At 59.9% G+C, this 57671-nt stretch carries 39 protein-coding genes, 2 tRNA genes and 1 pseudogene (2 of these 42 cut by a window edge); 20 read left to right on the forward strand and 22 right to left on the reverse strand.

Annotation, left to right across the window (positions count from 1 at the left end; translation table 11 throughout):
• From A4H34_RS01910 to A4H34_RS01920, 3 genes are all read right to left on the reverse strand, one after another.
• On the reverse strand, positions 1-249 hold the 5' portion of the coding sequence (locus A4H34_RS01910) for an AI-2E family transporter (RefSeq protein ID WP_064230887.1). 1173 nt of this gene lie to the left of the window's left edge; the window shows 249 of its 1422 coding nt (coding positions 1-249); it begins with the start codon at positions 247-249; its stop codon lies beyond the left edge, outside the window.
• A gap of 92 nt (positions 250-341) precedes the next feature.
• Positions 342-1769 (reverse strand): MFS transporter, encoded by a 1428-nt coding sequence (locus tag A4H34_RS01915; protein ID WP_064231650.1) that lies wholly within the window; start codon positions 1767-1769, stop codon positions 342-344.
• Positions 1766-3328 carry a CCA tRNA nucleotidyltransferase gene (locus A4H34_RS01920; RefSeq protein WP_064231649.1) on the reverse strand — a complete coding sequence of 521 codons (1563 nt, stop codon included), beginning with the start codon at positions 3326-3328 and terminating at the stop codon, positions 1766-1768. The genes A4H34_RS01915 and A4H34_RS01920 overlap by 4 nt, the downstream gene beginning before the upstream one ends.
• Positions 3329-3403: 75 nt before the next feature.
• Between A4H34_RS01920 and A4H34_RS01925 the strand changes: the two genes are divergently transcribed.
• The 8 genes from A4H34_RS01925 to A4H34_RS01960 all read left to right on the forward strand — a co-directional run bounded on the left by A4H34_RS01925 (position 3404) and on the right by A4H34_RS01960 (position 15315).
• On the forward strand, positions 3404-3934 hold the full coding sequence (locus A4H34_RS01925) for an NUDIX hydrolase (RefSeq protein WP_009198117.1): 531 nt from the start codon (positions 3404-3406) through the stop codon (positions 3932-3934).
• On the forward strand, positions 3927-6377 hold the full coding sequence (locus A4H34_RS01930; RefSeq protein WP_064230888.1) for a DUF6049 family protein: 2451 nt from the start codon (positions 3927-3929) through the stop codon (positions 6375-6377). Before A4H34_RS01925 ends, A4H34_RS01930 begins: the two co-directional genes overlap by 8 nt.
• 120 nt (positions 6378-6497) lie before the next feature.
• A complete protein-coding gene (locus A4H34_RS01935; protein ID WP_064230889.1) occupies positions 6498-9047 on the forward strand; it encodes a protein kinase family protein in 2550 nt (849 codons plus the stop codon).
• Between the two features lie 101 nt (positions 9048-9148).
• Positions 9149-10084, forward strand: coding sequence for a thioredoxin-disulfide reductase (trxB, locus tag A4H34_RS01940; protein WP_064230890.1), 936 nt, complete (start codon positions 9149-9151; stop codon positions 10082-10084).
• Positions 10085-10159: 75 nt separating this feature from the next.
• Positions 10160-11959, forward strand: coding sequence for an N-6 DNA methylase (locus tag A4H34_RS01945; RefSeq protein ID WP_138587129.1), 1800 nt, complete (start codon positions 10160-10162; stop codon positions 11957-11959).
• Positions 11949-12659: a hypothetical protein gene (locus A4H34_RS01950; RefSeq protein WP_050758768.1), complete on the forward strand. Its 711-nt coding sequence runs from the start codon at positions 11949-11951 to the stop codon at positions 12657-12659. The genes A4H34_RS01945 and A4H34_RS01950 overlap by 11 nt, the downstream gene beginning before the upstream one ends.
• A 93-nt stretch (positions 12660-12752) precedes the next feature.
• Entirely contained in the window at positions 12753-14096 is a 1344-nt protein-coding gene (locus tag A4H34_RS01955) for an aminotransferase-like domain-containing protein (protein ID WP_064230891.1), read from the forward strand.
• Positions 14097-14352: 256 nt separating this feature from the next.
• Positions 14353-15315, forward strand: a complete 963-nt coding sequence (locus tag A4H34_RS01960; protein ID WP_064230892.1) for a D-alanine--D-alanine ligase family protein — start codon at positions 14353-14355, stop codon at positions 15313-15315.
• A 256-nt stretch (positions 15316-15571) separates the two neighbouring features.
• Here the strand turns inward: A4H34_RS01960 and A4H34_RS11480 are convergent, their stop codons facing one another.
• The 9 genes and pseudogenes from A4H34_RS11480 to rpmH all read right to left on the reverse strand — a co-directional run bounded on the left by A4H34_RS11480 (position 15572) and on the right by rpmH (position 30829).
• On the reverse strand, positions 15572-17992 hold the full coding sequence (locus A4H34_RS11480) for a ParB/RepB/Spo0J family partition protein (protein WP_331711607.1): 2421 nt from the start codon (positions 17990-17992) through the stop codon (positions 15572-15574).
• A gap of 9 nt (positions 17993-18001) precedes the next feature.
• Positions 18002-18838 (reverse strand): ParA family protein, encoded by an 837-nt coding sequence (locus A4H34_RS01970; protein ID WP_009198104.1) that lies wholly within the window; start codon positions 18836-18838, stop codon positions 18002-18004.
• An 8160-nt stretch (positions 18839-26998) separates the two neighbouring features.
• Positions 26999-27673 carry a 16S rRNA (guanine(527)-N(7))-methyltransferase RsmG gene (gene rsmG, locus A4H34_RS01975; RefSeq protein WP_064230893.1) on the reverse strand — a complete coding sequence of 225 codons (675 nt, stop codon included), beginning with the start codon at positions 27671-27673 and terminating at the stop codon, positions 26999-27001.
• A complete protein-coding gene (locus A4H34_RS01980; RefSeq protein WP_064230894.1) occupies positions 27670-28395 on the reverse strand; it encodes a Jag family protein in 726 nt (241 codons plus the stop codon). Before A4H34_RS01980 ends, rsmG begins: the two co-directional genes overlap by 4 nt.
• A 226-nt stretch (positions 28396-28621) precedes the next feature.
• Positions 28622-29794, reverse strand: a complete 1173-nt coding sequence (yidC, locus tag A4H34_RS01985; RefSeq protein WP_040322501.1) for a membrane protein insertase YidC — start codon at positions 29792-29794, stop codon at positions 28622-28624.
• Between the two features lie 39 nt (positions 29795-29833).
• Positions 29834-29980 carry a hypothetical protein gene (locus A4H34_RS11530; protein WP_009198091.1) on the reverse strand — a complete coding sequence of 49 codons (147 nt, stop codon included), beginning with the start codon at positions 29978-29980 and terminating at the stop codon, positions 29834-29836.
• A 48-nt stretch (positions 29981-30028) separates the two neighbouring features.
• A pseudogene (gene yidD / locus A4H34_RS11535) lies at positions 30029-30181 on the reverse strand (membrane protein insertion efficiency factor YidD); the annotation flags it as partial.
• A complete protein-coding gene (locus tag A4H34_RS11540) occupies positions 30178-30690 on the reverse strand; it encodes a ribonuclease P protein component (RefSeq protein ID WP_082902994.1) in 513 nt (170 codons plus the stop codon). The pseudogene yidD and the gene A4H34_RS11540, both read right to left, overlap by 4 nt.
• A 1-nt stretch (position 30691) precedes the next feature.
• Positions 30692-30829: a 50S ribosomal protein L34 gene (gene rpmH, locus A4H34_RS10560; RefSeq protein WP_082902995.1), complete on the reverse strand. Its 138-nt coding sequence runs from the start codon at positions 30827-30829 to the stop codon at positions 30692-30694.
• Between the two features lie 388 nt (positions 30830-31217).
• Between rpmH and dnaA the strand changes: the two genes are divergently transcribed.
• The 9 genes from dnaA (at position 31218) to A4H34_RS02040 (ending at position 42453) form a co-directional block, all read left to right on the forward strand.
• Complete coding sequence (gene dnaA / locus A4H34_RS02000; RefSeq protein ID WP_009198089.1) at positions 31218-32993, forward strand: chromosomal replication initiator protein DnaA; 1776 nt, start codon at positions 31218-31220, stop codon at positions 32991-32993.
• Positions 32994-33467: 474 nt separating this feature from the next.
• Positions 33468-34601, forward strand: coding sequence for a DNA polymerase III subunit beta (gene dnaN / locus A4H34_RS02005; protein ID WP_064230895.1), 1134 nt, complete (start codon positions 33468-33470; stop codon positions 34599-34601).
• 30 nt (positions 34602-34631) lie between these two features.
• Positions 34632-35972: a DNA replication/repair protein RecF gene (recF, locus tag A4H34_RS02010; RefSeq protein ID WP_064230896.1), complete on the forward strand. Its 1341-nt coding sequence runs from the start codon at positions 34632-34634 to the stop codon at positions 35970-35972.
• A complete protein-coding gene (locus A4H34_RS02015; protein ID WP_064231651.1) occupies positions 35965-36582 on the forward strand; it encodes a DUF721 domain-containing protein in 618 nt (205 codons plus the stop codon). Before recF ends, A4H34_RS02015 begins: the two co-directional genes overlap by 8 nt.
• A gap of 158 nt (positions 36583-36740) precedes the next feature.
• A complete protein-coding gene (gyrB, locus tag A4H34_RS02020) occupies positions 36741-38831 on the forward strand; it encodes a DNA topoisomerase (ATP-hydrolyzing) subunit B (RefSeq protein ID WP_231870917.1) in 2091 nt (696 codons plus the stop codon).
• A 72-nt stretch (positions 38832-38903) separates the two neighbouring features.
• Positions 38904-41432, forward strand: coding sequence for a DNA gyrase subunit A (gyrA, locus tag A4H34_RS02025; protein WP_231870990.1), 2529 nt, complete (start codon positions 38904-38906; stop codon positions 41430-41432).
• A 3-nt stretch (positions 41433-41435) separates the two neighbouring features.
• Entirely contained in the window at positions 41436-41951 is a 516-nt protein-coding gene (locus A4H34_RS02030) for a DUF3566 domain-containing protein (RefSeq protein ID WP_009198081.1), read from the forward strand.
• 175 nt (positions 41952-42126) lie between these two features.
• Positions 42127-42200: transfer RNA gene (locus tag A4H34_RS02035), tRNA-Ile, on the forward strand.
• A 180-nt stretch (positions 42201-42380) separates the two neighbouring features.
• A tRNA-Ala gene (locus tag A4H34_RS02040) sits at positions 42381-42453 on the forward strand.
• A 330-nt stretch (positions 42454-42783) separates the two neighbouring features.
• On the opposite strand, the gene A4H34_RS02045 is transcribed toward A4H34_RS02040, so the two are convergent.
• Positions 42784-43284 (reverse strand): GNAT family N-acetyltransferase, encoded by a 501-nt coding sequence (locus tag A4H34_RS02045; protein ID WP_231870918.1) that lies wholly within the window; start codon positions 43282-43284, stop codon positions 42784-42786.
• Positions 43285-43818: 534 nt separating this feature from the next.
• On the opposite strand from A4H34_RS02045, the gene A4H34_RS02050 reads away from it, so the two are divergent.
• On the forward strand, positions 43819-47484 hold the full coding sequence (locus tag A4H34_RS02050) for a leucine-rich repeat protein (RefSeq protein WP_064230900.1): 3666 nt from the start codon (positions 43819-43821) through the stop codon (positions 47482-47484).
• 283 nt (positions 47485-47767) lie between these two features.
• Here the strand turns inward: A4H34_RS02050 and A4H34_RS02055 are convergent, their stop codons facing one another.
• The 8 genes from A4H34_RS02055 to A4H34_RS02080 all read right to left on the reverse strand — a co-directional run bounded on the left by A4H34_RS02055 (position 47768) and on the right by A4H34_RS02080 (position 54944).
• The gene (locus A4H34_RS02055; protein ID WP_009198075.1) at positions 47768-48496 is read right to left on the reverse strand and encodes a class I SAM-dependent methyltransferase; all 729 of its coding nucleotides are present in this window, start codon (positions 48494-48496) and stop codon (positions 47768-47770) included.
• Between the two features lie 335 nt (positions 48497-48831).
• Positions 48832-49557 carry a M50 family metallopeptidase gene (locus tag A4H34_RS02060; protein WP_064230901.1) on the reverse strand — a complete coding sequence of 242 codons (726 nt, stop codon included), beginning with the start codon at positions 49555-49557 and terminating at the stop codon, positions 48832-48834.
• A gap of 83 nt (positions 49558-49640) precedes the next feature.
• A complete protein-coding gene (locus tag A4H34_RS02065) occupies positions 49641-51149 on the reverse strand; it encodes an MFS transporter (protein ID WP_269452282.1) in 1509 nt (502 codons plus the stop codon).
• 192 nt (positions 51150-51341) lie between these two features.
• A complete protein-coding gene (locus A4H34_RS10565; protein ID WP_082902997.1) occupies positions 51342-51656 on the reverse strand; it encodes an ArsR/SmtB family transcription factor in 315 nt (104 codons plus the stop codon).
• Positions 51657-51701: 45 nt separating this feature from the next.
• Positions 51702-52442, reverse strand: coding sequence for an acyl-CoA synthetase family protein (locus A4H34_RS10825; protein WP_156510214.1), 741 nt, complete (start codon positions 52440-52442; stop codon positions 51702-51704).
• Between the two features lie 356 nt (positions 52443-52798).
• Entirely contained in the window at positions 52799-53008 is a 210-nt protein-coding gene (locus A4H34_RS02070) for a helix-turn-helix transcriptional regulator (RefSeq protein WP_040323003.1), read from the reverse strand.
• Positions 53009-53163: 155 nt separating this feature from the next.
• Positions 53164-53865 (reverse strand): ABC transporter permease, encoded by a 702-nt coding sequence (locus A4H34_RS02075; RefSeq protein ID WP_197480393.1) that lies wholly within the window; start codon positions 53863-53865, stop codon positions 53164-53166.
• 146 nt (positions 53866-54011) lie between these two features.
• Positions 54012-54944, reverse strand: a complete 933-nt coding sequence (locus tag A4H34_RS02080) for an ABC transporter ATP-binding protein (RefSeq protein WP_064230903.1) — start codon at positions 54942-54944, stop codon at positions 54012-54014.
• A 285-nt stretch (positions 54945-55229) separates the two neighbouring features.
• Here A4H34_RS02080 and A4H34_RS11330 point away from each other — a divergent pair, with 285 nt between their 5' ends.
• The gene (locus A4H34_RS11330; protein WP_064230904.1) at positions 55230-56540 is read left to right on the forward strand and encodes a ferrochelatase; all 1311 of its coding nucleotides are present in this window, start codon (positions 55230-55232) and stop codon (positions 56538-56540) included.
• Positions 56541-56735: 195 nt separating this feature from the next.
• Positions 56736-57473: a hydrogen peroxide-dependent heme synthase gene (gene hemQ, locus A4H34_RS11335; RefSeq protein ID WP_009198062.1), complete on the forward strand. Its 738-nt coding sequence runs from the start codon at positions 56736-56738 to the stop codon at positions 57471-57473.
• A 134-nt stretch (positions 57474-57607) separates the two neighbouring features.
• On the opposite strand, the gene A4H34_RS02095 is transcribed toward hemQ, so the two are convergent.
• Positions 57608-57671: the end of an acrylyl-CoA reductase family protein gene (locus A4H34_RS02095; protein ID WP_064230905.1), read on the reverse strand. Its footprint extends 950 nt past the window's final position; the window shows 64 of its 1014 coding nt (coding positions 951-1014); its start codon lies beyond the right edge, outside the window — the gene reads right to left on this strand; it ends in the stop codon at positions 57608-57610.

Here is a 57671-nt window from a genome sequence, read left to right on the forward strand (position 1 = left end):
GCCGAACAAGTTGCTGACCTCGTGCAGCCCGATGCAGCCGAATGTCGCAAGGGAGAAGACGATGAGCGCCTTCATTCCCGCAGGAAGGGTTCGCCCCTGGTCTTGTGCAGAGTGCTCCGCCAGGACCTTGCGCGCTGTCGACTCGACGTTTCCGCCCGACCCGCCGTCCGCTTCAGCCGACTTCGACGGTTCCTGCTCCGGTGAGGCCGTCTGGGAGCCGGGCAAAGGCTCTTCATCCTGCGAGGCCATCTAGGCTCTACCCTCCTCGATCGTGTACATCTAATCTAGTCTGCCCTATAGACAGCGCGCCATGGCCGCCAATGCGGGAAAACAAGCGCGTGTCACACTTCTTCGGCCGTCTGGGGATTTGCCTTCCCCGCCCGGGGACATGCCTTCCCCTTCTCAAGCTCCGAGCCCGTCGCCCGGGTACTTGTTTCACCCGCAGGAGGGACTGGTTTCCCCGCGGCGGGGCCCGCGTCCCTCGGACTCCCACCGAGCCGCGCCATGGCCCAGAAAAAGAGGAAAGCCAGGACCCAGACGAGCGCGAACAGCGCCGTTTGAACGTCGCGCGACCATCCGACGTCGGGAAGCGCGGCAAGGCCGACCCCCGCCGCCGCGCACACGCCCAGGTTGAACAGGACGTCGTACAGGGCGAAGGCTCGTCCGCGATAGGCGTCGGAGGCGTCGGACTGCACGATGGTGTCGACGGCGATCTTCGCTCCCTGCACCCCAAGTCCGACGAGGAACGCCCCGACCGCCAGCGTGCCCGTCCTCGGGGCGAGGACGAAGGTCGCCTGACCCGCGGATCCCCCGATGAGGCACGTGACGACCCATTGCCAGGGGGCGATCTTCTCGTGCGCGATTGGCGTCAGGACGACGGCGACGAACTGCCCGGCGACCATCGCTCCGCCGAGCGTGCCGAAGTAGGCGAGGCCGGCGTCGGCGTCGGACGGATCGGCGAGGAGGTTCCTTGAGACGAGGATGATCATGATGAATTCCATCTCGTATACGAATCGATGGAGAGACATCGTCGCAAGGGCCAACGCCGGGGTCCGCCTGCGGGTCAGGTAGGCGGCGGCGTCGACGAGGTCGCGAACCGTCGAACGAAAGGAGGGCGAGGCCGGCTGCGATTCGAGCTCTTCGCGCTTCGGGCCCAGCTGGTCGGGACGCAGAAGGCTCGCCAGGCCGGAGGCGGCGAGATAGAGAAGCGCCGCGACGAACAGCGAGGCGACGTCCCGCGAGGAGCCTTCCGGCAGAAAAACGCGGATGAGAAAACCGGCGACGGCGCCGATCCCCATCGCGAGCCCGCCGAGCGTGGGGACCACGGAATTGGCGGTCAGAAGCTCGCGTTCGCCGACGACCGACGGCAGCCCGGCCGAAAGGCAGGAAAGGAGGAAACGGCTCAGGCCCAACGCGCAGAGCGTCAGCGTGTAGACGATCCCGATCCCGGCCGATCCCCACGTGGCCGCGGCGACGCACAGCGCGAAGAGGCAGCGCACGGCGTTTCCGAACAGGAGGATTTGGCGACGTCGCCACCTGTCGAGAAGCGGGCCGAAGAAAGGGCCGACGAGGCTGTACGGGCCGAACATCACCACGATGGCCGCGGCGACCCCGGCCGCGGACGTCATGGACTGCGGGCTGAAGAAGAACAGGGAGGCCAGTCCGGCCTGGAACATGCCGTCTCCGACCTGGGAGACGAGCCGCACGCCCAAGAGCTTGCGAAAGCCGACGGATTTCGCAAGCGTCGACAGATCAGCGAGGACGCTCACGGCTCGCCCGGAGCGGAGCCGGCGGCCGGAACGGAGTCTTTCACGCCGGAGCTCCGCTCGGACCACCAGGCCAGCAGGCGGCGTTCGGCTTCTTCCTCGCCGAGAGGGCCCTCGTCGAGGCGGAGCTCGAGAAGATAGTTGCGGGCGGCGCCTACTTCGGGTCCGGGCTTGAGGCCGAGAATCTCCATGATGCGGGCGCCGTCCAGGTCAGGCCGGATGGCGTCGAGCGCCTCTTGCTCGGCCAGGTCGCGGATGCGCGCCGCGAGCTCGTCGTTGCCCGCCTGGAGCCTGCCGACCTTGCGGCGGTTCTGAGACGTCACGTCCGCGCGAATCAGGCGCATGAGGCGCGGAAGCAGGTCCCCGGCGTCGCGCACGAAACGGCGCACGGCCGAATCGGTCCACCCGGCCTCCGAGAACCCGAAGGCGCGCAGATGGAGCTCGACGAGCCTCGCCACGTCCTTCTCCGTCTGCTTGTCGAAGCGCAGCGCCGCCATCCGCTTGGCCGCCATGCGCGCGCCGACGACGTCGTGCGCCCGGAATGTGACCGATCCGTTCTTTTCGAAACGCCTCGTGCGCGGCTTGCCGACGTCGTGGAAGAGGGCGGCCAGCCGCAGCGTGAGGTCGGGGCCCTCAAGCTCGCCTCCCAGGAGGTAGGCTTCGTACTCCTTCCTGGACGCGGGGTCCTCCAGTGCGATCGCCTGGTCGACGACGGTGAGCGTGTGCTCGTATACGTCCTTGTGGCGCTTGTGCTCGTCCACCGTGTCGCGCAGCTGGGCGATCTCGGGAAGGACGACGTCGGCCACGCCCGTATAGACGAGCAGTTCGATTCCCCGGCGCGGCGCGGGCGAGAGCATGAGCCTTTCGAGCTCGGCCCGGATCCGCTCGGCGGAGACGATTGCGAGGCGCTCGGCCATCTCCGCCATGGCGGACATGACGTCCTCGCCGACGTCGAATCCCAGCTGCGCGGCGAAGCGGGCCGCGCGCATGATCCGCAGGGGGTCGTCGTCGAAGGATTGAACCGCGGTTACGGGGGTTCTCAAAACCCCGCCGACGAGGTCGTCGAGGCCGCCGCACGGGTCGACCAGCTCGAGCTCGGGGAGCCGAACGGCCATGGCGTTGACGGTGAAGTCGCGCCGGGAGAGGTCGCCCTCGAGGGTGCGGCCGAAGTCGACCTTCGGCTTGCGCGAGCCGACCTCGTAGGAGTCGGACCGATACGTGGTCACCTCCGCAGTCACGCCGTCGCGGACGGATCCAATCGTGCCGAATTCTCGGCCGACGTCCCAGGTGGCGGCGCCCCATGACGAAAGGAGCCTCTCAGTGATTTCGGGGGGCGCCGACGTCGTCAAATCGAAGTCGTGAATGGGCAATCCGAGAAAGGCATCGCGGACCGGCCCTCCCACGAGTGACACTTCGTGCCCTGCATCTGCGAAAATGGATCCCAGTTCATCGATGGCCGGAGGGAGGGACCCAAGGGTCTTATGCCCCTGAGCAAGGAGCAGAGCCCGGCGGTTGACTCCGGTCGTCGCCGCATTGTGTATCGGTTCGTAGGAGGGATTCACGCGTTGCACCTTATAAGGGTGCCATGTTCGATCGTCTCTGCATACTTCCGGTGCGCCATAACCTACGTGAGAAACATGTCGACATCAGCACCGCGGCCTTCGCCGACGGGACGGCACCGGCGCAAGCGCACGCCCCGGGCCGTTTCCGCCATCCACCATCCTTATCCCGTGGTGAACGAGACAAGCGCGGGCGGCGTGGTCCTGTCTGTCAAGGACGGATGGGCTTACGTCGCCGTCATTGCACGCCGCAACAGGGGAGGCCGCCTCGAATGGTGCCTTCCCAAGGGCCATCTGGAAGGAACCGAGACCCCGGAGGAAGCCGCCGTGCGGGAAGTTTCGGAGGAGACCGGCATATTCGGAAGGGTCCTCACCCACCTGGCGAGCATCGACTACTGGTTCTCGGGCGCCGACCGCCGCGTCCACAAAGTGGTCCACCACTTCCTCCTCGAGGCGCTGTCGGGCTTCCTCACAACGGAAAACGACCCCGATCAGGAGGCGGAGAAGGTCGAATGGGTCCGCATCGACAAGGTCGGCTCGCGCCTCGCCTACCCGAACGAGCGCCGAATCGTAGCCGCCGCGCGCGCCATCCTTTCGGGGCGTGATTGACGTGAAGGACACGAGCAGGAAGACGGGCGCTGGCGACTCGAAAGCTGCGGACAAGGCGAAAGCTGCGGACAACGCGAAGGGCGGGCGGCGCGGGGGACGATGGGTTTCGGCCCTTCTGGCCGCGCTCGTCTGCCTCTCCGGCGCCTTCGCCGCTCCGGCCTCCGGCGCTTTCGCCGCTCCGCGCGCACATCCGGCCTCGAGTCCGCGCCCAGCGTCGATCGCACACGCCGCGCCGAGCGCACACGGCGCTTCAGGCGAGCGCCTCTCGAATGCGGGCGCATCTTCGGGCCGCTCCGCAACCTCGAACGCCCACTCGGAGTCGGCTCCGGCGCGAATCGGCAGACCCGCCTCGACCGTCCCGGCGGAGAGGAAGGCGCAGCCGACCGTTCGAATAACCTCGGTGGGCTCTCCGATTCTCCAGCCCAACGAAAATCTCAGCGTTTCGGCCGAGGTGAAGAATCCGGGCTCGACGCCGATCACAGTCTCTTCCTCGAAGCTCACCGCTCAGAAGAACGTCCCCGGATCGCGTTCGCAGGTGCTCGCATTCCTCCATGGGTCCGGGTCCGCCCGAGGCTCGGCGGGCATGGAGACGCTCGTCGAGCGCAAGGACTCCGTCGTCGTCCCCGCGGGATCGACGGCGACGCTGACCTTCACCGTTCGGCGCTTCATGCTGCCGTGGGGAGCAACGGACGAGGATTGGGGGCCGCGAGGAGTCGAAGTCTCTGCGACGATCGGCGAGAGACAGGCCAAAGACCGGTCGATCGTCGTCATGGCGCCCACGGTCCCGGTGACGCCGATGCCGGCGGCCGCGCTCGTTCCGCTCACGTCTGCCCCTGCCGAGATCGCCTCGAATCCTTCCGTGAAGTCGCAGGCCGAGCATCGCACGCCGACGATCCCAGAAAGAATCCCCCGGGCGGTCAAGGAGCTTTCGGCGCCCGGAGTGACGCTCGCACTCGACCCGCTCATCGCCGACGTCGCCGGCGCCGACCTGACCAAGGCGCTCGCCTCCTTTTCCCGCGAGCGCGCCACTCAGCTCATTCTCACGGCGCCGGGGGATTCCGACGTCGCCGCGAGGATGCACGGCTGCGACGACGCCGGCGAGCTCGACTCGTGCGCCAAAGCCTACCTCGATGCGGAAAGGGCCCTCGCGACGAGGGTATCCGACGACATCTCCGCGAGGCTGAACATTGACGCTCCGCGCACGGACATCGCCCTTTTGCCGCCGCAGACCGATTCGCTAACGGCCACCGGGCTTGCCAGCGCGGGCGGCGGCCCTGCGGTGCTCTCGGGCAATCAGACTCCGATCAAGGGCAAGGGAACCACCCCGTCGGCGCGCATGCGGCTTCCGGGCACATCGACCGCCGCCCTGGCATCGGACACCGCCATGAGCGCCGCATTCTCCGGAACTCTTCCCGAAAACGCCGACGCCGACTCGACCCCGTCGGGATCGGAGACCCTCGACGCTTTAGACGCCCGCCAACTCGTGCTCGGCCTGTCGGCGGCCACCTACAGGGAGCGGCCGAGCACGTCGCGCGTCACTTTGATAGAAGGGGATCGTGCGGGCATGCCCTACCTCGGGCAGGCAGATCCGGCGAAGGCCTCGACGGACAGCGCCCTCAGCCCCGAGAACATGGGCGAAACGGTCCGGGCCTTGATGTCGGCGCCGTGGGTGGCGCCGACCACCGTGAGCGGCGCTTTTGACCAAAGCCCGTCGACGGTCGCTCGAAGCTCGCTTCCGGAGTATCGCTCGCCGACGGGGATGCTCACCCGCAAGGAACTCGAGCGCATCGACTCGGCGCGGAAGAACTTCGACGCGATCGTCGAGATCTCTGGGAACAAGGCGCTGCTCAACCAGACGGTCACGGCCCGCGCCTATTCGCTGACCGGCGTCGCCTGGCGAGCTTCGAGGGACTCTCGAACGGAAGTCCTCAAGGCCTACGAAGCGGACGGACGAATTTTCCTCAGGAGCATCGCGGCCGAGCGGTCCTCGACGATCAACATCATCTCCACAAAATCGGAGATCCCGATTCACGTGGGCAACTCGCTTCCGGTGTCGGTCACCGTCTGGGTCGAATTGCACTCGCGCGATCCGCGTTTGAAAGCCGGCAAGAAGGTGAAGGCGACTTTGGCGCCCAGCTCCTCGACCAAGGTCCTGATTCCCGTCAAGGCCTTCGGTTCAGGAAACGTAACCGCCGATGTCAGGATCCTCAACGAGGCGGGGGCCTCCGTGGGTGTGACGAAGTCGCTACAGACACGTGTGCGTTCCGACTGGGAAAACATCGGAACCGGCGTTTTCTTGGCTTTCTTTCTCACGCTCCTCATCGTCGGCACCGTCAAATCGCTCCGCAAGGGACGCCGTTCGCGCTCATTCAGTCCCGAAGAGGTTCGTAAGGCACGTAGGGAAGCCGCTGCAAGGGCAGCCGCCGCAAAGGAGGCAACGTGAAGGGAATTCCCCTCAAATCCTCTGGCAAGGCGAGCCTGACCCTATCAAGTTTGCCCGGTAATATGGACGGCGTCGCACACGTGGTTAGGAGTTCTCGCGCGTGTCCACGAAGGGAGTGTCATGAATAGCTTCGCCCAGGCCGGTCAGGTGATCGCCGGCCGCTACAGGCTCACCGAGCCCTTCCCCGAGCAGCCGCCGTATCCCGGCGTTCGAGCATGGAACGCGGTCGACACGCTGCTCGGGACCTCGCTGCGCATCCTCGCGTTGGACCCCAGCAACCCGAATGCGAGCGAGGTGCTCGACGCGGCGAGGCGCAGCTCGCTCATCGACGACCCGCACGTCGTGCGCATCATCTCCGTCGGCGAGGACCCCGCCGCCCACTACGTGGCCACCGAGATCCCCCTCGGGACGCCGCTGTCCGCCTATCTCCACGGCGTCCCCTTCAGCCCCGACCAGGCGCAGGCGCTCACGGGCGAAGTCGCGAGCGCGCTCAATTCCGCGCGGGCCAGAGGAGTCCGCCATCTTCAGCTCACGCCCCAGCACATCCGGGTAGGCGTGCTGGGCGAAGTCTTCATCGACGGGCTGGGCGTCGAGGCGGCGTTGGCCAACCTTCGCGCGGATTCGATGTCCAGTTCTCAGGCAGACCGCATGGAGTCTCGGGGAATCACGGTCCTCTTGGCCCGGCTCCTCACCGGAGACGGGAAATCCAAGGCCGACGCCGTCCTGCGGTCCGCCGCCGAAAACGGCTCCCTGCCCGGGGCGCTGCGCAGCACGTGCACGCGAGAGCTCCGAGGACTGGGCGCACTGTCTCCGGCCGACCTCGTTCGCGAGCTCGCCCCCTGGGGCGCCGTCGAGCCCTCGGAGTTCCCTTCGGCGAGCGCATCGAGCAAGACGGCCTCGCCGGCGGCCGAGCCTGTCGCGGCGGAAGGCTCTTCCGACCGCGCACCGGCGGAGGCAGACGCGGACCGGGGCGATCGGGAGGGAGAACCGTCCGTCGCCGGTCCGGCGGCCTCGGACGAAACCGGCTCTGCGCAGGGCGACATCGACCCTCTTTCCGACGAATCCGTAAAGTCAAGCGGCATGAAGCCGAAATGGTCGAGTCTGGGCGCTTTCGCGGAGGAGCACCCCGAGGCGGTCGATCCCTCGGCCACCGCCATCTTCCGTCCCGAAGACTTCGGCGACGCCCCCGAGGGGGACTACGTGAGCATCGCGGACGGCCCCGAAGACAAGGTCTCTGAAGACAAGACGATTGAAACCGCGACAGCGCGGGACAAGGAGACCGCAGAAGGCAAGAAAGCGCCGCAGGGCAAAAAGGCATCACAAGGCAAGAAGAAGACTCAAGGCGGCAAGAAGAAGTCCGCGCAGGGGAAGAAGAAGGCAGGCGCCGGTAGCGCCGCCGCAGCGCAGCAAGTCGAGCTTCCTCAGACTCAAGTCGAGCTTCCTCAGACTCAAGCCGAGCTTCCGCAGACGGCGGTGTCTTTGCAGGCAACCGAACCTTCCGAATCTCAGCAGGCGGCCGGCGCCCCCGATCCCGCTGCCGATGCAGCCCAGGCTCCGGGAAAGCCTTCCGGCTCTTCCGCCGACGACGGGGCCGCCTTTGCACAGGAGGCGAAACGGAAGGCAGACGCGGGGAACGGCGACGCAACGCTCGCGGGCCAGGTGGCGGAGAAGCACGCCAACGACCACGCCGCAGCGGAGGCAAACCGCGCCGAGGTTGTCAAAGGCGAATCCTCGGCGGGGGAAACGGAAGACGCCTCCGAAATGCCGCCGTCGTTCCTGCCTCATTCGGGCAATGCGGCGGGGGCGGCCACGGTTCGCATGCCCGTCTCCTCGGGCGGCCAATCGTCTGCGTCGGCCCGCACGCCTCCGGGCCAGGCGCCTTCGCAGAATCACGCTGCTCCGGCGGGTCAAACGGCTCCGGCAGCTCAGGAAGAGCCCTGGCTTCTCGGCGCCCAGCCGGAAGAGCCGCTTCCTTCGGGAAACCTGGCCGGGGAGGAAATCGACAGGCCGCTCTACAATCCCTCGAAGGTCGTTGTGGCGCTCGCTCTCGTACTCATCCTCGTCGTCGGGGCATGGGCGGTTTTCAAGTTCTTCTCGCCGACGAGCGTCTCCACGACCAAGCCCACGGCCACGAAGTCGCTCGAGCCGACCAAAGCTCCAAGCGGCGCCAAAAAGCCGACCGAGAGCCCGACGAAGAGGGAGGATCCGGACAAGCTTCCCGAGCCGAAAGTCTCGAGCGTCTCCCTCCTCAACCCCTACGGCGCCCAGATGGAGCCGTCCACGGTCAACGAGCAGGACAATCCCTCTCAAATCCGGTATCTGACGGATCGAAAGCCTTCGACCTCGTGGCAGTCCTGGTGGTACGGGGACGCCTCCTACAACGGGAACAAAGAAGGGATAGGCTTGGCCATCAAGCTTTCGGGCAAGTCGAAAGTGTCCTCGATCAAGATCGAATCCAAGCTTTCGGGCGGGAAGGTCGAGTGGCGCAACTCCTCGGAGTCTTCGCCTAACAGCGGCGACGTCGTCGCCGAAGGCGGGCTCAAGCCGGGGCTGACCCTTTCAGCTTCGGAACCGGTGGCCACCGACACCGTCGTCCTCTGGTTCCCCGAGCTGTCGAAGGAGAGCGCCAAGAAGTACAGGCTCGACATTTCGGAGATCACCGTCGAGTGACGAAAGGCGCGCCCCTGCTGCATGCGGAAGCCGGACCGGGACGTCGGGAATAGCGGAGCCCCTTGCGCGCGTTCACCTCTCGACACCTACGAAAGGCAGACATGACTGAGAAAGTTCACGACGTCGTCATCGTCGGATCCGGCCCTGCCGGCTGGACGGCCGCCATATACACGGCGCGCGCGGGATTCGAGCCGCTGGTCGTGGCCGGCGCCCTCGAAGCGGGCGGAGCGCTCATGAACACCACCGAAGTCGAGAACTTCCCGGGCTGGCCCGATGGGATCATGGGCCCCGACCTCATGGACAAGTTCCAGGCCCAGGCGCAGAAGTTCGGCGCCTCGGTCGAGTACGAAGACGCAACAGAGCTCCGGCTCGAAGGCGACGTCAAGACTGTCGTCACAGATTCCTCGACGTACAAGGCAAAAGCGGTGATCCTCGCGCTCGGCTCGGCTTACAGGAAGCTCGGCCTCGAGGGCGAACGGCTCTACTCCGGCAAGGGCGTGTCATATTGCGCAACGTGCGACGGTTTCTTCTTCAAAGACAAGGAGATCGCCGTCGTCGGAGGCGGCGACTCGGCGCTGACTGAGGCGCTTTTCCTCACGCGTTTCGGCTCGAAGGTCCACCTGATTCACCGCCGCGACCAGTTCCGCGCGTCGAAGGTGCTGGCAGACCGCGTCGCGGCCGACCCCAAGATCGAAATTCACTGGAACAAGACTGTCTCCGAGCTTTCCGGCGGCGAGACCCTAGAGTCCGCCACGCTCGCCGACACCGTCACGGGCGAGACCTCGGTGCTCCCCGTCGCGGGACTCTTTGTCGCGATTGGCCATGACCCGCGCACGGCGCTCGTTCGCGACGAAGTCGCCTTGGACGGCGCCGGGTACATCTTGGTCGAGGAGCCCTCCACTCGCACGAACGTCCCCGGAGTCTTCGCGGCCGGCGACGCCGTCGACCACACGTACCGCCAAGCCATCACGGCGGCGGGTTCCGGAGCTCGCGCCGCCCTGGACGCCCAAGCTTACCTCGAAGATCTGCACGACTGACCGGAGACTTCGGCGTCGAATGCCAAGGCGTCGCGTCCCCTGAATTCTGTCGGAGGCGCGTAGCATCGTATGAGTATGTCCGAGTCTTCCGCTTCCGACGCCCGCAAAGCCCGCGGAGCCTTCTTCACTCCCGCTCCGATCGCACGGTTCATCGTCGATTGGGCGGTGCGCAGGGCGGGCGACAGCGTCCTCGATCCCTCGTGCGGCGACGCCGCCTTTCTTGCGCCGGCCGCGACGAAGCTTCTCGAGCTTTCCTCGGTGAGGCAGGTCGCGGCCTGCGTTCGAAAGCCCGCGACTGGCGAAGGGTGCGCCCGCAAGGAGAAGGAAATCCGCGGGGAGGGGCCTGTCGGCGAAAAGTCCGCGGGACGCGAGGCAGAAGTCTCCGAAGCCGTGCCCCGTGAGATCCGGGTCGACGGAGTGGACGTCGACCCTCCGAGCGCGGCGGCTGCCCGCGAACGCGTCGTCGCGCTCGGTGCGCACGCACATGTCCAGGTCGCCGATTTCTTTGCAATTCCGGCCGAAGCCCGCTACGACGCCGTCGTAGGCAATCCTCCCTACGTCAGGTATCAGGGGTTTGCGGGCGCCTCGCGGACCGCCGGCAGAGAGGCGGCCCTGCGAGCGGGGGTGTCCTTGACGGCGCTCGCCTCGAGCTGGGCGCCCTTCGTTGTCCACGCCTGCCAGTTTCTTGTGCGAGGTGGCAGGCTCGGCTTCGTTCTTCCCGCCGAATTGCTCAGCGTCAACTACGCAGCCCCCGTTCGCCGTTTTCTTTTCGACAGTTTTTCGGGCATCGAACTGGTCCTTTTCGAAAGCCGGGTGTTCGACGAGGCCCAGGCCGACGTCGTCCTCCTGCTGGCCGAAGGATACGGAGGCTCGACGTCGCACGCCGCAGTCCGCCAAGTCCGCGACGAACGCGATCTGGCCGCCGCATCTCCGCGTCCGCGCGCGGCCCGCCACGACGGAATGTGGGCGCCCGCCTCCCCTGAAGCCAAATGGACCGAGTTGCTCGCACCCGCCACCGCCCTTGCCAACCTCGACGAACTGCGCGATTCTTCGGCATTGACGCCGCTCTCCGAGTGGGGCGCGGTCAAACTCGGAGCGGTCACCGGCAACAACGGTTACTTCACGCTTTCACCCTCTCGCGCCCGCGAACTTGGATTGGACCGCCGCGACCTGCTCAGGATCAGCCCGGCGGGAAGCTCCCATTTGCGCGGGATGTCTCTCACCTCAAAGGCGTTGGCGATTCTGGGAGAAGAAGGCCGAGGAACGCTGCTTTTCAGGCCGCGAACCCCCCTGTCCGCCGCCGCACGGCGCTACATTCGCACGGGCAGCGAAACCGGCGTCGACCTCGCATACAAATGCAGAGTGCGGGATCCGTGGTACATCGTTCCGCTCCCGGCCGTACCAGACCTTTTCCTGACGGCAATGAACGCCGAAACGCCGCGTCTCGTGGCCAACAGCGCCCGCGTGCACCACCTCAATTCCGTTCACGGCGTCTGTCTGGCGGAGGAACTCCGCCGCTTGGGAACAGAGCTGCTTCCCCTGGCCAGTCTCAATTCTGCGAGCAGACTCAGCGCCGAGCTCTCCGGCCGCAGCTACGGAGGCGGCATTCTCAAACTGGAGCCCGGCGAAGCCCGCAGATGGCTCGTCCCTTCGCCCACGCTCGTAAGCGAACGGCTCGAAGAACTGCGGTCGATCAAAGCCTCGGTCGCGCGGGTTCTGCGGCGAGGCGAGCTGTCCCGCGCAACCGAAATGGTCGACGCCGCCCTCGGACTGGCGAGCGCAAAGCCGGGCTCGGCCGAACCCGGCGGCCTTTTCGCGGCTGCCGCGGCTCTGTCGCGTCGGCGCATGCACAGAGGGAGGAAGCTTGGCCGATAAAGCCGAAGAAGCCAGAGCCGAGGAAGCTGGAACCGAGGCAGAAGGCCAACCGCGTTACGCGCTCGTTTTCGCAACGGCGCGCTGGTGTGAGCCCGCCGTTCCCATGCGCGCCATCTTCGACGAACTGGTCCGCGACCTCGAACGCAGAGTCGTCGAGGCCCGTCGCAGCGTCGCTTCGCTCACCAACGGAAACCTGCCCGTCAGTAACGCCTCGCCGCCTGCCGGGTCCAACTCGCTTCTCACTTCGGCCTTTTCGCGCATCGCAGGCGTGCGCGCCGTCGTCCTCGACGTCGACGAAGTCGACGCGGTCTTTGCCTCGAGGGCCGACGACGCCGCATCCGGCCGTCCCCCCGATCCCGCTTTTGAGCTCGACCCGCTCATTTCCCCCGCTTTCGCCGAAACGATCGACTTTGTCCCCATGATCGTCCTCATGCGGGAAGGGAACCGGTCCACAGAGGACCGGAACCGGGCAACGGAAGGCCGGAACGGCCTGACAGATAACCAGAACCGCTTGACAAATAGCCAAAACCGGCCGACAGAAGAACGGCATCCTCTGCAAAAGGAACCGAACAGCGGGGTGAATCGGCGCGAAGCAGAGGGCGGGGAACTGGTGCGCTTCGCCGGTCAGCTGCCAAAGCTTCACATTCGCGACCGGATTCTCGAAGCGCTCGGCAACGACCTTCTTTCTCCGGCTGCGTGAGTTTAGCCGATCCGTGGCAAACTTAGAAGGGTCGCACTTCCGGCGGGAACGCGTCCGGAAACCGGGGTGCGCATAGTCGACCGAGGAGACGCCATGAGCGACAAGCAGAGGAACGCCGACCGGGCGAGCGCCAATCGCGCGGCCGTTGCCACCGGCACACGCCTGGACCCCTGGTACAACACCTACGCCGATCGCGCGCTCGGAATGAGGCAGTCCGAGGTTCGTTCGCTCTTCGCGGTGGCAAACCGCCCCGAAGTCGTCTCGCTCGCCGGGGGCATGCCCAACATCGAAGGCCTGCCCCTCGAGTTTCTCGCGGAGATGAGCAGCCGCCTTCTGCGCGATCGCGGCGCGTCGATCCTCCAATACGGTTCAGGCCAAGGATCCGATGAACTGCGCGAGATGATCGTCGAGGTCATGCGCCCCGACGGCATTCGCGGCCATGCGGACGACGTCGTCGTCACCACCGGCTCCCAGCAGGCTCTTGACCTCATCTCCCAAATCTTCATCAACCCGGGCGACGTCGTCCTTGCGGAAGCCCCCTCGTATGTCGGGGCCCTCGGAACTTTTCGGGCCTATCAGGCGAACGTCGTGCACGTTCCTATGGACGCCGAGGGCCTCGTTCCCGAAGAGCTCGTACGCGTCATTGACGAGCTTGAGGCCGAGGGCAAACCGATTAAGTTTCTCTACACGATTCCCAATTTCCACAACCCGGGCGGGGTGTGCCTTTCGGCCGAGCGCCGCCCGCGCATCGCCGAAATCTGTCAACGCCGCCACATTCTCGTGGTCGAAGACAATCCCTACGGCTTGCTGGGTTTTGACGGAGACCCGATCCCGGCCATTCAGTCGATCAACCCTGACGGCGTCGTCTATCTTGGCTCCTTTTCGAAGACGTTCGCGCCCGGCTACCGCGTTGGTTGGGCGCTGGCGCCCACGGCCGTCGCCGCACGGCTCACCCTCGCCAACGAGAACGCGCTTCTGTGCCCATCTACCTTCGCGCAGCTTTCGATCAACGAATACCTGCGCACCTACGACTGGTATCAACAGGTCAAGGAATATCGCGAGATGTACCACGAACGCGGGCGCGCCATGCAGGAGGCGCTCGAAGAGTACATGCCCATGTGTTCCTGGAACAGCCCTGAGGGCGGCTTTTACACCTGGGTCAAGCTGCCGGAGGGCCTCGACGCACAGGCCATGTTGCCGCGCGCCGTCACCAACCTGGTGGCTTATGTTTCGGGAACGGCCTTTTATGCCGACGGCCAGGGGCGAGATCATATGCGCTTGTCCTTCTGTTACCCGACGCCGGAGCGAATTCGCGAGGGCGTACAGCGCCTGGCCGCGGTGGTTCGCGCCGAGGCCGAGCTCGTCGACATGTTCGGCCTGCGCGGCGGCGACGGCGCCAAACCTTCGCCTGGGGAGTTCGCATGGCCGCGAGTGTAAGGCGGGCGCAAAGACTCTGAACGCCGCACAGCGGCCGCGCGTCGCAGACGATCGAACCAGGCCAATCTTCAGCCCAATCCGACCGACCCCAATCCCGCCCGACCGACCTCAGTTCAATCGATCTCAGCCCAATCCGACCGACTTCAGTCCGATCAATTTCAATCCAATCCGATCACCCACAGCACAACCGGCAATCCCGATCCAGACAACAAACGGGTCAAACAACAAACAGGTCACCCCGACCAAAGGAGAAATAATGTCCGGACCTCTCACGGTGGCGATTCTTGCAGGAGGACTCACGCATGAGCGCGAAGTGTCCCTTCACTCGGGACGACGCCTCGCAGCGGTCCTTTCCGAGGCGGGCATGCACGTCAAAGTGCTTGACGTCGACGCCAATCTTCTGCAATCCCTCAAATCTATGCAGCCCGACGTCGTTTGGCCGCTCATTCACGGAAGCACCGGGGAAGACGGGTCGCTTCAGAGCCTGTTGGAACTCGTCGGTGTGCCTTACGTCGGCACGCCCCCTGCCGCATGCAGGATCGCCTCGGACAAGGCGGTGGCAGGCGCGGTTCTCTCAACCGCCGGCCTGAACGTTCCCGATTCGGTGACGATTCCGCAGAAGCTGTTCCGCGAGGTCGGGGTGGGCCAAGTCCTTGACCTCATCAAGGCACGCTTCGATTTTCCTCTGGTTGTCAAACCAGCCCAGGGTGGCTCGGCGCTCGGCGTGACCATCGTGGCCTCGGCGGCCGGTTTGCCTCGCGCCATGGTGGATTGTTTTGCCTACGACGAGCGCGCCCGCGTCGAGCAGTATATCGAAGGCGCCGAGGTGGCGGTGTCCGTCGTCCAAACGGGAAGCGAACCCCGCGCTCTTCCTCCGGTCGAGATCGCGGCTGACGGACCCTACGATTACGATGCGCGCTACTTCGCCGGCCGCGCCGAATACTTCGTTCCCGCTCGCCTTTCCGAGGAGGACACCGCCGCCGTCAAAGAGGCCGCGGAGCGCGCCCATTTGGTTCTTGGGCTCAGATATCTTTCGCGCACGGACATCATTCTCGACGACGCCGGTCGCGCGTGGATCCTTGACGTCAACGTCGCCCCCGGCATGACGGAGACTTCGCTGTTCCCTCAAGCTGCAACAGCAGATGCTTTAGAAAGCGATACAACCGTCGACGATCTCTACGTGGAGATCCTAAACGCGGCTCTAACCGACCGACAGTGAGTTAAGACCGTGTCCTGCGCCACACGCGCGTGCAAGTCTTCGTCACCACTGCACGCGCGTTCCCGCCGCGCCTAGTCCTCGCCGTCATATGTGTTCCCACCCCACCCAGGTGAGAAACATACGCACGGAGTTCTCAAGCGTCTTGCGCACGGTCTTCCCGCTCCACCAGGTGAGATGCAAACTGGCAAACGACCTTAATCGTCATGAACCGTGATACAGTATCGGACGTTGACTCAGCTTCTCCGTCGGCGTTTGCTTAGCGTTTCTGCTCCGTGATATCAACGCCTGTCTCGCCGGGGCTGAGCACGCCCAGGATGCGATTGAGGTCGTCGATTGACGCGAAGTCGATCTTAATAGACCCTTTCTTTGCTCCCATTTCGACTTTGACGCGGGTGTCGAACCGATCGGCCAGCCGGCTCGACAATTCACCGAGCTCGGGGCCATATCTTCTGGCTCGTCTACGTCCGCTAGCGGGCGAGGCAGTCGGTTCGTCGCCAAGGGCCACGATCTCTTCAACTTGTCGTACAGAAAGACCCTCGGAGACGATCTTCTGAGCAAGCCTCTCCATTGCGCCAGGGTCAGACAAACCGAGCAGTGCACGCGCATGACCGGAAGACAAAACCCCGGCAGCCACTCGCCGCTGGACCAAAGGAGGTAATTTGAGCAATCGTAGCGTGTTGGAGATCTGCGGACGAGACCTCACGATCCGACGTGACAATTCCTCTTGGGTGCACTGAAAGTCTTCTAGCAGCTGTTGGTAGGCAGCCGCTTCTTCCAACGGATTGAGTTCCGCTCGATGCAAGTTCTCAAGGAGAGCGTCTCGAAGCAGATCCTCATCTTGCGTATGCCGAATAATGGCGGGAACGGTCTCAATGCCTGCCAGCTCCGAGGCACGCCAACGGCGCTCGCCCATGATGAGTTCGTAGCGAGCTTTTGATTGCCCGGGAATCGGCGCCGCCAACGGCCGAACAATAACGGGCTGAAGAACTCCGACTTCGCGAATCGAAGCTGCCAGTTCCTCAAGCTCTTCCTCGTCGAATACGTTTCGCGGCTGTCTCGTATTCGGGATTATCTGGTCGAGGGGGAGCTCCGCGTAAGTGGCGCCGGGAACCTCAACGAGCCCTTCGTCTGCCTCACCCTGCTCATTTTGTGCGTGGCCGGCACCTCCCGTTTTACCCGCGTCGCTCTCAACAGGCTCGTTGCCTCCGCCAAGCTCGGACTTGTCGTTCCCATCCTCATCGACCGCACGGTTTTCAACGTCAACCGCACCGTCGACGTCATCGCGGGCCTCCGAGACCTCAGCTCGACTTGAATGTCCGTCTTCACCGGAGGAATCAACCCGGCTCGAAGCATCTGCGCTCGCAGCAACGGGTCGAGTTGCAGAATCAGCTGTCTCTTGCTCGCCTTGAGTGGTTCCGGACGTCGAACTGTCGCGAGACGCGGAGCTCTTCGAATCTTTTGTCCTGTTTTGCCTCACGTCCACGGACGGGACTTCTTCGGAAAACTCGACGGCGCCCGCTTGGTCGAAGGCTCGAACGCTCGTCTTATGCTCAACAGCAGAGGTCGAATGCATTCCTTCGCTCCCTCTCGAATCGGCAGGGGATGTCTGTACTTCGCCATCGAATGACGCAACCGGACTTTGATTCAGCCCTTCTCGCGTTCCGTCTCCCGTTGAATCCTCTCCGCTTCCTGCCAAACCCTTGCTTTTGGGCTCTATGGGCTCGGACTCCACGGGCTCTACGACGACAGCCCCCATAGGCTCAGATTCTGCGGGTTTTGCCCCTGCGCGCTCTACGACAGTCCCCACAGGCTCAGATTCCGCGGGTTTCGCCTCTGCGCGCTTTACGACGGTTTCCGGCGTTGCAGTCGCTTCCGCGAACTCGTCAGTCGCCCCGGACGCAACGTTTGTGGTTGCGCTCATCCGTTTTGTTCTCTGTGTTACAGGATGATCGACGTCCTGCGACGCTGCCTTCCCGACCACTTTATTTTCAGAGGCCTCTTCGAAATCACCGGAGACTTTCGCGCCGACGTTCACAGCTTTTTCACCGGCGTCTGCACGATTGTCGCCGGCGGGGTCTTCGATGGCTGCCGTGCCAACGACAACTGTTTCCCGACTGGGTGATCGGCCCTTGTCGGTGTCTTTCTTCCCAGCGGGGTTTTCCTTCCCACCGGCATCTCCCTTCCTGCCGATGTCTCTCTTCCTGCCGGTGTCTTTCTTCCCAGCGGTGACTTCCTTCCTGCCGGTGTCTCCCTTTCCGCCGGTGCCTTCTTCCTTCCTGCCGGTGCCTTCTTCCTTCCTGCCGGTGTCTTTCCCGGCGTCCTTCCCCTTGCCGGTTTCTTCGCTCCCTTCCCTCAGGGGAGACGAGCTGCTTGTCTTCGACGAATCATCGCCGCTAGAAGGACGGCGCCTTTTACCAGACGACTTCTTCGCGGCTCCCTCTACTTTGACGGGAGCCTCGACAGCTGTCTCGACATTAGAATCATCAACGGTCTTAGGGGCAGCAGATTTCTTCGCTTTTTCCTGCTTCGTCGACGATGGACTTTTGCCGCTCTCGCGACCCGTCGATGTCACACCGCTGCCAAAGAACACGTCAATGGGACGGTCTTTAGACTCCCTTTGCGCGGAAGGAATGAGGGCACCAATTCCTCTTCCGAGACCGCGTCTGCGTTCGGCCATTCCTGCTCCTTACTCGGCTCGATTAGCTAATTCGTGCGCCGCGGCCAGATATGCGATAGCGCCACTGGAGCGGGGTGCAAATGTGATGACGGTCTCGCCGTACGAAGGAGATTCAGCAATGCGAACTGACCGCGGAATCTCTGTTTCAAGCGTCTGTTCGGGAAAGTAGTCCCTCACATTCTCCGCGACTTCTGCGGAAAGATTGGTGTTCTTTGACGACATGGTCAGAAGAATAGTGCTGACTCGAAGCTCAGGATTATGAGAAGCACTTGCACCTTCAATTGTATGTAGAAGCTGTGTAAGACCCTCCAGAGCGTAGTATTCCGTCTGAACGGGAATGAGCACCTCTTTGGCGGCGATCAACGCATTGATAGGCAAAAGAGACATACTCGGCGGGCAGTCGATGAATACATAGTCAAATGGCGCTCCCTCGGCAGCGGTTGCTGCAAGCCCTTCACGCAGAGTGTCTCGAAGTCTGGTCATACGGTCGTCTTGGTCGGCAAGTTCAACGTCGACCAGCGATAGATTGATCGATGAAGGAACCACAAAGAGATTTTCCAGTTTCTCCGTCGGCTGCATAGCGTCGCGCATAGTCACGTTTCCAACCAGCACGTCATACAGAGTCGCAACGTTTTCGTCTCTCCTTGCACCCAAGGCTGTGGACGCATTGCCTTGAGGATCGTCATCGACCACAAGAACGTTAAGACCGCCCTGTGCCAGGGCAGCCGCAATGTTGACAGCCGTGGTGGTCTTCCCGACGCCACCTTTTTGATTGGCAATTGCGATGATCCTCGTCGACGCCGGAACTCTGAACTTCGACCCTCCGATCGCATCAAGTCTCTTCATGTCCTCAGCGAGGCTATTGGCAAGAGGAGAGCCTTCACCTCGCAGACGATCCCACGGGCTTTCCTCCTCGGTAACCCGCGCGGCCGCCCTTCGTGCCTTCCTTATGGGATCACTCACGTATCCGCTCCTCTCGTCTCATCACATTCTACGCAAAACGGAGATTGAAGACGTCCTATCCACACCGCATTTCGCGTCCGACTTTTCCACAGGTTGACTACGGCATCTCCCAAACGTTCATTGCAAAGCAACCTCACATTTGCCTGGCGTTCTCAGTCCGCGCTTCTATATATTGGATTGTATTTTGCACTCGAGGAGTGCGTGAACGGGACCTAGCGTCATTATCGTTTTTACTTCATTCACAGTATTTTTACGTGCGTCACGCTAGGCAACGGTCGGCATCTTTGTGCGCAGTCTAAGATCCCACCTTTCACGGTCTAAGATCTGTCTAAACTAAAACCTGGTCGTTCGCAGTCTAGCTACCGAGAGGATCGTTGTCTCCTATTTTTCCTCTAAATTCAAACACCGAGACATACTTCGCTATTATATTGAACCAAATCTCTCGTTTTCTTTTCACTCCCCAGGGATTGCGTTGCGTTCTTTCCCAGTGCCATCAGGTCTTCATGTCTTTCTAAACAAAAGACAAGTGACTATTCTGCTTGACCTCTCCAACGGACTGGAGCGACCGTGTCAGGCGACGACGTCACATGATCACGGCGTGAAGAGTCCTAATACTAAATAGCAGCACGAGGTCCTAATTTAATAGGGACACGAGCACTCATGGAAACCGGATAGCAGAATACACTTATGCCGTCCACGCAGACACTTGAACTGTTTAGGAGTCACTCCAGTCCCAGTTCGGCTTCTCAGCAAGCAGAGCATTAGAGTCAGAGATACAAACTACGCACATGAAGCAGACGCGACTAATCAGATATGCGGATGCTGCTCTATTTTCAAACGTGCCATTATTTGAGCAGCACCAGAAGACGCTTTGAACTCGCAGAGTCATCGAAGTGCGCCTTACCACCCGCCACCAAAGAGGAATCGTGTCGAGGCAGTGTACTAAGACGAACTGGAGACAATTGACCGCTCTTATGTCATTGGCTTTGAAGCAACATAGTTTTTGCTATGCATCAACGAGACTAGACTGTCGGCCCTCTCGTTACAAAGCAGTTCTCATTTCAAAGCAGTGACGTTTCACGTGAAACGCCAAGTAGCGCCGATCGGCAAATGAGATAGACGTTCAGGGTTTGAATGATCATACAGGGCAGGCGGATATAGGGGTATAGATCTAACGAATGAGCTATTGCTTCAACCATCAGAGTTTGACCCAAGACACCTACCTACATGGGAAAGGAAGGGGCTTCAACCACAAACACGGATACAGGGTCGGAAATTTCGGCATCTATTCCGTGACCATCTTCATTCCGCTGGAGCGCCACGTTTCCAGTCGCATGTCCACGACGTCGGTCGCAATGCAGTTGCTTACAGCTTCGCATTACCTTAGGTACAGAACAGCTTTAAGTCTCAAGTCGTCAGATACTCACAAGCAGTTCTATGGCGGCGTCTCCGGAGAAATCTATGGGTCACAAGTGTCTGTATTGACGCCTCCGATCTGGCTGACATCGAATAGACACAAACCGATATCGCGTAACAAAATCAAATTTTGATTAGTTCAGCGTTTTGAGCCGACGTCGCGTTGAGCTCACTAGCCACCTTCATATACTTACTTCAGTGTTGAGCGTGCAATCTTGACTCGGGATGCTTTTACATACCAGAAACAGTAGCTTCATCCCGATAGGAACTCGCCGACTTGTAGCTGGTAGAAAATTGTTTTTGCAGCACGATACTTCACTTCGATGCGTTAAGCGGAATTGCCGTTCAGTTGGAGCCGCACCGTAAACCAAGCCTAAGTGCGTTTTGTCTACACCACGTAACGCCAGAGTTCAGGTTCCGGATTTGGCATAGCTTGTAAGGCCTCGATTCAGCGAAGACAACCTGCGTTTATCAGCACCAGCCTTACTTAGCGGCACCAGCCTCGTTTATCGACACCAGTTATGTTTAGCGACACCGGCCTTCAGCAACGTTCCCACTCGGCGAGCGATCTATTGGTTTCAGTTAATCAAGTCATTTGGCAGCGTACTATTTTTCGTAGTTGACGCACCTAGCAACATCCACACACCCTTCGGAAACGCTAGATATGACATTTTCATTTTCGGTAGTCGCCAACGAACGCCGCCCGTAGACAATGTTTCACGTGAAACGCAATCAGACTCTAGATCCTTCGAACTTTGGTGAACAGATCAACAAGACCAACGCCCTACTCCGAATGCTCAACCAGCATTTACACAACACGAGGGCTTCAGCCGTCCACTTACCTGTAGCGATAGGCGCTCTTTGAACTTCTACTTAGAGCATCGACCTGTTCCGCGACGACCAACTGGTTCGCTTACTGCGTGTCAGGTCGTGACCTCGGAAAGCAAGCCGGCGGTCGCTATCGGGAAGGCTGAGGTGACTAGCTCCAGCCAGATTTACATTTGACGGTCTATTCGATATCCAACAGAAGCATTTGTATCCCTTCTAAGACTGGCAAACTTGCCAGCTTGCCGTTTCACGTGAAACGTCGAATCGTTGACTTATGCAAGTGCCGTATCATTTGGCACCTTCCTTGAGAACGACAACTACTTCTGCTTCTGAGCAACGAGCCACCAACCGTTAGTCGCAGTCAATGCGGGGTCTAATGACTATTTTGCGCCAGCCCTAGAACCTGATCTAGATACCCACCGAGCGTAACAACCAGGATATTCACTAGGAGGACTTGCTGCGTCGACGATTCCATCACCACTTCGAAACTTACACCGAGGATCAACATGCTTCCTTGCAGAACCGGGGAGTTAACAGTCTCGCTAGTGGATCATGACTATAAAGCGTACCCCACCCAGTAACTAAAAGTCGGCCACTACTAGGGAACTGGGTTGCGCCCTTAGACTTCGTAGCTGCAGTCCTACCCGCCGAACTCGTAACAATGTAAAACATAACCATGGCGCGTTGCCACGGAATTCTCCTTTCCGTAGTCAAGTCACCCAGAATTGGGCCGCATAGCCGGATGACAATCAATGCCGCCATCGTGAACTGGTTCCTTCAGCGAAGTTGAGAAGCTTAACTGCTACCTCCTTCCGCCATCTGTGAAACATAGACAGTCAGTACCTCCTATTACGTGTAACGATGCAATAGCCACGAAATCATTCGGCTACTTAGCGGCTGTCCCAGACCGGTGGTCGTTTCACGTGAAACGTCAGATGCGCGCCTTTACGATTCGACACGATACTTCCGCTTTCGAACTTCGTAACTCAGTCGGGATCTAGCGTAGCCATTATTTTGAACGGTATCCGAGATAATCAGATACCTGCCAAACACGCTGCGCCATGGGCTATGAGCACCCTGCTTACAAACTCCGCGGGTCGCCGGCACGTCAAACCCGATGGCCGACGACGCCTCTTGCCAGCTTCGCTGACGTTGGACATAAGTATCGGCTCGTGGGTTTAGTGGGCTAGTACCCTCTTGCCTCTTACGCCTTCAAAGCTTCGCAACATGACGGGAGGTCGGGCTAATGGAATGCGGCTATTCGAAGACGTCTGGGGACGTGTCGCCGTGATTACGAAAGTCCTAACGAGTTCCGAGCGTTCGTACCAAATGGCAAATGGACGCAGCTATGCGGCCTGGTTCGAAGCTACGAAACCAATGGAGTAGTTGTTACCTCAGTTATGCACACTGACAGCTACTATGCGCGTTGCCAGCTACTTCTAGAAGCCACCGCCACTAAAGCTTTACGGCCTTACAGGCTCAAGAATCCAATAGGGCTCAACCGCGGCTCTCATTTCCTCGATACCGCACGAGCACGCGCGTAGCCGTGCCAGCGGAGCCCGCGCGGTCGACATGTCGGTGTAAAGATCCCATCCCGTCTCAAGCAAGCCAGATGAGCCTCAATCTTGCTCGGTTTCACGTGAAACGGTAGCAATTCTGCGGAACGTTAAGGTATTGCATGAGCAGTGCTGAGCAGTGCCCGTCGTTCGCGCGCCACAGCCGATTTCGCGTGCCATAACCGACTGCTACTTGCAGCCAGCTTCATTACGTGAATCAGCGCAAGTAGATTCAAGCTCCGCCTTGATTAACTGCAGATTCGGATCCTTATGGAAACTTTTGGGCGTCTCCAATCGATGTAAGCGGTACGTAACCAAGCAGCTTGTACACAGCCACTTCATGCCGATGGCCGTAAGTAAAGCGCCCAACCAACACAGAGCGAGTTTGGGAACAGTTACCACGACCAGTTGGATAGTGCATCAGCGCGTTTCATGTGAAACCAGAAGTAAATGCTTCTATACGCTCAATCCGTTTTCCGAGCAACGGATTTGTATCGTCTCGTCTTGCCCGGAGCGCAGACCATTTACCCATTTGAGGCGGAGAGATCTTGTTGAAGGTACGGAACTTCGAAGTAATCTTCTGATCCCGTTTTTCAGATATCGACCCAAACTAGCAGTGTCCTGTAGTCAGCCCGGCCGATTCGACAGCTCACCATCGCGTCGCTACTCAATCCACTAGTTGCCAGTCAGTTCCAGTAACAACCGTTAAGCTCCAAAACGTCTGAGCTTCACAGACCTTCGATCTCCAGTAGTGCGCTCTCAACAGTCTAAGTAAGCTGTCGTATCGGCAATGCATCTAGATAAGCTCAATTATGGCAGCCATACTTGCTCCGTTTGTCAGCTAATCAGCTACGCAACTTATGTGTTCTTATGCAGTCTACATACTGCTTCTCCGCGAAAACAGGCGCTTTTGGATTTAACTCAAGGGGCGAACCGGCTTAAGACCGATGGCACTACCGTCGCTGATTCCGTCGTCCACTTCTGTGCAACAGACATAGGTGCATGTTCATCGACGGGCGTCTTAACCTCAACGCAATCTTGAACCCATGCGACTGACGCATGTTTTAACTGAGTTAACAATTACTGGTTACTCTAATTGTGATAGGAGTACTTAGCTCAGGTGGAGGGTATAGCACATAACTATTATGTTGCTCGTGATAACCACGCAATCGCCGTTAATGACATCGAACCACTTTCGCCACACTGTTCCACGTGAAACGTCGACGGCATAGTTAAATGCCGCAACAGGCACTGAGTAGCAGTCATCAACTAGTTAGATTAACCAAAGATTCTCGTCGGATGGTGATTTTACAAGGTACCTAGATCGTGACCGCATACAGCTGAAATGTGTTGGTACGTCACGGACTGTATGCATAAAACTCAACACCCACGGTAGTACAAGCTTGTCCAGTTTACCGCAGGGATGCGAAGCATAAGCAGCTTCCAGTATTAACCGTTTATCTGTTCATCGCTACAACCGCATTCATAACCCCGTACGAAAGCGGGAATCATCATCAGATTCCATCCATATCGTTCCTATAAATGGAAGCGCACTTACTTGAGCTTAGCTAGTACTAATCCTGCCGATGCCCTCGGTAGACGCGTTTCGAAAGCACGAGCGCTAATTAGTTCACTTGTTCTGATTCGAAAAGCTGGTCAACTCGTTAATGACATTACTTGACGCATATGCCTTAGGCTGTGACCACGGGCTAATGGCGACCGGCACCGTGGCGGCAACACGATCGCTCAATCGGCTCCTAGATATCATTTTGCAAACTTGAGCCATACAGGCACGCTTAGTCACGTTACTCGCCGCCCGACGTTTGGAGTAACGACAGAATATTGCGAGTGCTTTAAATCGTTTCACATGAAACCGGCAAGATAGAAGATACACCGTGATTCTTCGTACAGCACTATTTGCTCACCGAAGCTCAAATCGTCGGGTACTAGTCCGCTCGCAGACATGGTTGCGAATAGTTCGAAGTTAAGTAAGCGAGTATGAAGAGTCGAAGAGTCACGGCGTAGGGCACCCAACAAGCGACTGTCGAAACTGAGTGAACAGCTGAAATATTGGACTAACCCAACTGACCTAGCCAGCGCTGTCCGAGATCATTCTGGTACGAGATACTCTGGTCCGCGATCGCTCTGTCCAATTGTCAAAAGCATGAAGGCTCATCAAAAGACTCCGTTCACTTGAGCGCCGTAGTCAAGCATCGATCAAAGGTTAGTCTCATCGCCTCTCTGCCTGTAAACAGGTAGGCGAACCACGATCTATCAAACCAACACACTGAGTCGGCGAGTGAGCTGACTTAGGGACGGCAAAATCAGCGGCATCCCGTACACGGTAAACGTCTACTTTGTTCAGGCGTGGTATGTAACCGACCGTTAATGATCCAATCCCTTTGCCGACACAGGCACCAGACAATTAGAGTCCACCTGGTCGATTCTGTCGGCTGCGTTTAGATAGAGGAAAATGGACTGCGTATCGAACTTGAGACATATCGGCCTCAATCGATCCTCTTCGATCAAGATGGAATACAACGAGAACCTCTGAAACGAAGCTCCTACGCAAAGAAATCACCTCAGTCCTACGACCAACTACAAGGTCTTGAAAACGGCAAAATGACAAGTCTTCTGAACGGACCTAAGACCACGATGCTCCGCGTCCAGGCCACGAAGCTCATCATTTGAATCATCAAATTGTCTCTAAAATGTAGGTAGCTTGAGCCTGAACGAACTGCAGATAACTGCTATCTCACAGATAAAGTAGAACCCCAAAAACAGATCGATCCAACTGGCTTGGGGCGTCACCGCCGTATAAACCCATCAGTCGAGCATCACTCAACCCGCGCACTAATCCGATCACAATACCGACAAGTACAAAGTCGCTTGAAACTTAACACTAACCACAACCGAAGTGGAGAATGGCAACTGCAGGCAAGGTCATCGAAGTGACCGTTATCAGTATCATTCAAATCGGCCTCTCCGTCCACGGCACCAGCTGTCCATATCTACCATTGCAATCAGGATCACTGCGATGGGAGCTAAGTAGCCACTTTCCTTATGGCCTATGATCCCACTTTAAACGACTTTTGGCGGTCTGCAGGCACAAAATTCGAGGCCTTTAGTCTTCTAGCATCCACGAACTTCCCGACACGAAGTGTAAAACAGGAGCAATCATCGCCGTAAAATAGCTAAATGCCCCGATAGAGATACGCGTTGCCAAGTATGTGAAAATAGAAATGAGTCTCGCCTTCAGCCACATTACTAGCTGTAACAGACGAGATGATTCGCAGTCCGTCGCAGTTTCTGAGCTTTGGAGCATTCAAAACAAGATGATCGTCGATCAATTGAACCGCTGAAACGTTAAAGTCGGTTGCTGCATTGCTAACGCTTACTAGCGTCAAAACAACTCATAATGTATAGACCGATATTTTAATAGGGTAAATAAAATATAGAATCATAAATAAGAAATATGCACATTACCTATGTTTAAGGCAAGGATAACTAGGAAGCAAACTTGATGGTATAGCTCTTCGACACAGACACAGACACAGACACAGACACAGACACAGACAGATAATTTCAGATATGGTCATCGTTGAAAACTTACTTTACCCATCAACCTCGTAAACCATAACTGATAAAATTAATCAGTTAAACTGAATAAAATGCCTTCAAGGAGCGTTATAACGGCAAAGGTTCGATAACGGTACGACACTAACTCCGAATAGATTTGCTCTACGAGCAAAAGATGCCCCTCGCCGATGGCGCTGATTGCGATAGACATAGAACGTTGTTGGACCAGCGATTCGTCTTTGACATTCTGTTTCAATCATCCGTAGCTCAAATAGCTCGCCAATCGGCAGAATGGACCACTAGATAAGAACGTAAGTAAAAATTTACAGCAGCGTGAATAGAAATATCAGAACCGAATACGTAAACAGTAAACGCATCAAAATCATAACTAGAAAATCTTTAGCGTAGGAGCATACACCATTTAAATCACTAAACCATAGGATAAACAAAATGGCAGATCATAAGCAGTCAACGTGTATTTGCGTTGAGATTTCTATGTAAAAATAGTTCTATAATCTGAGTATATACGTCATAATATAATCAATCATCGACAACACAATATACTATCCATATAGTGTCATAGCAACTTACATAGACCGTAAACGTATAAAACATAAGGTTTGGCGGCGACACGTCGAAAGAGTATATGACACGTAGAACATACTCACCTATGTCTATTCGTTTGCTTCTTCCTAACTTCCAGTACGCGAGTCTCTTCCGTCGTTCCAAACGGAATCACCACATGGACGTCGGCCCATTTCGCGCGATACTTTCGCAGAAGGTGAATTGCATCATCAATCTCCTCATCAACTCGGGCTCCTTTGAGCGCCAACAACGAGCCGCCGCCTTTGAGTAGCGGCATTGTCCATGGGAGCAGCTTTCTCAGCGCCGCCACCGCCCTCGCCGTGACAGTATCCGCGTCTACCTTGCCGACAAGGTCTTCGGATCGTGCATGGACAACTTCAACGTTCGGCAGAGAGAGATCCTTGACAACGTCGTTCAACCAGCGTGCTCGCCGCTCCATCGAATCGACAAGGACAAGGCGAAGATCCTTGCGAACTATCGCGGCGACGACACCCGGAAAGCCAGCGCCGGAGCCGACGTCGACGACCTTCGCTTTAAACGGGATGAAATCGAGGATTGCCATGGAATTGAGGAGATGCCTAGTCCATAGGCGCTTGAGTTCACGAGGCCCAAGCAATCCGCGCAGCTCGCCTTCCCTTTCGAGCATTCCTGCATAGTCCACCAGCTGTTGCCACGTATCCTGCCCAAAGTGGGAGGCCCCTCCCGAGGGAGGGGCCTCCGCGAGCACACCGTTGTCGTCCACGCTCAAGTTCACTTTGTAGCCGACGACGCCGAGCTCTTGCCGGCATTCTCGCCGTCGATTGGATCTGTCGATTCACCCGCGACGTCAACGGAAGCATCATCAGCCACACCAACAGGCACAACGTCAACGGAAGCATCATCAGCCACACCAGCAGACACGACATCATCGGACCCAGAGGGGGCAGAATCGGAAACTGCCCCTTCTTCCGGGGATTCGCCTTCTTCCAAGGATTCATCGGCGGCAGCAGCCTCACTGACAATCACATGGCGCGCATTTCCGAGTCCCTCGGAGTCGGAGGCTAGGCCGGCGGCAGCGGCGACGTCGTGAACGACCTTTCGTTCAAACGGATTCATCGGCGCCAGGGAGACAGGCTCCCCGTTGGCCAAAACGGAGGCAACCGCTTCGCGAGCGATTGCTGCGACCTCCTGACGATGTGATTCTCTGTAATCGGCGATGTCAAGCATGAGACGGCTACGCTCGCCGGTCTTCGCTTGAACGGCCAGACGAGTAAGCTCCTGGAGGGCATCAAGGACCTCGCCTCCCTGACCGATGAGACGTTTGAGCCTGCGGTCGGCGACGCCCTCCGTCACGACCGCAACAGACGCGCGATCGGCTTCGACGCCAATTTCGATGTCTCCGTCTAAGTCGGCTATGTTGAGAAGCTCCTCAATGTAATCGGCTCCAAAATCGCCTTCGTCGTTTAACTTCTTGACGAGTTCGGCCCTGTCAGCCATCGGATCGTCCTTTCTTCGGCAAGCACCGCTGCAGTGCGTAAAAGTAGTTGTAGTTGTGGGGATTGGTAGTTGCGAACTTGGGAATTCCTCCGACGTGGAAGCGTATAAACCTCCGGCCGGGAAGCTTTCGAAGCTCGGGTGAAGCCATGGCTCAAGGAGAATCGTTGGTTAGGGAAGGACTCATTGATGCATAGAAACTCATAGCTGGAGTAAGGCGAGCAAAGGATCAGAAGTTTCGCTTCTTCTGGTTCTGTTGGACGCGTTTCTTTCGATTGGCGGCCTTGTTCTTCGCGCGCGCTCGTTCCGCTTGGCGCCGCTCGTAGCGACGTCGAGCCCGCTCGGCCTCGGTCAAACCGTCTTTGCCGCGAACCTCTTCAGGTTTGTCGGAGTCGGCTTCATCGACATCAGAGTCGTCGGCGTCATTGTGAAGCGCTCGATTGGCTGCCTTCGCCGCAGCCTTCTTCGACCTTTCCTTGCCGAGAGGCTGAACCCGACCTCCCGCGCGAGCGGCGTCCTCGGACTCAAGCTTCTCGATCTCCTCCTTGCTCAGGCCTTTGCGTTCGCGCTTTTCCCGAAGGCGCTTCTGGCGTTCCTTGTAGGCTTGCGATCCGGGCGTCGGATTGTTGCGAATGAACCAAGCCTGCTGGCACAGATTCCAGATGTTGCCCGCGACCCAGTAAACCAGAACCGCGACTTGAAGGACTCCACCCATGAAGATGTACATGATCGGCATGCCGTACATCATGATCTGCTGTGTGCGGTACATCGGGTTGCTCTTGTCCAAAGCGGACTCGGGCATGTTTTTGCGCATGAGCTGATGCTGCGTGTAGAACATCGTGGCGCTCATGATGAGGACCAGCACTCCAATGACAATCTGGCTGTTGGTCGACGCCGCAGTTCTGAAGTTCGTAGCGAGCGGCGCTCCGAAAACCGTGGACTTCTCGAAGTCCGTCGCAAGCTCTTTGGTGATAGGGCCCAATGCCTCGCGTCGCCCGCTGGAAATGCCCGGGAATGCGGAGATAACCCTGTAAAGCGCGAAAAGAATGGGCATCTGGACCAGCATCGGCAGACACGTGGCAAAAGGAGAGGTTCCATGTTTGCGGTAAACCGCCTGCATCTCCTCCTGCATTCGGCGCCGGGAAACCATGTCCTTCTTGCCCTTGTACTTCTTCTGGATCTTCTGGACCTCAGGTTGGATGACTTGGGCCTGGCGCGAGGATCGAATCTGTTTGTTGTAAAGAGGAAGCACCAGAAGACGGACGACGACGGTGAGGCCGATGATCGACAAAACCCACGCCGCGCCCGCGCCGTCCGGAAGGCCGAACGCCACAAAGACCCGACGCAGGATCTCCATGATCCATGCGATCACCCACATGAGTGGGAAAAGGATTGTATCCACGCTACTTCTTTCGTATTCGGCGGTTACCCGCTCTTGCTGTCAAGCTTGCGAGGCCGAGCAGACCTCGCCGCCGCGGCGATCGCCCACTAGAGCCGCTTCCGCGTCCTCCCGCTCGTAGAGAGCGTGAAGCTCGTCCACATCCAGGGGTTTCGAGGGCCACCGTCCTTTGGGGGGAACCCTGTCCACTCCGCCTTTGCTCCATGGGTTGCACCGCAGAACTCGCCATACTCCTAGTAGTGTACCTTTCAAGACTCCGTGAATTCGCAGAGATTCCAACGCGTATTGCGAACATGTCGGCGCGTAGCGGCATCTTGCCGGAAAGCCTGGAGAAAGCCACCGCTGATAGGCCCGAATGGGCCAGGAAAGAAATCTGGTGAGAAAACTCATCGCTCGCCGCTCTCGCTGGAATTTCCCGTATCGGTGGGAGCGCTGACCGGCAAAACCTCGTTGCGGCCTTTGCCGCCAATCGACCCCTCCATACTCTCGTCAAGCGGCTCCCTGCGACCTTCGCGAAGCGACTCCTTGTGGCGAACCGAAGCGATGCAGCGGTCAAGGTCGGCGGCCAGATCTTGGGAACTGGCGCCTTTGGCCGGCGGAAAGACACGGACGGAAACGAGCTCACCCGGGCGAAGAATTTGAACGCGCGTCCTCATGAGATGGCGAAGCTGCCGACAGAGACGGTGCCTGACGACCGAGTTTCCGACAGATCTGGGTATGACAAAACCGACCTTCGGCGGAAGGTCGGTGACGCTGCTTATAGAATCTGCGCCGGACCGGTCGAAGCCGGAAGGATCTGCGCCGATTGCTACGAGAAGCCTGGCAGATCCGCCTCGAACGCCTCGGAAGGCTTGGGCGAACTCCGCCGAGCGCCGCATGCGGTTCTCGGCAGCAAGCACGTCAGGCAGAGAGCGAACGGCGACCCTTGCGACGGCGAGCAGCGAGAATCGCTCGGCCGGCGCGGGTCGACATGCGCTTGCGGAAGCCGTGCACCTTGGCCCGGCGGCGGTTGTTGGGCTGGAAAGTCCGCTTGGTCACGGTTGTTCTCCCTAAGACGGCGCGAGGAAGTCTCGCGAAGACTGCTCGTGTGCGAGGCACACATGACTAAACAACTTTACGCGAGGGTCCGCTCAGGGGTCAACGCAGCGTCCCCTCTGGTGAGTGGAATCTCAAGGAGGTCCCGCTATCGACAAACTACACGTTTGTTATTCACATCTGTGTCCACACCTGTGGATAAAAATCGATCTTCGAATGTCCGGCGTCAAAACGGACAAATCTCCTTGTGAACAACATCGATGTAATTTCCACAGTTGTGGACAAGGCTGTGGATAAACCTGTTGCATTGTCCCCAAGGCTGTGTTCAAATTGGTCAGGTCCCACGCAGGAGGCAATGCGCGGTGGGTTCTCACACGTCCAAGGAGTTCCAATGAGTGACGGTAATCCGGCCAAAGACGCGTGGAATGCGGCAACCGAATTACTGCGCGCAGACGGCTCGCTCTCGGATTCCCAGGCCGCTTTTGTGCGTATGGCCCATCCTTTGGCCTGGGTGGACGAGATCTTCATGATCGCCGTGGGGTCCGAGTTTGTGAAAACCTGGATCGAGGAGCACGTCTCCGAAACGATGACCTCGATGCTCTCGAACATACTCGGACGCTCCGTGCGCATCGTCATCTCCGTCGATCCGAGTGTGAACGAGTCCCAGCCCGTCGGGACAATGGCGTCGAGCATTGCACCCAGCGCAGTCGCTCCCAGCGTCCTCGCGGCCTCGGAAGATCCTTTGCCTGCGTCCTCGCTGACCATGCCGTCGTTGGCCCCGTCGTCGTTGGCGTCGTCGGGCGTCGAAGCGGAAGAGGGTGACGCTTCGGATTCTGCGACGTCGGACTATTCGCAGCCTCGCTATCCTGGAATGTCCAGATCCTCCGAGCATTCTTTTTCAGAAACCGCGAAGTACAGGGAAAGCTCAACGGACGTCGAAGCCGGCTATGCAAGGCCTCGACCCAGGCACCTGGACACCTCCGGGTCTGGCGACGAGCCGCTGCTCCCGAGCAAGCCGGACGAATCGCACGAGTCCTTCACACAGGGGATTCGCTACGTCGATCAGACGACGATCGCGGAGGAGGCGCTTGCCAAACGCCCCGACACCGCGGCACGATCGCAGAAGGCGCGCATCAATCCGCGCTACACCTTCGACAATTTCGTCATTGGAGACAACAACCGCTTTGCCACGGCGACGTCGCTGGCCGTGGCCGAATCGCCCGGGACGACATACAATCCCCTCTTCCTCTACTCAGATTCCGGGATGGGCAAGACCCATCTCATGCATGCCATCGGAAACTACGCTCTCAACCTCTTCCCCTCGATCAAAGTCCGCTATGTGAGCGCCGAGGAGTTCACGAACGCCTTCATCAACTCCGTGCGCGACGGACACCAGGCCGAGTTCAAGAACCAGTTCCGCACGGTGGACATCCTGCTCATCGACGACATTCAATTCATCGGCGGACGGGACTCGACGGTCGAGGAGTTCTTTCACACCTTCAACGCGCTGACGAACTCCAACAAGCAAATCGTCATTACGTCGGACGTGTCTCCCAACCTCCTCAACGGATTCGAGGAGCGCATGCTCTCTCGCTTCAATTCGGGCGTGACGGCAAACATCGACCGTCCCAATCTCGAAACTCGGATCGCTATCTTGGAGAAGAAGGCCCACTCGGACGGCTTCACGGTTCCCCGAGAGGTCAACGAGTACATCGCGACCCACATGCTGACGAACGTGCGCGAGATGGAAGGCGCCCTTCGACGAGTCACAGCCTTCGCCGATCTGTCGAAGCAGACGATCAGCCTCGGATTGGCGGAAATGATACTCAAGGACCTCATAGCCAATCCCGACGCCATCGAGATCACCGCGACTCTCATCATGAGCCAAACGGCTGGGTACTTCGACATTTCCATTGAGGAGATGATATCGACCGATCGAAGCAGGGTCCTCGTCTCGGCTCGCCAAGTGGCCATGTACCTGTGCAGAGAAATGACGGAGCTGTCGCTTCCGAAGATCGGCCACCTTTTCGGCAAGCGCGATCACACCACTGTGATGCACGCGTGCAGAAAGATCGACAAGCAGATGGCGGAGCGGCAAACCACGTACAACCAGGTTTCCGAGCTGACGAGCCGGATCAAACAAGCCGCGCAGCAGGCCTCTTTGTAGCCCGCGTGCCCGGGCTTCGCCGCAGCTTGCGCGCCGGGCTTCGCCGCAGCTTGCATGCATGGCTTTTCGCTGTCGGGCGCATGGCCAGGATTCGCGCAGTTCGCCGTGTGCCGGGCTCCTGTGGAATCCACATGCACTGTGCATGAGGCTGTGGCATATCCTTGATTCTTTGTGGACAAAGGCTGTTCGTCTGTGGATCTTTTAAGGTCGAAAGTGTCTCATCCACTGATTCCTATGTTTTGCACCCAGGTTCTGCACAGATCCATCCACAGCAAAATCCTTTGAAAACATTGACAAAAGTTCGGTTATCCACCGATTCCACAGGTGCTACAACTACTACTGAGAACTTATCTAGTACAGGGAACGATCGGTCTTGGACTGCGCAACGAGGCGGATATGGACGACGGCCAAGCCGTTCTCGCGTAAAGTGGAGTTAGGTATGTCCTTTAAGGATTCAAAGAAAGAAGGTCTGTAGTGAAGCTTAGGGTTGAACACGACGTCTTCGCCGACGCCGTTTCGTGGGTTGCCCGCACGATCCCCTCGCGCCCTTCTCTTCCCGTTCTCGCGGGAATGAAGATCGAAGCGGACAAGGACGGCTCCGTCGCCCTATCCTCCTACGACCCGGACATCTCCTCGCACGCCGTCATAGAGGCAGCCGTCGACGAGCCCGGAACGACGCTGGTCCACGGCCGGCTTCTCTCGGATTTCGCCAGGGCCCTCCCCAACAAGCCGATTGACATGGAGTTGAAGGGCGCCAAACTCGAAGTGGTGTGCGGGTCGTCGCACATTTCTATGCAGTCGATGCCCCTCGAGGACTACCCGTCGGCGCCGCCGATGCCCGAGGTCTCCGGCGTCGTCGACGGGGCGCTTTGGCAAGAGACCGTCGCGCAGGTGGTGACGGCCGCCTCCTCCGACGACACGCTTCCGCTTCTCGTCTCGGTGTGCATCGAGATCGAGGGAAAGACGATGTCGCTCATGGCCACGGACCGTTACCGGCTCGCGGTGCGCGACCTGACGTGGGAGCCTGCTAACGAGGACGCCTCGCACAGGATCCTCGTGCGGGCCTCGCGGCTGTCGGATATCGCAAAGGCGCTGGGATCCGTAGGCAAGGTCGAACTCGCGATAGACAACTCGGGCCGGACGGGCATGATCGGCTTTTCGGCGGCCGGCCGCCACAATGTCGCCCGACTCATCGACGGCGAGTACCCGCAGGTCCGCAATCTCTTCCCCTCGGAGGCGACGGGCTACGCCGTCATTGGGCGCCAGGAGATGCTCGATGCGATCAAGCGCGCGAGGCTCGTCGTCGAAAAGAACTCCGCCGTCAGGCTTTCCTTCAGCGAAGGCCAGGTGATCCTCGAAGCGGGCCAGGGGGACAACGCCCAGACGAGCGAGGCGCTCGAGGCGACGCTTCACGGCGAGGACATCGTCATGGCCTTCAACCCGAGTTTTCTCCAGGAGGGGCTCGGGGCGACGTCGGCCCCCTACGTCCGGCTGTCGTTTACGAGCGCTTCGAAACCGGCCGTCCTTACCGCGCAGCCCGAGATCGACGGCGAGGACGATCAGGAATTCCGCCTTTTGCTCATGCCGATCCGCACCTACGGCGGATGAAGCGCAAGGCGGGCGGGCGACGGAGAGAGCGTGTATCTTAGCGATCTCGCGCTGACGGATTTCCGCTCCTACGAGCGGGCGATCGTCGCCCTAAAGCCGGGGGTGACGGTTCTCGTCGGCGAGAACGGGCAGGGGAAGACGAATCTCATCGAGGCCGTCGGATACCTGTCGACCCTCTCGTCCCACAGGGTTTCGGGCGACGCCGCATTGGTCCGCCAAGGGGCGACGGCCGCGGTGGTGCAAGCGCGCGTCGTCCGCTCTTCCGCGCCGACGACGGTCGAGGTGGAAATCTACTCCGGCCGGGCCAACCGCGCGAGGATCAACCGCGGACTCGTGCGTCCGCCCGAAATCGTCGGCACGGTGCGCAGCGTCCTTTTCGCACCCGAGGACTTGGAATTGGTCTCCGGCGATCCCGCGGCGCGGCGGTCCTTCCTCGACAGAATCATGGTTCAGCTTCGACCGCGGATGGTCGCGGTCAAATCCGAGTACGACAGGGCGGCGCGACAGCGTGCGGCTCTGTTGAAATCGGCCGGTGCGGCGCGCAGGGGCGGCGGATCGGCGGACGCGGCCGCGCTGGACGTCTGGGACGTGCAATTGGCCAAGCTTGGAGCGAGGATAACTGCCGCCCGCGCGGAGATCGTCGCCAGGCTGCGGCCCCGTGTCGACGAGTTCTACGCGAAGGTCTCGGGTGGGCGCGGCCCTGCTGAAATCGCCTACCGCGCAAGCGCCGGACGGCTTACGGAGCGGGCGAACGGCGCCGGCGGTGGGCCCGACTTCGACGAAGGCACGCAGGAAGAGCTTCGCGACGTCGAGCTCAACGAAATCCGGCTCATCAGCGCCATGGCCGAGCGGCGCGAGGAGGAGATCAGACGCGGCGTGAACCTCGTCGGCCCGCACCGAGACGAACTTGAACTCGCCCTTGGGACGCTGCCCGCCCGAGGATACGCCTCCCACGGCGAATCATGGAGCTATGCACTTGCTCTCAAGCTCGCCTCTTGGCGGGTTCTGTGCGGCGACGAATCGGGCGAATGGGCGGAGGGCGGCGAGCCCGTCCTCATCCTCGACGACGTCTTCGCCGAGCTCGACGCGCGACGCAGAGACCGTCTGGCGCGAATCGTCGAAGAGGCCGAGCAGGCGATTGTCACAGCGGCCGTCGGAAGCGAGCTTCCGGCAGAACTGGGTGGGCGCCGCCTGACGGTGACGCTGGGGAACGTCTCGGAGGAGCCCGAGAGCGTTTCGGAGAAAATGACAAGCGTCGTCAAGGAATCTGGCAATGTCGCCGAGGAAACACGAAGCGATGGCGAGGAAGACGGCGGAAATGCGCCGGTCGCGGGGAACGGCCGCGCCGCGGAGGGCGGCGGCGATGGCTGACGGTGCAATCGATGCGGCGAAGAGGGCCGCGATCGAGCGAAACGGCGACGTGCTCGCGCTTCGCGCTCTGGATCGGGCTCGGGAGGCCTCGTACGCCCGCGGCGACGTGCGTACGAGGCGCCCGTCGGCAGCGCGGACTTTCGAGGAGGCCCGCAGCCGAGAGACGCACGATGCGGACGAGCCTCTCGGCGACGAGGTCCAGAGCCCCGGCCCGGGATGGGGCGACGTCGGAAGCGGCCCGCGGCCTTCGCACCGGGACCCCCACCCGATCGGCCAGATCCTCGCCCGCTATGTTCGGGACAAAGGGTGGCGCGAGAGGCTCGAGGTCGCATCCGTGGCCAGCAGATGGCCCGAGATTGTGGGCCCGACGGTGGCCAAGCATTGCACCGTCGAAGACTTCTCCGACGGCGGGCGGCTCACGCTGCGCACGTCGTCGACGTCGTGGGAAACCCAGATCCGCGCCCTTCAAGCGACCCTCGAGGCGACCCTCGCCAAAGAGGTGGGCGAAGGAGTGGTCAAGGAGATCGTGGTCAAGGGGCCGTCGCAGCCGAGCTGGAAACACGGCCGCTTCTCGGTTCGAGGGCGGGGCCCGCGCGACACGTACGGATGATGCGAGCGAAAACCCTGAGGAAACGTGCACTAGCACACGTACGGTCAGATTGGTCCATTCATTCCGTGAAGCGCGGTAGAATTGCTTAGGCCCCTTTGTTGGTGGGGGCCTACCGCAGCGGGGGCAGCGCTTCACACAGACGTCGTGATGGGCTCCGCATGCTTAGGCGAAGGAGAAACTCAAGCGTGACGACAGACGAAACATCCGCAGATAACGCGGCCCCCGAAGAGGAAAGCGTCGTCAAAGTCTCAAAAGGCCAGGCCTACGACGCCTCGTCGATCACTGTTCTCGAGGGTCTCGAAGCCGTCCGCAAACGCCCGGGCATGTACATTGGCTCCACAGGCGAGCGCGGACTCCACCACTGCGTGTACGAAGTGGTCGACAATTCGGTCGATGAGGCGCTGGCCGGGATCTGCGACCACATCGAGGTGACGATTTTGGCCGACGGGGGCCTGCGTGTGCGTGACAACGGCCGCGGCATCCCGGTCAACGAGCACCCAACGGAGCACAAGCCAGCCGTCGAAGTGGTCATGACGATCTTGCACGCCGGAGGCAAGTTCGGAAACGGAGGATATGCGGTTTCCGGAGGACTGCACGGCGTCGGCGTCTCCGTCGTCAACGCCCTTTCGACTCGAATGGAGACGGAAGTGCGCCGCGACGGGTACGTCTGGCGCATCTCCTTTGAAAACGGCGTCCCGACGGGCCCCCTCGAGCGCGGCGAGCAAACCGACGAGCACGGAACGACGCAGACGTTCTGGGCGAATCCCGACATCTTCGAAACGACGCACTACGATTTCGAAACCCTGCGGCGCCGCTTCCAGCAGATGGCCTTCCTCAACAAAGACCTGCGCATCACGCTCACCGACGAACGGCCGACGGCCACCCCCGAAGGCGACGAGGTCGTCGGCGAGACGGGAGAAGGCTCTCCGACGCCGGGGTACCGCAGCGTCTCGTACATGTATTCGGGAGGGCTCCTCGACTACGTCAAGCATCTCAACACGACGAAGAAGGTCGAGGTCGTCCACCCGGACGTCGTCTACTTCGAAGCGGAGGACCGCGAGAGGCAGATCCAATGCGAGGTCGCGATGCAGTGGACGTCCGCCTACTCGGAGACCCTCAACACCTTCGCCAACACGATCAACACCACCGAGGGCGGCACCCACGAGGAGGGCTTCCGCTCCGCGCTGACCTCCGTGATCAACAAGTACGCCCGTGACAAGGGGCTGCTCAAGGACAAGGACCCCAACCTTTCGGGCGACGACATCCGCGAGGGTCTGACGGCCATCATCTCGGTCAAACTCGGCAATCCGCAGTTCGAAGGCCAGACGAAGACGAAGCTCGGGAACACCGAGGCACGGACATTTGTTCAACAGCAGGTCTACTCGCATCTGACGGACTGGCTCGACATGCATCCGAACGAGGCAAAGGACATCATCCGCAAGGCCCTTCAGGCTTTCGCCGCCAGGGCCGCGGCGCGCAAGGCCCGCGAGGCGACGCGTCGCAAAAGCGTGCTCGAATCGGCGTCGATGCCCGGCAAGCTCAAGGATTGCACGTCGCGCAACCCGGAAGAGTGCGAGATCTTCATCGTCGAGGGGGATTCTGCGGGAGGCTCGGCCGTCAACGGGCGCGATCCCGAGCACCAGGCGATCATGCCGATTCGCGGGAAGATCCTCAACGTCGAGAAGGCGCGATTGGACCGCGCGCTTTCCTCGGACACGATCCAGGGGCTCATCACGGCCTTCGGCACGGGCATCGGCGACGAGTTCGACATGGCCAAGCTCCGCTATCACAAGATCGTGTTCATGGCAGACGCCGACGTCGATGGATCCCACATCGCAACCTTGTTGCTGACCCTCGTCTACAGGTATATGCGCCCCCTCATCGAGGGCGGGCATGTGTACCTGGCGATGCCGCCGCTCTACCGCATCAAGTGGACGAACGCCGTTCACGATTACGTCTTCTCCGATCGTGAGCGCGACGAGAAGCTCGTCGAAGGCAAGGACAAGGGCTTTCGCCTTCCCCGGGAGGAAAGCCAGCGCATCCAGCGATACAAAGGCTTGGGCGAGATGAACGCCGAAGAGTTGTGGGACACCACGATGAATCCCGAGGCCCGCACCCTCAAACAGGTTTCGATCGACGACGCCGCGGCGACCGACGAGACTTTCTCCATCCTCATGGGCGAGGACGTCGAGTCCCGCCGAGGCTTCATTCAGCGCAACGCGCACGACGTGCGATTCCTCGACATCTAAGGCAAGGAACCAGTGAGCGAAGACACCGTTTACAATCACGGCCTCATCAAAGGGGTCGACCTCCAGCGCGAGATGGAGAAGTCGTACCTCGACTACGCAATGTCGGTCATTGTGGGCCGCGCCTTGCCCGATGTGCGCGACGGCCTCAAGCCCGTGCACAGACGCGTCATCTATGCGATGTACGACGGCGGCTACAGGCCCGACAACTCGTTTTCGAAGTCGGCGAAGGTGGTCGGCGACGTCATGGGCCACTACCATCCGCACGGCGACGTCGCCATTTACGACACCGTCGTGCGGCTGGTCCAGCCGTGGTCGATGCGTTATCCGCTCGTTGCGGGCCAAGGCAACTTCGGCACGCCCGGAGACCTCGGCGCGGCCGCGCCGAGGTACACCGAAGTGCGGATGGCGCCCCTCGCCATGGAAATGGTGCGCGACATCAAGGAACAGACGGTCGACTTCGAACCGAACTACGACGGCTCGCTTCTGGAGCCGACCGTTCTCACATCGCGCTTCCCGAATCTGCTCGTCAACGGATCCGAAGGCATCGCCGTCGGCATGGCGACGCGGATTCCGCCGCACAACCTGCGGGAGGTCGCGGCCGGCGTCCAGTGGTATCTGGAGAACCCCGACGCGACGAAAGAAGAGCTGCTCGCGGCCCTCATACAGCGGATCAAGGGGCCTGATTTTCCGACTGGCGCCCTCATCCTCGGGACCCGCGGCATCGAGGACATGTATCGCACCGGCCACGGCTCGATCACCCAGCGGGCGGTCGTCGAAGTGGACGAGATCCACGGCAGGCAGTGCCTTGTCGTCACCGACCTCCCCTATCAGGTCAACCCCGACCGCCTGCTCGACAAGATGGTCGAAGGCATCAAGGACGGCCGCCTTCCCGGCATCGCCGACATCCGTGACGAGACTTCGGGGCGCGCCGGCCAGCGCATCGTCGTCGTTCTGAAGAAAGACGCCGTGGCCAAGGTCGTGCTCAACAACCTGTACAAACACACCCAGCTTCAGAACAACTTCCCGGCCAACATGCTGGCGCTCGTCGACGGCGTTCCCCGCACGCTCTCTCTCGACGGCTTCGTTCGCCACTGGGTGGCATTCCAAATGGAGGTCATCCTCCGCCGCACGGAATACCGGCTCGGCGAGGCCCTCAAGCGCCTTCACATCCTCGAGGGCTATCTCAAGGCGCTCGACCAGCTGGACGCCGTCATTGCGCTCATCCGCAGCTCGCAGACGGTCGACCTCGCCCGCACGGGCCTCATGGACCTGCTGGAGATCGACGAAGACCAGGCCAATGCGATCCTCGAGATGCAGCTGCGTCGCCTGGCCGCCCTAGAGCGCCAGAAGATCATCGACGAGTACGAGGAGAAGGCCGCCCTCGTCGCGGACTACAAGGACATCATCGCCAAGCCGGAGCGCCAACGCGCCATCATCGGCGAGGAGCTCGGCGCCATCGTCGACAAGTACGGAGACGACAGGCGCACGACGATTCTTCCCTTCGACGGCGAGATGTCGGTCGAGGATCTCATTCCCGAGGAAGACGTCGTCGTCACCATCACCCGCGGGGGTTTCATCAAACGCACCAAAACCTCCGAGTATCGGGCTCAACACCGCGGCGGCAAGGGAATCAAGGGCGCCTCGCTCCGCGGAGACGACGTCGTCGAGCACTTCGACGTCGGCTCGACCCACGAATGGCACCTCTTCTTCACAAATCTGGGCAGGGTCTATCGAATCAAGGGGTACGAAATCCCCGAGGCGGGGCGCGACGCGAAGGGCCAGCACATCGCGAACCTACTCGCCTTCCAACCGGGCGAGACGATCGCCTCGACGATCACGCTCAAGGGCTACGATCAAGCGCAGTATCTCGTGCTTGCCACGGCGGACGGCCTCGTGAAGAAGACGCGGTTGAGCGACTACGATTCGCCGCGCACCGGCGGTCTCATCGCGATCAAGCTCCGTGAGAACGGCAACGGGACGGATCATGTGGTGGCTGCCTGTCTGGTCGACGAGGACGACGACCTCCTCCTCGTTTCCCGCAAGGGAATGTCCCTTCGCTTCAAGGCGACCGACGAAGCGCTGAGGCCCATGGGGCGCCCCTCCTCGGGTGTGACGGGAATGAAGTTCCGCGAGGGCGATTCGCTGCTGACGATGAGGGTGGTCAGGGACAACGCGGAAGTCTTCGTCGTCACAGAGGGCGGTTTCGCCAAGCGGACGTCGGTCGACGAGTACCGGATCCAAGGCCGTGCCGGCTTGGGAATCAAGGTTGCGAAACTGACCGAGGAACGGGGAGACCTCGTCGGCGCCCTTATCACCGAAGGCGAAGACGTCATGGTCATCATGGAGTCGGGCAAAGTGATGCGGGCCTCTGCCGCCGAGGTTTCGAAGACCGGACGCAACACCCAAGGCGTCACTTTCGCCCGTCCCGACGGCGGTGACAGGATCATCGCAATCGCTCGAAACATTGAAACGACGATCGAAGCGGAGGTCGGGCAGTCCGACGGCGAAGGCGAAAACGCCGCGGACACGGTAGCCTCTGTGGTGGAGGTTTCTACGGAGACCGCCACAGATCACGCCAACCAGGCTGGAGCAACGGAGTAATCGATGAGTGAGAAACCGAAGACGGAGGCCACGCGCCCTACGAGTGGGCAGACCGAGGCCGCCGATACCCGCAATACAGGTTTCAAAGCGGCAGCGGCAAAGGGGAAGGCCGCATTGGGGGCCAAGTTCGCAGCCGACCCCCAACCGAAGCAGTCAGTGGGCATTCGACGGGTGAAGATGACGATCTCGAAGGTCGACCCCCTGTCAGCCCTCAAGATTGGCTTCATCACATCAGTCGCGATAGGCATCATGATCGTCGTCGCGATGATGATCCTATGGTTCGTTCTGAACAACATGAAGGTTTTCAGCCAGATCGACGACCTGCTTCAGACGCTCAACCAGCCCGACCTGCTCAGACTCGGCGAGTACCTCGAGTTCGGGCGGTGGATGAGCTTCGCCGTCATCATCGCCATCATCGACGTCGTGCTTCTGACGGCGATGGCGGCCGTCGGGGCGCTGCTGTACAACCTCATAGCATCTCTCGTCGGAGGCCAACGCATAACCGTCACCGACGAGTAGCGGTCGGATCCCCGGAGTTGCGCCCGCTTCCGTGGGCTTCGACGCCGTCGATCGCGTCGGCGTCGTCCTCGCGGACTCAATGGCCTGAGGTTTGAGGCACCGCACACATCCCTCGATTCAGGTTTGGAAATCGGCGAAACACTGGGGTAATCTAGACCGGCACCCAGAAGTGCGAGGGCCTATAGCTCAGTCGGTTAGAGCGCTTCCCTGATAAGGAAGAGGTCGCTGGTTCGAGTCCAGCTAGGCCCACGCAAGAACACGGAGGGAATGAATCATGAAGAAGATCGCAGTCACGGCCCTCGCATTCGTTATCGGATATGTCGGATGGGTTGGCGTCCAAAAGAAGCTTCAGGATCGGGCAGTCTGGTACGAGGTTTCCGATCCCGTCGAATAGTCCGGAAAGCACCTTCCTGCAACTGCTGCCGGCTCGGGGCTATGGCGCAATTGGTAGCGCACCTGCTTTGCAAGCAGGGGGTTACGGGTTCGAGTCCCGTTAGCTCCACTCATCCCCAGTTCGACCTCCCTCGGACTGGGGATGCTTGTGTTCGAGTTTCAACTGTCCGTTCAAAGGCTCCGTCATTGACGGCGGACGTCAATCGCCTTGATCGCTTTGATCAACACGACTCCCCCGACGACGCAGGCAATATTGCGTCCTACAGCCAGGATCTCCTCTCGTGACGTTTTGAATGAACATTCCACCTTCGGCGGCCACAATGCGACGTTGCATACGAGTTCCATGCCCATCAGCCTACGTCGAATCGGCCGCCGAAGGAAATGGCGGGAGGCAGGCGATTGAGTAGGAGGCAGGCGATTGAGCGCGAGACTCGAGATCTTAAGCTCGAGACTCGAGATCAACGATGTAGGCGTTGTAGGGATTGCCTTCTACGGGCGCGAAGCCGCACTGCTTATAGAGGTTGACGGCGCCGTTTCCCTCCTCGACGCTAAGGGACACTCTCTCGACGCGGCGATTCTGTGCCTCGCCGAGGAGAGCGCGTAGAAGCGACCGGCCGACGCCGCGGCGTCGGTAGCCGTCCCACACGGAAATGCTCAATTCGGGAACGCCGTCCGCTATATAGCCGAAGCCCGGATCCGTCGCATCGAAGAACGTCAGCCACGCCAGGCCGACGAGCCGGCCGTTTGATTCGGCGGCGAGCCCGAAATCGCCCGACGACTCGTCGAATCGGAAGTAATGGCTGAACTCCGGCGTCGAATCGATGTCGGCGTAGGTGAATCTGCGTGAGCCGGTCCAGTTCATGTTCGCGAGCGTCGCCGCTCGCATGAGCTCGCGGTCCGAAGACGACAGAGGTCTAAAGGTCAGGTCTGAGGCTTTCACCTGTCCAAACTATCAGGACTGACGCGATCGAGCCGCGGACCGCCTCTGTTTGCCCTTGCCGCGTCGCTCGGAGCCCTTGACTACAAAATCGAAGAGGGCGTGCGGGAGGCGATTCAGAGTATAAGCCGCTCCTTCGATGAAGGAATGCCAATCATCTCGGCGTTCCGTTTTCAACTGAAAAGATGGGTATTGAAATCCATCGACGCGGGCGTCGGAACGATATATGATCAAAACGTTCTAAAGCGGTAGGGATGCCGCTTCGCTCACCACCACGTTCCTCGCCGTCTGCCTCTAATATGGAGGGAAAATGTGTAATTGAAAAAGAACTCCGAGTTCTTCGCGGCGACGGCCGCCCACGTGAGGCCCGCGACGCGATATCTCGCGCGAAATCGGACTCTTTGTCACGCCGCGTGCATTGACTGACGCAGCGGTGGTTCGAACTAAAGTCTAAATTGCCTCGCAACATGGCGGAGACGCCACTGCATTCCCTATGCGCGCTCATTGCACGCCTTCATTGTCACCATGGAGGAGATCATGTCCACCTCTTTTAAAAGATTCTCTTATACCGCGGCTTTCGCCGTTATCGCCGTGGCCACGTCCGCGTTGGCGCCGGCGGCTGCAGCCACGCAGGGCGCCGACGCCCCGAAGGCCGCGACCGTTCTAGGCACTCGTCTCCCTGCAGACAGGACCGACGACCCGAACGGCCAGAAGAACAGCCCGAACGGCCAAAACGACCCCGACGACGCTTCGCCTCAGTCAGGCTCCCCGTCGGAAGAGTCCGAGGCCCCCTCGCAAAATCCTTCAAACAACACCGAAAACAAAGCATCTCCGGGATCCTCCGGCGCGACTCCGGCGGACGCCCCGAGCGCAAGCGCGGCGCCCGCTGACACGCCTTCCACGCCGACCGGAGATTTTGACATTGACGGCAACGGGAAGCTCGTGCGATACAAGGGTTCGGCCACGGACGTGACGATCCCCGACTCTGTCAAAGTCATCGGCGAGTACGCCTTCAAGCAAACCGGCGTCGTGAAGGCGAAGATCCCCGCCACCGTCGTCGAGATCGAAAAGGGGGCCTTCTTCGGATGCAGCGCCCTGACGACGGTCGAATTCGAAGACACCGACGCCAAACCGAGCCAACTGACCAAGATCGGCGAGCTCGCCTTTTACAGGACGGGGGCCTTCAAGGAGACGGCCCTCCCTCGTTCGGTGACGTCCCTCGGACGATCGGTTTTCAGCAAGAGCGGGATTCAGAAGATTTCGCTGCCCGCAGGGGTCACGGAGATTCCCGACGAGGCCTTCTTCCGTGCAAGCCACCTCAGCGACGTCGCCGTCTCGGACAACGTTGAGAAAATCGGATACAGGGCGTTCGGCAGAACAGGCAGTCTCAAGGCTCTCAAGGTCGTTGGGGCGAACGGACAGGTATCGACGGGTTTTCCGTCAAAACTCAAGGCTATCGGCAAGTACGCTTTCTGGTACTCGCCGATCACAGAAGTGACTTTCCCCGCGGGAATGGAGTCGATCGGCGACGACGCATTCGACCGCTCGAACTTGACCAAAGTGACCTTCAACAAAGGTTTGAAGTCCATTGGCGATGGGGCTTTCGCAGGCACAGACATCACCGATCTGACGATTCCCGATTCGGTCGTCGAAGCCAAAGGCGCGATGAGGGCCATGAGAAAACTCGTGACCCTTCACATCGGCAAGGGCGTAGGGCCCGATCAGCTTGACGGTTCGTTCTTCGGAACCAAATCTCTTAAGACGATCACCGTTTCCCAGGAAAACCCAAACTACAAGACAATCGCCAATGTGCTGTTCAACGGGGAAGGAACCAAGCTCATTGCGATTCCCCTAGGCCGCACTTTCGACAACGACACGGTGAAAAAATACAGAGTGCCGGCCGGCGTGAGAGAAATCGCCAGCAGTGCGTTCTCGGGCTCCGATTTCAAGGAGATCGATTTCCCAAGCAGCGTTCGAACCATCGGCGACTTCGCTTTCAGCCATTCGGCGCTCAAGCGGCTGGAGCTTCCCTCTAGCGTCGAGAGCATCGGAGAGAACGCCTTTTCGGAGTGCACCAGTTTGGAAAGCGCCGACGTCGGAGGCGCCGTCAAGATCGGCGCGTCCGCCTTTTCGAACGATTCGGCGCTTAAGAGCGTTAACTTGCATCCCGAGCTAAACAGGCTCAAGGAGATCGGTGCCTTTGCCTTCTTCTATTCAGGATTGGAAAAAGTGAAAACGCCGGATTCTCTGGCGACGATTGGCGAGCGCGCCTTCTGCGCCAACCAGAGCCTTCTCGAGATTCGCTTCGGTTCTGGACTGGCGACTATAGGGGAAATGGCTCTCGCAGACACACCGAAGCTTCGCTCGATAGAGGTGGCCGAAGGCAACCCCGTCTTTAGCGACGATTCGCGCAAGATGCTCTACGCCAAGCGCGAGAACGGCTTGCACCTCGTTGCGTGTGCCGGGGGTTCCGTGGGCTCAGACGTTCGAGTCAAGGACGGCACCGTGGCGATTGAAGACTCTGCATTCTTCGGCGTTGCGTCTATGCGCTCACTCCACCTGCCGGAGGGCCTCAAGACTTTGGGAAGCCGTTCTTTCGAGGACGCAACAAACCTGAGCAACGTTGATTTCCCCGACAGTTTGGAGGTCGTCGGCGGCTTCAACAACACCGTGTCCCTTCACAAGGTCGATTTCGGCACTCAAATCACGTCAATCGACAGAGCCTTCACCGGAAGGACTCCCGAGCGGATCATCGTGCGCGGAGGCAAGAACGGAAAGTACGATCAGACCTATGGGAACTCGAATGAAACCGTGTCGGCATACTTTGGCGAGGGGATGACGGACATTCGCTACACGGACGGCCGCTTGCCGAAGGTCCTCGTCCTGCCGAGGAGCTTGAAGGACTTTGAGCTAGGCGGCGACACGTCGGGCAACGAGGCGCGGAGGGCTTCGGCGGTGTTCTACGTGGCTGCCGAACCCGGTTCGTCTGCGTGGAAGCTGGTTCGGGAGAAGATGTCGAACGCAGGCATGGATCCGAACAAGCAGCTCAAACGGTACGCGCCGATGAGCGTGACCACACAGTCCCGAACCTCTCAGGGGAAGGTCACCGTTACGGTCAATGTCCGCGGCGGCGTGGCCGAGGGTTCCCACCAGGCGCGCATCCTCACCGTCGGTTCCGGTTCGACGAAGGCCTCGGACTGGGTTGAAGCGAAATCCGTGGGCGACGGCTACCAGGCGACTTTGACGTATGACGTCCCCGCCTCGGGTCAGAAGGTCAAGGTCGAGGTCCGCGACCACACGGAGTTGACAGTTCAGAAGGACGTCACTGCGGGCAACGACCCGGGGCCGAGCCCGACGCCGACGGCCTCGCCGAGCTCTTCTCCGTCGATCAGCCCCACCGTTTCGCCCACGGCGTCGCCGAGCGCAACGTCGTCGCCGAGCGCTTCTGACGGGCCGACGGCCTCTCCGACCGCTTCGCCCACGGCAAGCCCGACTTCTACATCCAGCCCGACTGCCACGGCGTCGCCGACCGCCCAGCCCGGTGCGCCGTCGGCCGAGAATGCGTTCGTCATCGGCGGCAAGGAAGTGCTCTTCGGCCGCGCAGGCGACACGCCTTTGGTGGGCGACTGGGACGGCGACGGAATCGCCACCCCGGGAGTCAAGCGCGGAAACACCTACTATTTGGTCAATTCGATTCGGGGAGGGAAGGCCGACGTCGTCTTCTCCTACGGCCGTGCAGGCGATACGCCTTTGGTGGGCGACTGGGACGGCGACGGAAGCCAGACGATCTCGGTGCGCCGCGGGCACACCTTCTACCTCAACACAGGGCTCGAAGGCGGCAGCGCCGAAGCGACGTTCATGTTTGGGCGCGACGGCGACACCCCGGTCGTCGGCGACTGGAACGGGGACGGCAAAGACACTCTAGCCGTCAGGCGTGGATCCGTCTTCTACTTCACCGATCGGCTGGCGGGCGGCAAGGCGACGAGCGAGTTCACCGCAGGCGACGGCAAGGAGGTCGCGTTGGCCGGACGCTGGATCTCGGGTCAGAAGACCGACACCATCGGCTTGGTCTCCGACGGAACCTTCCAAATCCTCGATCAGAAGGGCGCGGGAGGATACTTGTCGCAGGTGGCGCGTGCTCCCCGATACCTTTCCGGGGTGTTCGCTGACGAGGAGCCTGACACCCTTGCACTGCATGGGTGACAATGGCGAGCGCGTCGGCGCCGGATAACTGACGCAACGCGCGCAGGCGACTTGGGGCCGGGGCGACGAGTCGCCCCGGCCCCAAGTCGTCAAAGAGCAGACAAGCGGCAAAAGGCGGGCAAGCGGTCGAAAGTAGGCGAGGCGCCAGAAGGCAGGCGGACTGTCAAGGGCGGCAGAGCGCCAGAAGGAAGGCGGACTGTCAAGGGCGGCAGAGCGCCAGAAGGCAGGCGAGCCGCCTAAGGGTAGCCAGAGGACTGGCAAGCGTCAGCGGATGCGTTCGCGGCTACTCGGCCGCGGCTCGCAGCATCTTGCTGGACACCCAGGGTCCGCTCCACCAGGCCTGCCACCCGAGGCTCTTGGGCCCCTCGATTTTCAGGCCGAGCTTCGACAGCTCGTCGGCATACTCATCCATTGCTTTAAGATCGGCGATGACGATCCTTCCGCCCGGTTTGAGCACGCGAACCGCTTCTCGGATCGCTCGGGCGCGCCTTTCGGCTTTCGGTATGTTGTGAATGGACATGCTCGCGGTGATGAGGTCGAAGGAGCCGTCTTCGAAGGGAAGCTTGGTCATGTCGCCCGTGACGAAATCGATGCGCGAATCGACTCCGTTGGCTTTCGCGTTGGCGGTGGCCGCCTCTTCTCCGTTGCCGGACTGGTCGGATTTGCGCCACAGGTCTATGCCGGTCAGCTTCGCCTCGGGGAAGCGCTGAGCCGCCATGACGATCACTGCTCCGCGTCCGCAGCCCAAGTCGAGGATTCGTTCGACGTCGGCGTCGTCGGTCTCGCTCAGGATCCTGCGCCAAACGGCGAACTTCCCACGAAGCGTGGTGTGCAGGTAGATTGCCGTCCCCCCAAGGAACTGGATCGTCAGCAATCCGTAGACGATTGGCTGCCACGCGCTGCCGCCAAGCGCCCCGAGTGTCGCGGACGCGAACATGACTCCGGGTATGAACCACAGGATCGGCACGTAGGCGGCGTCGATCCCATACGATCCACGCGGTTTCACTTTCATAGACTTCCCTGGAGTATCAGTGGTTTACAACAACTGTGAGGATACTCTGCGAAGCGGACGCGTGTCGACGGCGGACCCAGAGTCGAGAGGCTGTCTTCAATGTTGCGTTGTGGAAACGGCCTGCCCGCGACGTCGGCTTTTCATTGTGGAAACGGCCTGCCCGCGACGTCGGCTTTTCATTGTGGAAAGGGACGGCGTCAATCTCTGCGCCGACGCAAGTGCCGGTTCGAGCGTCGACGCTCTCAAGCGCCGACCTCAAGTTGCAGGCCTCGAGTGCGGGCCGCTTCTACGGCGCTAGGGCCCTGGGGCGGCATTGGGACTCTGCGGCGTTGGAATCATGCGACGGCGTCGAACGCCACGCGGACCGCCCACGCGCTGGCGGCGAGGTCGACTAGGAGCCATGTGAGGATCCACATCCAAGACGGCATGCGCGTGAGCGCGGCCAGCGTGAAGTGGTCCTGCTCGCGGTCGCGCGTGCGGGCGACGTCCTGCAGCGACGTCCAAGCGCCGATGAGGAGTATGAGACCGATGCCCGCCACAACTCCCGCTTGGGCCAGCGCGCCGACCTGGATGCGGTCTCCGAGCTGCCACAGCGCGGCGAAGACGAGCGCCGATCCGAGGATGACCAGCACCGTTCGGACGGATCGCGACATGACAAGCAGGCCGATGAGCGCCACGATCGTGACGATGACGATTGCCTTGGACCACCCGTTCAAGGCGCCGACGACGAGGAAAGCGCCAAGGAGCGCCGGGGCCGGATAACCCGCCCACGTCGTGAGAATGCGGCCGGGGCCCGTCGGTTTGCCCTTTGTGACGGCGTGCCCGGACATGTCGCGTTGGACGACGAAGCCCTGGAAGCGCCGTCCGCAGGCGATGCCGACGACGGCGTGCCCAGCCTCATGGACCACGGTTACCAGCGTGCGTCCTCCGCGCTTGACGGCCGGGACAGCGAGCGTGAGCGCAAAGATGCAGGCCCCGATGAGCAAAACGGCGATATTTCGGTCGTCTGTAAACAAGCGAGGCTCGGCCCAGTCTAGCCAGGAAGCGGCGATGGTCGTCATGAGTATCAGTGTTGCACGTGAAACCTGGAAAACGGCTACAAGACGGAACGAGCGGCATTCTGGTTGTCACTTGTGCTTGGATCTCACTTTTCTTCGTTTGGTCCGATCGTCTTGCCGAACGCGAAACCAAGTGAAATCACGGCTCCAATGGCAAAGGACACGACTGGGAGCCAAGTGGATGTCTCAAGAACCCGTGAATATGCAGTTCGATAAGGACCGGGGGAAAGCACTGCTGAAGCTTTAGCTTGTCCTCCTCCTGAACCAAGTGACGCTAGCTGCATTTCGATGATGGCTCCCATTGCAGCCATGCCTATCACCCCGCCGACGATTCTCATGGTGTTGAAGATGCCGGACGCTGCGCCATGGTCCGTCGGAGCAACACGTCGCAAAGAATAAGTCGCAAGCGGAGGCCAGACGAAGGCAATGCCGACGCCAAAAACAGCGTATCCTGCAGTTACAAGAAGAGTGCTCCGACCAGGGTTCATGGCGTATTGCAAGATCAACGAACCTGTGGTTGCGAGAAGAAAAGCGGGGGTGAGAATTGCGGCGGGATGGAGCCTTGCAATCGTTTTTCCGACGAATCGCGCCAGCACAACAGTTGCAACTGGCATTGAAATTGCAGTAAGAGCTGCAAGCAAGGCCGACATTCCCATAACGCGCTGTAGATAGTACATAACGGGAATCAACTGAGCATTGACTGCTAAAGATGACAAGACGAGCGCAGCAATCGACAGACTGAAGTCTCGGTTCCTAAATAAACGCAAAGGAATTAGAACTTCGTTCTGCCTGAGTTGGGAAAGAACGAAGCATGTAAGCAGAGCGAATGCGCCAACCAGAAGCGCCCAAAAAGCGGGAGCCTTCAGACTGGTTCCTTCTTGAATCGTGAGAATGAGGGCAGTCAGCCCCGTAAACGAAAGGACAATGCCAGGAAGGTCGAAACGATGCGAATGGCCGGCGAAATGTGGAATGAAGCGCAGGGCACAGAAAACGGCGATCAGACCTATAGGGATATTGACGAAGAAGATCCAACGCCAATTCAAGAAAGAGACGAAGAAGCCGCCGAGGATAGGACCAAGCAACGTAGCCGAGCCTTGGACGGCTGACCACGCCGACATGGCGTATCCTCGAGACTTGCCTGTAAAGAGCCTGTTGACGACCGCCAGGGTTTGAGGGCCCATCAACGCCGCACCGAGGCCTTGCACGATACGCGCTGCGATTAGCATACTGATACTAGTGGAGAACCCACACCATGCTGAAGCGACGGTGAACACGATAAGGCCGCTGACGTATATGATTCGGGGCCCATACTGGTCGCCTAGCCGTCCTGTGAAGAGCATGGGAACTGCATAAGCCACCATGTACGCTGTACTTGCCCAAATCACTAAGCTAAGTGACGTGTGTAGATTTGCTTGTAGTTGAGGCTGCGCAATCGCGACTATCGTCGTGTCAAGCATGATCATGAAGAACCCCGCGGATACGGCCCATAGGGCGGCCCACGGACGCACTTCATTGTGATTAATACGAGATTCCTTTGAATTTGATGATCTTCTTGCATTAGAAGTTGTGTGTAAATTCTTATAATTATTTTTCATTTATAAATCGCCTCTTTCGCGCCAAACCTACACCTGTTATTAGAACTACCATGATGTAGGTATCGGCTATAAAGGAAATACGGATTATCTATCCGCTGATAACTTCTGGTTGGTTATCAATGACGAATGGTCAGAACAGAGCGTCTAATCCAGGAGCCGACTTGTGTTTACAAGGCTAGCCTTTGCTCACCTTCAAGAGCTTTCTTGAAGAATAGCGGCAAGCAATCCTGGAAACCTCTGTTCCATTTCGTCTCGTCGTACGCTAATGAAACGTGCTCGCCCCTGAACTGTTGTATGTGTAAGTCCTGCTTCACGCAGAATTCGCCAATGGTGAGACACAGTAGCCGGACTTACGTCGATGTTCCGTGCAATCACGGCACACTCAACTGGCTCCGTATGGCTGTATGTCAGACGAAGCAACTCTCGACGAGTTGGATCGGCAAGCGCACTGAGAATCGTCGTGAGATCGAACGAATCCATGGAAGGTTGGGGGATCGACCTCATCATACTTCACCCTTCATCCAGGATCGCCGATGAAGTGATGTTACCAGACTAGAACGCATAAGTGTCACCACCTTTCGTGAGTCGATAGCTGTCTGCTTCTGCAGGTCTCTTATGCGGCATTGCTTCAGTTCCAGCTTTTGTCCGGTTAAAGTTTGGATAGAGGGAGGTGACGAGTTCTTTCCAATTGCGTTTAATGAAGTTGCGGGCTAGTTTTCCACCACCTGATAAGTGAGGAAGCTCAGGAACAACGTAAATAATGTTCGGAGCTGGCTTGCTGCGCAATCGACGTGTGATGATTTCATGAATCGCTGTAAGATTGACTGCCTTTTCCGTCCTTGAATCGTTTAGGACTAACAACGCCAGAAGCGACGGCCTTCCATTGACCTCAGCTACAAAGACTGCGGCTTCAGAGACTTCGTCAAGAGCGACAAACTCGGACTCTACCTCAGCCGGGTAGACAGACTCTCCCTCAAGCGTTTCAATGTCTTCGAATCTCCCAAGGACAGTGACAGTTCCATCCTCATCGATTCGTGCAGCGTCGCCCATGGCATACCATTCATTGATAATCCGCTGCGGCGTTGTTTGGCTTGTAAGCCAGTTAATGATTTTCATTAGTTGATTATTGTTTTTCAAGTTCGGTTGTTGCGTCGAGAAGCTGTCTGTTCGTAATGAATGCGTTTTCACTCTATTTCCTTTCTTCTCCGCTTCTGTCCGCCAAACGGTGGTGGGCAGAATATAAACCGCTCGGTTGAAATTCTTGCCGTGGTTGCGGTTGGGTTTGACCGCCAAAACAACACCTTTCTTAACTTCACGGTGAATTCATATTTGCTCTAACAGTACTATGAATTGATAACTATCGAAATAAAATAGTTCAGAATGTGATTGTTGTCTCTGACGGAAGTTTCTCCAGATGTGACCTAAGCATTAAGAACTTTCGTGAAGCTTAGTTCGAGGTTTGGATTCTTGGCAATGGTCGTCCGTTAAAGTATGAATGCGAAAACTGGAAGTCGATAAGGGGTTGAAGGTTGTCAGAGCTTTTGATCCGATTGCCTGCGTGTGTGGTTGTTAGGCAAACCAAACTGCGGTTCAGATAGTTAAACACCCTCGTTCGTTAAAGGGGCGTTGTATTCGCACGTCGGCTTCTCTTAGATCAACGGCGGGAACTCGTCGAGGCTGAAGACCGATTCCACCGGGACGCCGAACCATCGGGCGATCCTCAAGGCCAGATGCAGGGAGGGCGCGTACTCGCCGCGCTCGAGATAGCCCATCGTCTGATAGTGGATTCCGAGCTCCTCGGCGAGCTTGCGGCGCGTTACCCCGCGAGCTGCCCGCAGCACCGCCAGGCGATTGTGCACGCGTTCGTCTCTGCTGCGCGCGTCGTCGTCTTTGGTGCGTGCGCTCTTGTCCTTGCTGCGCGTGCCGCCGTCGTTGGCGCCCACAGCGTCGTCCTTACCGGGCGCACCGCCCTCTTTCCCGCTTGGATCCGGGTTCTTTTGTTGTTTCGTCCTGCTCACGCGTAACCCCTCGAAACGATCTTCTCCCGTGCTGCCGCGACCGATCCCATTGTCTCGCGACGTATGCTGCGTCGGAGAATGCGGGGTGCGGCGATGTATCCGGCCACGGCCCATGCGGTTAGGACCACGAAGGCGATCAGGGGTTGGAACGATCCGGATATCTCCACCGATCCGAGTTCGGGTGGGAGCACGGCGCTGCGGGCGGCGTGTGCGCCCCAGTAGATCGGAGTCGAGGCCGTGACCCACTGGAGGGGCTTCGGAAAGACGCTGATGGGAGACACAGTGCCTGCGCCGAAGAAGAGCATGCATAGGAGGCACAAGCAGACCAAAAGACTCAGGGTGGAGTGCACGAGCGATCCCAATGCCACTCCGATGGGGAAGAGGACGACGAGGGAAAGAACGAGGCTGGCCGCCAGGACGAGGAAGTCGGCGAGGGAAGCCGGCCGCAGATCGGGGAAAAGGAGCAGTCCCACAGACATAACGACTACTAGAATGAACCCGTTTACGACGGAAAAAGACAGAACCTTCCCGAACATCCACGATTCCGTTCCGCGCGGCAAAATGCGCATGCGCAAAAAGGAGCCGTCATTGTGTTCGCGGAACATCTCGCCCATGATTTCAGCGGCGCCGAGCAGGCCGATCGATCCGAGCGCGCTCACAAGGGCGAAAGCGCTGTTTGGGACCAGCTCTGAATCCAAACCGTTCCATTCGTTGAGAGCCAAAAACAGGAGGAACAATGGGCCCAGGCATAGCAGACCGATAGAATTCCGCGTAAGAAAAGCTATGCGCAGTTCGGCGCGGGCCTGCAGACAGCCCGCTCGGGCTGCAGTTCGCATTGAGTGGATCATTGGTCGCCCTCCTTCGGCGAGTTTCTTGTGGTCGGCGGTTCGGGCGTCGGTTCCGACATTCTGGTCAAGGCGGAGTTCTGGGCCCCCTCGACTAGGCCCAGGTAGGCGTCTTCGAGGGACGTCCTGCGAACTTCGAGGTCGCTCACGGACGGATCCTGCATCAGCTCTCGCAGAAATGGCTCTGGCTCCGGCGTCGCGTGCACGTAACGGCTTCCATTCGAAGCCCACATGACTTCGGCCTGCGTCTCGACACGGAGCCGCAAAGACTCGGGCGACCCCTCCGCAGCGACTCGTCCCTCGTTGAGGATGAGAATCGCATCGGCGAGGCGGTCGGCCTCCGACAGGTCGTGGGTCGTCAGAAGCAGTGCCATTCCGGCGTCGACTTCGTCGGCGACGATGTCGTGAACCGCTCTTTTCGCCGTCGGATCGAGCCCGGACGTGGGTTCGTCGAGAATGAGGAGATCCGGGCTGGTGGCGAGTGCGGCAGCGAGGTCGAGGCGCCTGCGCAGCCCCCCGGAGAGGGTCGAGATCGTCTTGTACGCATGCTTGCCCAGGTCGAAGGAGTCGATCAGCTCCGAGACGTCGCGGCAGTCGCGGATTCCTTCGTATGAGGCGCGTATCCAGTTTAGGAACTCCATGACGCGCCATTTCGCGTGGTCTCGTTGAGCTTGGAGCGTCATGCCTATCCTGGCCTGCCAAAGCGGATTGGAGTTATTGGTCGGATTTTCGCCGAAGACTTCGACGGAGCCTGCATTTCGAGGAACCAGGCCTCTGATGATCTCGACGGTCGTTGTTTTTCCGGCGCCGTTGGGCCCGAGCAAGGCAACCGTCTTCCCCCGCTCGACGCGCAAGTTCAGACCGTCGAGAACTGTGACGTCCCCGTACTTCTTCGTCAGATTGACGACGTTGACGACTGCATCGGCTTTCATCTCGCCCTCCTTACTGTAATGATACTTCAGAATGTAGCAGTAGTGCTATCAACTATGCAAGCAATGCGACATTCTGGTTGTCGCTTTCCAGCATTTCGAACCGTTTGCGTGCGCGCCTTTCCCTCGCCTGAGCAAGCGCCTGTGTGTAGCATCGAGTGTGAGCTTGAACCGTTCCAGTGAATCCAGGCGCCCTTTCAGCGGCGAATTCGCGGATGCGCGCAGACGGCTGCAGACGTTTGCCCTTCCGTTTCCGGCCTTCCCGATTCCTTGAGTGAAAGGCGACAAATGCGAGGTTTGACCCCCTACGACGCCGTGCTGCTGCTGTCCTACGGCGGACCGAACGGGCCCGAAGACGTTCTTCCCTTCTTGCGCAATGCGACGCGAGGACGCGGAATTCCCGAGGAAAGGCTCCTCGCCGTCGGCCGACACTACGAGAGATTCAAGGGGGTTTCGCCGATCAACGCATGGAACCGCAGGCTCCTTGCCGACCTTCGCAGGGAGCTGCGCCGCCGCGGGCACGAAATCCCCGTCGGTTGGGGAAATCGGAACTGGCATCCGTTCGTCGACGAAGGTTTGGCGGAACTGGCCGACGCCGGGGCCCGTCGCATCCTCGTTCTGCCAACCTCTGCTTACGCTTCGTACTCCGGTTGCCGCCAGTATCGAGAGGACCTTGACAGTGCTTTGGCCTCTTTCGAAGGGCGCTACGGGCACGCGGCGCTAGGCGCGGAGTCAAGTGCGGACAACGCCGAAGGCGCCTCGTTGATCGTCGACAAAGTCCGTCCCTTTTACAACACGCCGGGAATGGTCGGCGCGCAGGCGAAAGCGATCGCTGCGGCCTATCGGAGGCTCGCGGACGATGGGATTGATGTGGAAAACGTTCGCCTCGTCTTGGTCACGCACTCGATACCGGTCGCAATGGAAGAAGGCTCGGCGCCCACCGAGGCGGAACGATCGTCGATCGCTCCCGATCTCTCGACGGAGATCAGTTACGTCGCCCAACACCGGGCGTTGATACGGGCGTTGCTTCCTCTCGTGCGCGGCAGCTTGGGGCTGAGCCGGATCGAATGGGATTTGGCGTTCTGTTCGCGTTCCGGGCCGGCATGGTCGCGGTGGCTCGAACCGGACGTCAACGATCTTCTCGAGGAGCTGGCAGACGGGGGCGCGGGGGACGAAAGGCGAGAATTGGAGCGGAAGGCAGACGGGGGGCCGACGCACGGGCGGCCTGCGCGCAAGGGGCCGACCGGCAGGCCCCCGGTGAGCGGGGTTGTCGTCGCACCCATCGGTTTCATCTACGACCACATGGAAGTGGTCTACGACCTCGACGTCGAAGCGCGGGGAACCGCGGCCAAGGTTGGCTTGCCCTACGAGCGGGCCGCGACGGTTTCCACGGACGGGGATTTCATCGCGAGCCTTGTCGACGTGCTCGAGGAGCGAGCCGCCCAAGCGCGAGGCGAAGACGTCCAGCCCGTCACCTTGACGGGCGCCGGACCGTTCCACACCGTTTGTCCGGAGCAGTGTTGCCGCTCGGGGCGGCCCGGCGTTCGTCAGCAAGGCGAATCCGATGCGGCACGAGCCGGGCTCCGCCTCGAACGGTGAGGTCCCGAAGGGCGCAAGGCGCGGGCCGTGGGCGCAGGCAGCCTATAAGCGACGTCCAAGCCGAGCACGTTGGGCTCGCCCAAGCGGTGCGCCGGCAGCCCGCGGCACGGAAGGCTTCTAAGCTGCGACAAAGGCATAGACTGGGGGAAGCAGAAGAAACCGCCAATCGCCCACGCCAACCCGAAGGAGACCCTTATGGATGAGCATATGCAGCGCGTGCCCGATCCTCGTGACGCGCAGAACGTCGACCTCGACGCAATCAACAACGCTTTCCACTACGCGTTGTACGCGGTATTCCGTTTGGCCGATCCTTTGCCCGCCGACGCCGACGCGCGGCGCCTGCTCATAGCCGAGAGCGCGGAGTGCGCCGATGGCGCGGCCGTCACAACGCGCGGTTGGTATGACACGGCGGGCTTTCGCGCCGACGCCGATTTGATGGTGTGGTGGATCGACGACGACCCCGAGCGACTCCAAGACGCCTATCACAGGTTGCGCGCCAGTGCCCTCGGCCGCTGTTTAGAGCCCGTTTGGACGTGTATGGGGCTTCACACTCCTGCGGAGTTCAACCGTCGCCACGTGCCCGCATGCCTCAGCGGCGTGGCGCCGCGCGATTGGCTGATGGTCTACCCGTTCGTCCGATCTTACGATTGGTACCTTCTCAAGGCAGAGGAGCGTTCGCGCATCATGGCCGAACACGGGCGCAACGGCTTCAGCCAGTACCCGGACGTCAAGGGTTCGACACTGGCGACGTTCGGGTTGAGCGATTACGAGTGGATCCTGGGCTTCGAGGCGGACAGCCTCGATCGCCTCGAAGGCGTCCTCCACGCGCAGCGTTACACGGAGGCGCGCCTCTATGTGCGCGAGGACACACCTTTCTTTACGGGCCGACGCGTGGATCCCATTGCGTGGGGAGAACGCCAGCCGCGAGCTTGAGGCGGTGCGAGAGGCCCGGTGCGCCGAAGGAGCAGCGCAGCGCGAAACCTCCGACAACCAGTCCTTTCAATCGAGGAAATCAGCCTCTCAGCCATACGACGGCGATTGGGGTCCGTCACGGCGATTGAGGCCTGTCACGGCGATTGGGGCGCGTCCTCCTCAGATATCCGAACGACGACGCGGCCGCGGACCCCTTCC

It is taken from the genome of Peptidiphaga gingivicola, from assembly GCF_001652275.1.
GTDB classification, from domain to species: domain Bacteria; phylum Actinomycetota; class Actinomycetes; order Actinomycetales; family Actinomycetaceae; genus Peptidiphaga; species Peptidiphaga gingivicola.

Coding starts and splice junctions, on each gene's coding strand:
- A4H34_RS01925 (WP_009198117.1), top strand. CDS start 3,404: ATGTCGACATCAGCACCGCGGCCTTCGCCGACGGGACGGCACCGGCGC.
- A4H34_RS01935 (WP_064230889.1), top strand. CDS start 6,498: ATGAATAGCTTCGCCCAGGCCGGTCAGGTGATCGCCGGCCGCTACAGG.
- trxB (WP_064230890.1), top strand. CDS start 9,149: ATGACTGAGAAAGTTCACGACGTCGTCATCGTCGGATCCGGCCCTGCC.
- A4H34_RS01945 (WP_138587129.1), top strand. CDS start 10,160: ATGTCCGAGTCTTCCGCTTCCGACGCCCGCAAAGCCCGCGGAGCCTTC.
- A4H34_RS01955 (WP_064230891.1), top strand. CDS start 12,753: ATGAGCGACAAGCAGAGGAACGCCGACCGGGCGAGCGCCAATCGCGCG.
- A4H34_RS01960 (WP_064230892.1), top strand. CDS start 14,353: ATGTCCGGACCTCTCACGGTGGCGATTCTTGCAGGAGGACTCACGCAT.
- A4H34_RS11480 (WP_331711607.1), bottom strand. CDS start 17,992: ATGGCCGAACGCAGACGCGGTCTCGGAAGAGGAATTGGTGCCCTCATT.
- A4H34_RS01970 (WP_009198104.1), bottom strand. CDS start 18,838: ATGAAGAGACTTGATGCGATCGGAGGGTCGAAGTTCAGAGTTCCGGCG.
- A4H34_RS01980 (WP_064230894.1), bottom strand. CDS start 28,395: ATGGCTGACAGGGCCGAACTCGTCAAGAAGTTAAACGACGAAGGCGAT.
- dnaA (WP_009198089.1), top strand. CDS start 31,218: ATGAGTGACGGTAATCCGGCCAAAGACGCGTGGAATGCGGCAACCGAA.
- A4H34_RS02015 (WP_064231651.1), top strand. CDS start 35,965: ATGGCTGACGGTGCAATCGATGCGGCGAAGAGGGCCGCGATCGAGCGA.
- gyrB (WP_231870917.1), top strand. CDS start 36,741: ATGCTTAGGCGAAGGAGAAACTCAAGCGTGACGACAGACGAAACATCC.
- gyrA (WP_231870990.1), top strand. CDS start 38,904: ATGGAGAAGTCGTACCTCGACTACGCAATGTCGGTCATTGTGGGCCGC.
- A4H34_RS02030 (WP_009198081.1), top strand. CDS start 41,436: ATGAGTGAGAAACCGAAGACGGAGGCCACGCGCCCTACGAGTGGGCAG.
- A4H34_RS02050 (WP_064230900.1), top strand. CDS start 43,819: ATGTCCACCTCTTTTAAAAGATTCTCTTATACCGCGGCTTTCGCCGTT.
- A4H34_RS02055 (WP_009198075.1), bottom strand. CDS start 48,496: ATGAAAGTGAAACCGCGTGGATCGTATGGGATCGACGCCGCCTACGTG.
- A4H34_RS02060 (WP_064230901.1), bottom strand. CDS start 49,557: ATGACGACCATCGCCGCTTCCTGGCTAGACTGGGCCGAGCCTCGCTTG.
- A4H34_RS02065 (WP_269452282.1), bottom strand. CDS start 51,149: ATGAAAAATAATTATAAGAATTTACACACAACTTCTAATGCAAGAAGA.
- A4H34_RS10565 (WP_082902997.1), bottom strand. CDS start 51,656: ATGATGAGGTCGATCCCCCAACCTTCCATGGATTCGTTCGATCTCACG.
- A4H34_RS02080 (WP_064230903.1), bottom strand. CDS start 54,944: ATGAAAGCCGATGCAGTCGTCAACGTCGTCAATCTGACGAAGAAGTAC.
- A4H34_RS11330 (WP_064230904.1), top strand. CDS start 55,230: ATGCGAGGTTTGACCCCCTACGACGCCGTGCTGCTGCTGTCCTACGGC.
- hemQ (WP_009198062.1), top strand. CDS start 56,736: ATGGATGAGCATATGCAGCGCGTGCCCGATCCTCGTGACGCGCAGAAC.